Origin of the sequence: Streptosporangium sandarakinum, assembly GCF_013409935.1 — a bacterium.
Taxonomy (GTDB): domain Bacteria; phylum Actinomycetota; class Actinomycetes; order Streptosporangiales; family Streptosporangiaceae; genus Streptosporangium; species Streptosporangium nondiastaticum.
Window position 1 is genome coordinate 2792785 of sequence record NZ_JACCCO010000001.1, and the last position, 55309, is coordinate 2848093.

General features: G+C 72.7%; 56 protein-coding genes, 1 pseudogene and 1 riboswitch (2 of these 58 running past the window's edge). Of the genes and pseudogenes, 21 read left to right on the forward strand and 36 right to left on the reverse strand.

The window, feature by feature from the left end:
- Both HDA43_RS12395 and HDA43_RS12400 read right to left on the reverse strand, forming a co-directional pair.
- Positions 1-499, reverse strand: partial view of a BtrH N-terminal domain-containing protein gene (locus tag HDA43_RS12395; protein ID WP_179819997.1) — the 5' portion only. It extends 485 nt beyond the left edge of the window; the window shows 499 of its 984 coding nt (coding positions 1-499); it begins with the start codon at positions 497-499; the stop codon falls past the left edge of the window.
- A gap of 130 nt (positions 500-629) precedes the next feature.
- Positions 630-3446: an AfsR/SARP family transcriptional regulator gene (locus HDA43_RS12400; RefSeq protein ID WP_218911696.1), complete on the reverse strand. Its 2817-nt coding sequence runs from the start codon at positions 3444-3446 to the stop codon at positions 630-632.
- 152 nt (positions 3447-3598) lie between these two features.
- Here HDA43_RS12400 and HDA43_RS12405 point away from each other — a divergent pair, with 152 nt between their 5' ends.
- Both HDA43_RS12405 and HDA43_RS12410 read left to right on the forward strand, forming a co-directional pair.
- Positions 3599-4051, forward strand: a complete 453-nt coding sequence (locus tag HDA43_RS12405; protein ID WP_179819999.1) for a carboxymuconolactone decarboxylase family protein — start codon at positions 3599-3601, stop codon at positions 4049-4051.
- 81 nt (positions 4052-4132) lie between these two features.
- Positions 4133-4423 (forward strand): hypothetical protein, encoded by a 291-nt coding sequence (locus HDA43_RS12410; RefSeq protein ID WP_179820001.1) that lies wholly within the window; start codon positions 4133-4135, stop codon positions 4421-4423.
- 31 nt (positions 4424-4454) lie between these two features.
- Here the strand turns inward: HDA43_RS12410 and HDA43_RS12415 are convergent, their stop codons facing one another.
- Both HDA43_RS12415 and HDA43_RS12420 read right to left on the reverse strand, forming a co-directional pair.
- A complete protein-coding gene (locus HDA43_RS12415) occupies positions 4455-5225 on the reverse strand; it encodes an alpha/beta fold hydrolase (RefSeq protein WP_179820003.1) in 771 nt (256 codons plus the stop codon).
- A 241-nt stretch (positions 5226-5466) separates the two neighbouring features.
- The gene (locus tag HDA43_RS12420) at positions 5467-5811 is read right to left on the reverse strand and encodes a MerR family transcriptional regulator (protein WP_179820006.1); all 345 of its coding nucleotides are present in this window, start codon (positions 5809-5811) and stop codon (positions 5467-5469) included.
- 118 nt (positions 5812-5929) lie between these two features.
- Here HDA43_RS12420 and HDA43_RS12425 point away from each other — a divergent pair, with 118 nt between their 5' ends.
- The gene (locus HDA43_RS12425) at positions 5930-6733 is read left to right on the forward strand and encodes an aminotransferase class IV family protein (protein WP_179820008.1); all 804 of its coding nucleotides are present in this window, start codon (positions 5930-5932) and stop codon (positions 6731-6733) included.
- Between the two features lie 470 nt (positions 6734-7203).
- On the opposite strand, the gene HDA43_RS12430 is transcribed toward HDA43_RS12425, so the two are convergent.
- The 5 genes and pseudogenes from HDA43_RS12430 to HDA43_RS36675 form a co-directional block, all read right to left on the reverse strand.
- On the reverse strand, positions 7204-8022 hold the full coding sequence (locus HDA43_RS12430) for an SDR family oxidoreductase (protein ID WP_179820011.1): 819 nt from the start codon (positions 8020-8022) through the stop codon (positions 7204-7206).
- Positions 8023-8118: 96 nt separating this feature from the next.
- Positions 8119-8517, reverse strand: coding sequence for a type II toxin-antitoxin system VapC family toxin (locus HDA43_RS12435; protein WP_179820013.1), 399 nt, complete (start codon positions 8515-8517; stop codon positions 8119-8121).
- Positions 8514-8849: a hypothetical protein gene (locus HDA43_RS12440; RefSeq protein ID WP_246423965.1), complete on the reverse strand. Its 336-nt coding sequence runs from the start codon at positions 8847-8849 to the stop codon at positions 8514-8516. The genes HDA43_RS12435 and HDA43_RS12440 overlap by 4 nt, the downstream gene beginning before the upstream one ends.
- A 52-nt stretch (positions 8850-8901) precedes the next feature.
- The gene (locus HDA43_RS12445) at positions 8902-10848 is read right to left on the reverse strand and encodes a tetratricopeptide repeat protein (protein WP_179820016.1); all 1947 of its coding nucleotides are present in this window, start codon (positions 10846-10848) and stop codon (positions 8902-8904) included.
- 22 nt (positions 10849-10870) lie between these two features.
- Positions 10871-11104 (reverse strand): annotated as a pseudogene (locus tag HDA43_RS36675) (AfsR/SARP family transcriptional regulator); the annotation flags it as partial.
- A 335-nt stretch (positions 11105-11439) separates the two neighbouring features.
- On the opposite strand from HDA43_RS36675, the gene HDA43_RS12455 reads away from it, so the two are divergent.
- Positions 11440-12540 (forward strand): ThiF family adenylyltransferase, encoded by a 1101-nt coding sequence (locus HDA43_RS12455; protein ID WP_179820019.1) that lies wholly within the window; start codon positions 11440-11442, stop codon positions 12538-12540.
- Entirely contained in the window at positions 12537-13928 is a 1392-nt protein-coding gene (locus HDA43_RS12460) for a hypothetical protein (RefSeq protein WP_218911697.1), read from the forward strand. Before HDA43_RS12455 ends, HDA43_RS12460 begins: the two co-directional genes overlap by 4 nt.
- Here the strand turns inward: HDA43_RS12460 and HDA43_RS12465 are convergent.
- The 4 genes from HDA43_RS12465 to HDA43_RS12480 all read right to left on the reverse strand — a co-directional run bounded on the left by HDA43_RS12465 (position 13888) and on the right by HDA43_RS12480 (position 17798).
- On the reverse strand, positions 13888-15234 hold the full coding sequence (locus HDA43_RS12465; protein ID WP_218911698.1) for an MFS transporter: 1347 nt from the start codon (positions 15232-15234) through the stop codon (positions 13888-13890). The two genes, HDA43_RS12460 and HDA43_RS12465, sit on opposite strands and share 41 nt — an antisense overlap.
- Entirely contained in the window at positions 15231-15842 is a 612-nt protein-coding gene (locus tag HDA43_RS12470) for a helix-turn-helix domain-containing protein (RefSeq protein ID WP_179820022.1), read from the reverse strand. Before HDA43_RS12470 ends, HDA43_RS12465 begins: the two co-directional genes overlap by 4 nt.
- 160 nt (positions 15843-16002) lie before the next feature.
- Positions 16003-16773, reverse strand: coding sequence for an NAD(P)H-binding protein (locus tag HDA43_RS12475; protein WP_179820025.1), 771 nt, complete (start codon positions 16771-16773; stop codon positions 16003-16005).
- Positions 16774-16937: 164 nt separating this feature from the next.
- Positions 16938-17798 (reverse strand): NAD(P)H-binding protein, encoded by an 861-nt coding sequence (locus tag HDA43_RS12480; protein ID WP_246423966.1) that lies wholly within the window; start codon positions 17796-17798, stop codon positions 16938-16940.
- 112 nt (positions 17799-17910) lie between these two features.
- Here HDA43_RS12480 and HDA43_RS12485 point away from each other — a divergent pair, with 112 nt between their 5' ends.
- The gene (locus tag HDA43_RS12485; RefSeq protein ID WP_312873209.1) at positions 17911-18327 is read left to right on the forward strand and encodes a winged helix-turn-helix transcriptional regulator; all 417 of its coding nucleotides are present in this window, start codon (positions 17911-17913) and stop codon (positions 18325-18327) included.
- 191 nt (positions 18328-18518) lie between these two features.
- Here the strand turns inward: HDA43_RS12485 and HDA43_RS12490 are convergent, their stop codons facing one another.
- Both HDA43_RS12490 and HDA43_RS12495 read right to left on the reverse strand, forming a co-directional pair.
- Positions 18519-19226 (reverse strand): class I SAM-dependent methyltransferase, encoded by a 708-nt coding sequence (locus HDA43_RS12490; RefSeq protein ID WP_179820027.1) that lies wholly within the window; start codon positions 19224-19226, stop codon positions 18519-18521.
- Between the two features lie 46 nt (positions 19227-19272).
- Positions 19273-19722, reverse strand: coding sequence for a pyridoxamine 5'-phosphate oxidase family protein (locus HDA43_RS12495; protein WP_179820030.1), 450 nt, complete (start codon positions 19720-19722; stop codon positions 19273-19275).
- Between the two features lie 119 nt (positions 19723-19841).
- On the opposite strand from HDA43_RS12495, the gene HDA43_RS12500 reads away from it, so the two are divergent.
- Positions 19842-20300 carry a GNAT family N-acetyltransferase gene (locus tag HDA43_RS12500; RefSeq protein ID WP_218911699.1) on the forward strand — a complete coding sequence of 153 codons (459 nt, stop codon included), beginning with the start codon at positions 19842-19844 and terminating at the stop codon, positions 20298-20300.
- Here HDA43_RS12500 and HDA43_RS12505 read toward each other — a convergent pair.
- Positions 20267-21310, reverse strand: a complete 1044-nt coding sequence (locus HDA43_RS12505; RefSeq protein ID WP_179820032.1) for a helix-turn-helix domain-containing protein — start codon at positions 21308-21310, stop codon at positions 20267-20269. The genes HDA43_RS12500 and HDA43_RS12505 overlap by 34 nt on opposite strands.
- Positions 21311-21422: 112 nt before the next feature.
- Between HDA43_RS12505 and HDA43_RS12510 the strand changes: the two genes are divergently transcribed.
- On the forward strand, positions 21423-22478 hold the full coding sequence (locus HDA43_RS12510; RefSeq protein WP_179820034.1) for a saccharopine dehydrogenase family protein: 1056 nt from the start codon (positions 21423-21425) through the stop codon (positions 22476-22478).
- 96 nt (positions 22479-22574) lie between these two features.
- On the opposite strand, the gene araA is transcribed toward HDA43_RS12510, so the two are convergent.
- The 12 genes from araA to HDA43_RS36370 form a co-directional block, all read right to left on the reverse strand.
- A complete protein-coding gene (araA, locus tag HDA43_RS12515; RefSeq protein WP_179820037.1) occupies positions 22575-24056 on the reverse strand; it encodes an L-arabinose isomerase in 1482 nt (493 codons plus the stop codon).
- On the reverse strand, positions 24053-24730 hold the full coding sequence (locus tag HDA43_RS12520; protein ID WP_179820039.1) for an L-ribulose-5-phosphate 4-epimerase: 678 nt from the start codon (positions 24728-24730) through the stop codon (positions 24053-24055). Before HDA43_RS12520 ends, araA begins: the two co-directional genes overlap by 4 nt.
- A gap of 132 nt (positions 24731-24862) precedes the next feature.
- Positions 24863-26512 (reverse strand): ribulokinase, encoded by a 1650-nt coding sequence (gene araB / locus HDA43_RS12525; protein ID WP_179820042.1) that lies wholly within the window; start codon positions 26510-26512, stop codon positions 24863-24865.
- A gap of 57 nt (positions 26513-26569) precedes the next feature.
- Entirely contained in the window at positions 26570-27553 is a 984-nt protein-coding gene (gene yjfF / locus HDA43_RS12530; RefSeq protein ID WP_179820044.1) for a galactofuranose ABC transporter, permease protein YjfF, read from the reverse strand.
- On the reverse strand, positions 27550-28647 hold the full coding sequence (locus HDA43_RS12535) for an ABC transporter permease (protein WP_179820047.1): 1098 nt from the start codon (positions 28645-28647) through the stop codon (positions 27550-27552). The genes yjfF and HDA43_RS12535 overlap by 4 nt, the downstream gene beginning before the upstream one ends.
- The gene (locus HDA43_RS12540) at positions 28644-30155 is read right to left on the reverse strand and encodes a sugar ABC transporter ATP-binding protein (protein ID WP_179820050.1); all 1512 of its coding nucleotides are present in this window, start codon (positions 30153-30155) and stop codon (positions 28644-28646) included. Before HDA43_RS12540 ends, HDA43_RS12535 begins: the two co-directional genes overlap by 4 nt.
- Before the next feature lie 90 nt (positions 30156-30245).
- Positions 30246-31220, reverse strand: coding sequence for an ABC transporter substrate-binding protein (locus tag HDA43_RS12545; RefSeq protein ID WP_312873211.1), 975 nt, complete (start codon positions 31218-31220; stop codon positions 30246-30248).
- 582 nt (positions 31221-31802) lie between these two features.
- Positions 31803-32165 (reverse strand): arsenate reductase family protein, encoded by a 363-nt coding sequence (locus HDA43_RS12550; protein WP_179820052.1) that lies wholly within the window; start codon positions 32163-32165, stop codon positions 31803-31805.
- A 109-nt stretch (positions 32166-32274) separates the two neighbouring features.
- A complete protein-coding gene (gene epsC, locus HDA43_RS12555; protein ID WP_179820054.1) occupies positions 32275-33063 on the reverse strand; it encodes a serine O-acetyltransferase EpsC in 789 nt (262 codons plus the stop codon).
- A 326-nt stretch (positions 33064-33389) separates the two neighbouring features.
- Positions 33390-33632: a cell division protein SepF gene (locus tag HDA43_RS12560; protein ID WP_179820056.1), complete on the reverse strand. Its 243-nt coding sequence runs from the start codon at positions 33630-33632 to the stop codon at positions 33390-33392.
- 189 nt (positions 33633-33821) lie between these two features.
- Entirely contained in the window at positions 33822-34454 is a 633-nt protein-coding gene (locus tag HDA43_RS12565) for a LysE family translocator (protein ID WP_179820059.1), read from the reverse strand.
- 40 nt (positions 34455-34494) lie between these two features.
- Entirely contained in the window at positions 34495-35406 is a 912-nt protein-coding gene (locus tag HDA43_RS36370; protein WP_218911702.1) for a GNAT family N-acetyltransferase, read from the reverse strand.
- Positions 35407-35618: 212 nt separating this feature from the next.
- Between HDA43_RS36370 and HDA43_RS12575 the strand changes: the two genes are divergently transcribed.
- Together HDA43_RS12575 and HDA43_RS12580 are read left to right on the forward strand one after the other, a co-directional pair.
- On the forward strand, positions 35619-36194 hold the full coding sequence (locus HDA43_RS12575; protein ID WP_179820061.1) for a flavoprotein: 576 nt from the start codon (positions 35619-35621) through the stop codon (positions 36192-36194).
- 156 nt (positions 36195-36350) lie between these two features.
- Positions 36351-36710 carry a DUF1801 domain-containing protein gene (locus HDA43_RS12580; RefSeq protein ID WP_179820064.1) on the forward strand — a complete coding sequence of 120 codons (360 nt, stop codon included), beginning with the start codon at positions 36351-36353 and terminating at the stop codon, positions 36708-36710.
- A gap of 40 nt (positions 36711-36750) precedes the next feature.
- Here HDA43_RS12580 and HDA43_RS12585 read toward each other — a convergent pair whose 3' ends face one another.
- Together HDA43_RS12585 and HDA43_RS12590 are read right to left on the reverse strand one after the other, a co-directional pair.
- Positions 36751-37731, reverse strand: a complete 981-nt coding sequence (locus tag HDA43_RS12585; RefSeq protein ID WP_179820065.1) for a bifunctional 5,10-methylenetetrahydrofolate dehydrogenase/5,10-methenyltetrahydrofolate cyclohydrolase — start codon at positions 37729-37731, stop codon at positions 36751-36753.
- 12 nt (positions 37732-37743) lie between these two features.
- Positions 37744-37826: riboswitch (ZMP/ZTP riboswitch) on the reverse strand.
- A gap of 157 nt (positions 37827-37983) precedes the next feature.
- Positions 37984-38787 carry an SAM-dependent methyltransferase gene (locus HDA43_RS12590; RefSeq protein WP_179820068.1) on the reverse strand — a complete coding sequence of 268 codons (804 nt, stop codon included), beginning with the start codon at positions 38785-38787 and terminating at the stop codon, positions 37984-37986.
- A gap of 264 nt (positions 38788-39051) precedes the next feature.
- Here HDA43_RS12590 and HDA43_RS12595 point away from each other — a divergent pair, with 264 nt between their 5' ends.
- Positions 39052-39897: an MBL fold metallo-hydrolase gene (locus tag HDA43_RS12595; protein WP_179820070.1), complete on the forward strand. Its 846-nt coding sequence runs from the start codon at positions 39052-39054 to the stop codon at positions 39895-39897.
- Positions 39898-40184: 287 nt separating this feature from the next.
- Entirely contained in the window at positions 40185-40718 is a 534-nt protein-coding gene (locus HDA43_RS12600; protein WP_179820072.1) for an STAS domain-containing protein, read from the forward strand.
- On the opposite strand, the gene HDA43_RS12605 is transcribed toward HDA43_RS12600, so the two are convergent.
- Positions 40602-41567 (reverse strand): anti-sigma factor RsbA family regulatory protein, encoded by a 966-nt coding sequence (locus tag HDA43_RS12605; protein ID WP_179820074.1) that lies wholly within the window; start codon positions 41565-41567, stop codon positions 40602-40604. The two genes, HDA43_RS12600 and HDA43_RS12605, sit on opposite strands and share 117 nt — an antisense overlap.
- 359 nt (positions 41568-41926) lie before the next feature.
- On the opposite strand from HDA43_RS12605, the gene HDA43_RS12610 reads away from it, so the two are divergent.
- Genes HDA43_RS12610 through HDA43_RS12620 form a run of 3 tightly spaced genes read left to right on the forward strand, consistent with a single transcriptional unit; the run spans position 41927 to position 43916 of the window.
- A complete protein-coding gene (locus tag HDA43_RS12610) occupies positions 41927-42631 on the forward strand; it encodes a hypothetical protein (RefSeq protein WP_179820076.1) in 705 nt (234 codons plus the stop codon).
- Positions 42632-43351, forward strand: coding sequence for a thymidylate synthase family protein (locus tag HDA43_RS12615; protein ID WP_179820079.1), 720 nt, complete (start codon positions 42632-42634; stop codon positions 43349-43351).
- The gene (locus HDA43_RS12620; RefSeq protein ID WP_179820081.1) at positions 43287-43916 is read left to right on the forward strand and encodes an HAD-IA family hydrolase; all 630 of its coding nucleotides are present in this window, start codon (positions 43287-43289) and stop codon (positions 43914-43916) included. Before HDA43_RS12615 ends, HDA43_RS12620 begins: the two co-directional genes overlap by 65 nt.
- 7 nt (positions 43917-43923) lie before the next feature.
- On the opposite strand, the gene lipB is transcribed toward HDA43_RS12620, so the two are convergent.
- Together lipB and HDA43_RS12630 are read right to left on the reverse strand one after the other, a co-directional pair.
- Positions 43924-44574, reverse strand: a complete 651-nt coding sequence (gene lipB / locus HDA43_RS12625; protein WP_179820084.1) for a lipoyl(octanoyl) transferase LipB — start codon at positions 44572-44574, stop codon at positions 43924-43926.
- Between the two features lie 45 nt (positions 44575-44619).
- Positions 44620-44805 (reverse strand): PspC domain-containing protein, encoded by a 186-nt coding sequence (locus HDA43_RS12630; protein WP_179820086.1) that lies wholly within the window; start codon positions 44803-44805, stop codon positions 44620-44622.
- 268 nt (positions 44806-45073) lie between these two features.
- Here HDA43_RS12630 and HDA43_RS12635 point away from each other — a divergent pair, with 268 nt between their 5' ends.
- The 3 genes from HDA43_RS12635 (at position 45074) to HDA43_RS12645 (ending at position 50217) form a co-directional block, all read left to right on the forward strand.
- Positions 45074-46753, forward strand: coding sequence for a M28 family metallopeptidase (locus HDA43_RS12635; protein WP_246423967.1), 1680 nt, complete (start codon positions 45074-45076; stop codon positions 46751-46753).
- Between the two features lie 164 nt (positions 46754-46917).
- Entirely contained in the window at positions 46918-48492 is a 1575-nt protein-coding gene (locus HDA43_RS12640; protein ID WP_179820089.1) for a M28 family metallopeptidase, read from the forward strand.
- Positions 48493-48714: 222 nt separating this feature from the next.
- The gene (locus HDA43_RS12645; RefSeq protein ID WP_246423968.1) at positions 48715-50217 is read left to right on the forward strand and encodes a M28 family peptidase; all 1503 of its coding nucleotides are present in this window, start codon (positions 48715-48717) and stop codon (positions 50215-50217) included.
- Between the two features lie 161 nt (positions 50218-50378).
- On the opposite strand, the gene HDA43_RS12650 is transcribed toward HDA43_RS12645, so the two are convergent.
- Entirely contained in the window at positions 50379-51293 is a 915-nt protein-coding gene (locus HDA43_RS12650) for a hypothetical protein (RefSeq protein ID WP_179820091.1), read from the reverse strand.
- A complete protein-coding gene (locus tag HDA43_RS12655) occupies positions 51290-51781 on the reverse strand; it encodes a SigE family RNA polymerase sigma factor (RefSeq protein WP_179820094.1) in 492 nt (163 codons plus the stop codon). Before HDA43_RS12655 ends, HDA43_RS12650 begins: the two co-directional genes overlap by 4 nt.
- Positions 51782-52007: 226 nt before the next feature.
- Between HDA43_RS12655 and HDA43_RS12660 the strand changes: the two genes are divergently transcribed.
- A complete protein-coding gene (locus HDA43_RS12660) occupies positions 52008-52838 on the forward strand; it encodes an undecaprenyl-diphosphate phosphatase (protein ID WP_218911703.1) in 831 nt (276 codons plus the stop codon).
- A gap of 46 nt (positions 52839-52884) precedes the next feature.
- Here HDA43_RS12660 and HDA43_RS12665 read toward each other — a convergent pair whose 3' ends face one another.
- Complete coding sequence (locus tag HDA43_RS12665; protein ID WP_179820096.1) at positions 52885-53754, reverse strand: alpha/beta fold hydrolase; 870 nt, start codon at positions 53752-53754, stop codon at positions 52885-52887.
- An 85-nt stretch (positions 53755-53839) separates the two neighbouring features.
- On the opposite strand from HDA43_RS12665, the gene HDA43_RS12670 reads away from it, so the two are divergent.
- A complete protein-coding gene (locus tag HDA43_RS12670; protein WP_179820098.1) occupies positions 53840-54406 on the forward strand; it encodes a CGNR zinc finger domain-containing protein in 567 nt (188 codons plus the stop codon).
- A 164-nt stretch (positions 54407-54570) separates the two neighbouring features.
- Positions 54571-55309 carry the beginning of an ATP-dependent RNA helicase gene (locus HDA43_RS12675; protein ID WP_179820100.1) on the forward strand. It continues 2039 nt past the right edge of the window, so 739 of the gene's 2778 nt are visible here — the first part of the coding sequence; the start codon lies at positions 54571-54573; its stop codon lies beyond the right edge, outside the window.

The following is a 55309-nucleotide window of genomic DNA, read 5'->3' on the forward strand; positions in this document are numbered from 1 at the left end:
TCATCGGGCCGCGTTCGGCCCGCGCCATGGCCAGGCCGGCCCTGCCGGCGCGCACCGCCCCTCCCTGCTGTTCGGTGTCCACCAGGTGGACGTCGTGCTCGTCGTAGCCGTACATGGCGACCACATGGCCGCCGAAGTGCACCTTGGACCGGAAGTACTCCAGGTGATAGCAGTCGAGCTGAAGGCCGACCGGCCGGCCGGCGTCGATGGGGGCGACCACGTTCTCCCATGCCTTTCGCGGTGAGGTGGTCTCCTTGACCAGCAGTGTCAGCCCCAGCCTGGCGGTCAGGTTCCTGGTGAGCTCGAAAGGCCTGACGCGGCCTCCGAGGAAGGGGAACGCCATGCCCTTGCCGTCCCAGTAGACGAAGGACAGGCCCGAGCCCAGCCCGAACAGCATGGGCTCGGACAGATCGAGTCCCTCGTGCCGCAGCAGCACCCCCAGCGTCGTCGTCTCGCAGTGCTGCGTGCCGCGAACCTCGACGTCCTTCACGATGGTCATACGTCGCCCTCCTCACAACCGGGCGACCAGCGCGTGCCCGTTTCCTCCCTGGCCGGCCACCAGGATCATCGGAGATACCTTGACGCCTCCCACAGTGGGAGAGTCCAACCGCGGCGGAGCGCTCACGGCCTCACCGGGTGAGGACGTCCTGCCGTACGGGCTCTCCGGCATGCTCCGGGAGCTCTCCGGCCCGCTCCAGGAAGGCTCGGACCTCCTCGGCCTCCGGAACGCGGAGCTCGCCGTAGAGGCCGAGAGCCAGCCGGCCGTGCTCGCGGGCCCGCGCCGGGTGCCCGAGCGTGAGGTGGGCGCGTGCCAGGCCGTCGTGGGCACGCGCCTGCTCCGGCCGGTTGCGCGTCAGGCAGGCGAGCGCGAGCGCGGTCGTGTGCTCCTCGACCGCCCGGGCCGGATCGCCCGCCGCCTCGGCGATCCCGTTGAGCGCGGCCGCCTCGCCGGCGGTGTCGCCGAGCTCGCGGTAGAGGGCGGCGGCCTGCTCGTGGCGGGTGCGCGCCAGGTCGGGCTCGCCCTGGTGCCGGAGGACCACGCCGAGGTGGTCGAGGGTCATCGCCTCCCCCGCCGGGTTGCCGACCTTGCGGTGGAGGGCCAACGCCAGGTCGAGATGGCGCCGGGCCTCCTCCGGACGGCCGGCCCGGTCGAGGACGAGGGCGAGGATGCCGAGCACGTGGGCCTCGCCCCAGGTGTCGGCGCCGATCCGGGTGAGGTCGAGCGCCTGCCTGAGATGCCGTTCCGCCTGCGCGTCCTGCCGCCGGCGCAGGGCCACGTTGCCCAGCGTGAGCAGCGCCCGAGCCCGTTCGGCGGTCTCCTCGCACGCGTCGAGGGCCTGGTGCGCGTGCTCCTCCGCCCGCTCGTACTCGCCGAGCCGCCAGTGGGTCCACGCCAGGTCGGTGAGCGCTCGCGCCTCGAACTCGCGGCGGCCGAGCATGCGGCTGCGCCGGAGTGACAGGGTGTGGAGGGTGAGCGCGTCGTCGTGGTGCGCCTGCCGGTCGAGGTAGGGGCGCATCGCCAGGGCCAGCATGCCCAGGCAGATCTCGGGCCCGTGGACGGCGGTCGCGATGATGTTGGAACGCTCGGCGTCGAGCCAGGCGATCGCCTCCGCGGCGTCGCGGACGGGCGCGACCGGAGTGTCCGGCCGGGGGATGCCCTCCCGCTCGCCGAGGCTGTCGGGGAAGAGCCGGTCCATCGCCGCGCGGGAGCGGTGCAGGTAGTAGGTGAGCAGCCGCAGGACGGCGCCGTCGTCCTCGGCGATCGAGCGCGCGTGCTCGCGGAGCAGGTCGTGGAAGGTGTACCGGCCCGGTTCGAGCTGCAGGAGCATGTGGGCGTCGAGGAGACCTTCGAGGAGTTCCTCCGCCTCGTCCTCCGGGATCCCCGCCAGCGCGGCCGCGCCGCAGGCGTCGATGTCGCGGCCGGGTACCAGCCCGAGCAGGCGGAACATGCGCCGCTCGGCCTCGTCCAGTTGCTCGTAGGAGATGGTGAAGGCCGCCGACACCCCGTCCAGGAGCCGGCGGTGCTCCCGCAGCCGGCCCGCCAGGTAGGACACGGTCCAGCGCGGGCGGTGCTGGAGACGGGCGGCCGAGATCCGGATGGCGAGCGGGAGACGCCCGCACAGCCGTAGCACCTCGTGTACGGCATCCGGCTCGTGGCGGGCGCGTTCGCCCACGATCCGCTCGAACAGCCCGGCGGCGTCCTCCTCGCCCAGCACGTCCACCGAGAGCGCCTGGGCGCCGTCCAGGTCGACGAGCCGCCGCCTGCTGGTGACCAGGACGAGGGTGTCGGAGTGCCCCGGCAGCAGGGGGCGCACGTGCTCGGCGTCGAAGGCGTTGTCCAGTACGGCGAGCACCCGGCGGCCGGCCAGTTCGGCGCGCCAGAGGGCGCCCCGCTCGGCCGGCGTGACCGGGATGCGGTCGGCGGGCACCCCGAGCTGGCGGAGGAGGGCCTCCAGCGCGGCGGCGGCGTCGAGCGGCTCCCGGCCCGCGGTGTGGGCATGCAGGTCGATGAAGAGCCGGCCGTCCGGATAGCGGGCTGCCAGCCGGTGGGCCGCGTGGACGGCGAGCGTGGTCTTGCCGATCCCGGCCATGCCGTCGATCGTGACGACCGCCGGCCCGGCCCGTTCGCCCACGAGCCGTTCCAGCTCGGCGGCCCGCCCGGAGAAGTCGGGAATGTCATAGGGCAGGAAGGTGGAGCGGCGCGGCGGCCCGGGAACGGCCGGAGCCGCGCCGGCCGGCCGCAGGACCGGGTCGTCCGCCAGGACCGCCCGCTCCAACTCGATGAAGGCGTGCCCGGGGTCGAGGCCCTGCTCGTCCGCGAGGGCCGTACGGTAGGAGCGCGCCGCGGCGAGGGCGTCGGCCTGCCGTCCTGCCCGGTGCAGGGCCAGGACGAGATGACCGTTGAGCCTCTCGCGGAGCGGGTTGGCGGCCACCTGGGCGGCGAGCCCGTCGAGCAGACCGTCGTGCCGCCCGGCGGTGAGCTCGCCCTCCACCAGGCGTTCGTAGGCCGAAAGGCGCCGGTCGTTCCAGAGCTCCCGGGCGCCGTCGACGTAGTGCGCGTGCACGTCCTCCAGCGCCTCGCCGCTCCACAGGTCCAGGGCCTCGCGCAGCGCGCCGGCGGCCACCAGCTCGGTGAACTCCTGCGCGTCGACCTGTCCGGGCTCCGGCCGCGCGACGTAGCCGCCGGCACGCGTCTCAAGCAGATCCGCGGCTCCCGCGCCGCGCAGCGCCCTGCGGATCGCGGTGATCGAGGCGTGGATCTGCGACCGGGCGGTGTCGGGCCGGTCGTGGCCCCACATCGCGTCGATCAGCCGCTCGATGCCGATCACCCGGCCGGCGTTGAGCAGGAGGTAGGCCAGCACCGCGCGGTGACGCGGGGCGATGCCGGTCAGGGGCTCACCGTCGAGGACCACCTGGACGGGGCCGAGAAGAGTGAACCGCAGCATCGTCCCCCCATGATCACCGCATCGTGCGCGCATCGCGAATGTATCAACCCGGACAGGCACTCTGATCTCACACGAACCGAGGCGGTCTCCCACAAAGGAGACGGTCTCCCGCGAACCGCGGATCTCACCCGAACCAAGACGGAGGAAACACGATGGAAGCCCGGATGAAGAACCCCGCCACGATCATCCCCGCCGCGATGAAGCCGATCATGGAACTGATGCGGGCCGCCCAGTCGCAGGGGCTCCCGCAGGAGCTCATGGAGATGATCCACCTGCGGGTCAGCCAGATCAACGGCTGCAGCTTCTGCGTCGACGCCGGTTACAAGAACCTGCGCAAGCTCGGTGCGAGCGACGAGCGCGTCGGCCTGGTGTCCGCCTGGCGCGAGGCCCCGTACTACACCGACGCCGAGCGGGCCGCGCTGGAGCTGGCGGAGGCGTCGACCCGGCTGGCCGACCGCGCCGACGGCGTCCCCGACGACGTCTGGAACAGGGCCGCCGACCACTTCGACGAGCGGCAGCTCGCCTCGATCCTGCTGATGACCGCCGTCACCAATCTCTTCAACCGCCTGAACGCCCCGATCCGGCAGGTCGCCGGCAGCTGGTGAACCCCGGCCCCGCGCACGGGAGACACCGGCCCCGGCGGGTCCCCTCCACCGAATCACCCCTCACGTACAGGAGACACCGGCATGTCCGCCGTCCGCTCGCACCGCTACTCCGTCGCCGACACCGACCTGGAGGAGTTCCTGGCCCGCCGGAACTCGCTGATCGCGACCATCCGGGAGGGGCATCCCGGGCTCGTCCGCACCGTGCTGGTCCGGCTTGAGGACGGCACCTACACCGACAACTGGCACTGGGAGACCGCCGAGCAGATGGGCGCCGCGCTCGCCGCGCTGCCCACCTTCCCGGAGGCGCCGCTGACCATGGCCCTCACCGGGGACGCCACCGCCCTGAACGGCCGGGTCGTCGACGAGCGCTGACACCGCACGGCCCTCGCCGCCCGGGTGCCGGTCATGCCGGCCTCAGCTGTCCGAGCAGGAGACGGAGCAGAGCCCGGGGGTCCTCAGGGTGCGGATCGTGTCCCGTCGGCAGGGAGGCATGCCGTACCGGGCTCGGCTCCTCCGTGACCGCTTCGAGCTGCCGCCGTGTCCACAGGCAGTAGGCGTTCCAGGCGGGAACGAGTCGTTCGGGGAACATGCCGGCTAAGGCCGCCGCGTCACCGCTGACGACCAGCAGCGGGCAACGCGCGGCACGGTAGACGGCGAACAGATCCAGGGCGTCTATCTCCCGCATGACCTGGAGGAACCACTCCGGGAGCCCCCGGCCCATCTCCGTCAGGAACGCGGTCATCTCCCGGCAGGCGTCGTCCGCCCGGCCCTCGTCCAGGCCGGAGAACTGATCGGGCCGCGTCGGGTTGCCGTGACCGTCGAGGTTGACCGCCAGCGGACACTCCGGATGCTCACCGGCCCACAGCGCGGCGACCATACCCCCGAGAGAGTGCCCGACGACCACGGGCCGGTGAAGCCCGTGCTCCTCGACGACGGCGGCGACGTCCCCGAGCGCCTCGCGCCATGACCACGGCGCCTCCCCGGATTCGCCGTGGCCGCGGAGGTCCATCGCCACCGGGCGGAATCCGTTGCCCACGAGAAGCCCGGCGAAGGCGTCCCAGTCGCCGCGGGACCGTCCGCCGCCGTGGAGGAGGAGAACATCCTGACCGTGTCCGCCGTGATCCTCCACCGCGATCGGCACGCCACCCGCCACGACCCTGCCGACCATCCCCATGCCTCCGGCCTCCTCCCCCTCCCGCCCGTTACGGCGCCCTTCCCAACACCCCGAGCGGGCGGGCCGCCACTGCTTTCCCGCCGTTCACCGCGCCCGCGCGGCGGACCGGAACTCCGGCCCCGACGGCTCCGCGCCAGGGGGTTCGCCTCCCGTACTCCGTTCCGCCGAAGCGCCGAGGCTCTGCGCGCCGAAGGCACGCATCGGAAAACGCCGCGAAGCGGGGTCGGACCGTGACGGCGGCTCAGGGCCGCGTCAGGAAGTCCGCGAGGGCGCCGCGGTTGCGTCGAAGGCCCTCGATGCGCTCGTCCATGGCCGCCAGCTCCCCGTTCAGGACGTCCCACAGCTCCGCGCACCAGTCGAAGTCCGGGCGCTCACCCCGCGCGCACGGCAGCACGACACGGATCACCTCGGTGGTCAGGCCGGCCTTCAGCAGGGCGCGGATCTGCCGCACCGTGACCACGGAGTCCTCGCCGTAGTGGCGGTAGCCGTTCGGCCCGCGCCCGGCCTCGATCAGTCCCTGCGTCTCGTAGTAGCGCAGCAACCGGGTGCTCACCCCGGTGCGCCGGGACAGCTCCCCGATCAGCATGCGGCCCGCCTCCGAATTTGACCTTCACATTGATGCGAAGCCCTAACGTCGCCTCGTGGACGGGCATTCCAGACGGACCGTCCGCGATCCGTTTCGTTTCGCACTGCTGGAGCGTCACATGTCGTCTTTCGTTGTCCACCGTGGCGGCTGTACGGCGCGCGCCGGGGACCTGGCGCCGCTGGCCTTCGCGGGCTACGCCCACTTCACCGCCATGCAGGTGCGCGGCGGCCGGGTACGGGGCCTCGACCTGCACCTGGAACGGCTGCGCTCCGCCTCGGTGACGCTGTTCGGCCAGGCGCTGCCCGACGACCGGGTGCGGGCGTGCCTGCGAGCGGCGACGCAGGCAGGCCCGGCCGACCATTCGCTGACGGCCACGGTGTACTCCCCCACGGGCGAGTTCACGGTGGCAGGGGCCGATGCGCGGCTCGAACTGCTGGTGCGCACCGGACCGGCCGCGTCCGGCCCCCGGGGCCCGCTCGCGCTGGCGACGGTCGAGCACGAACGGTTCCTCCCTACCGTGAAGCACGTCGGCGAGGTGGCCAAGACGTACCTCCTCCGCCAGGCCGTCGAGCAGGGCTTCGACGACGCCGCCTTCGTCGACCGCCGGGGCCGGCTCAGCGAGGCGACGATCTGGAACCTGGCCTTCTGGGACGGCACCGCGGTGGTGTGGCCCGAGGCCGGGATGCTGGCCGGGGTCACGATGGGCATCGTCCGCCGGCGACTGGGCAGCCTCGGCGTGCCCCAGCGTGTCCGGGAGGTCACGCCCGCCGACCTGCCGGCGCTGGCGGGAGCCGTGGTCATGAACTCGTGGACTCCGGGGGTGGCGGTGCGACGGATCGGATCCGTGTCCCTGCCCGAGGCGCCGTCCTTCGCGGAACTGCTGCACCGGGCCTACGAGGCCGAACCGCTCGTCTCACCGTGAGGATCCGTCCGGCCGTCTTCCCCGGACTGGGCCATCCTCCACTGGCCGCCGGGCGCGCCGATGGCGACCAGCCTGGAGACGCAGAGGGCCGGTCACGACCGGCCGGGCGGTGACCCCACGAAGGGCCGCATCCCATTCCTTGAGGCTGTGTTCGCAGGGACGACACCTCGAAACGTGGTCGCACATCCCGCGCGTGCGGCGATCGTCTGCGGAGCAGCCTCGGCAGGCAGGAGAGACGGGGAAAGCCGTGCGTACGGGGGGGTGGGCCGCGCGACCACGCTCCAGTGCCCGCCGGGGAGCGGGGGATACGGCGAGAAAGGGATGACGCCCTTCCGGCATCCCCCTTACCGACGGACTCACCGCCTCGCCGCACCCGCCTCAGCGACCGACGCAGTCGGCCAGGACCCGCGACCCCTGGGGGTCGCTCACCCGACACCGGATTGGCGAGGCGGTGAGGGAGGCATCGCAGGCTATTTCACGAACTCCCGCGCACCACGCAGTCTGGTCCGCAGATGCCGCTGGGTCAGACCGCAGTCCAACCGCACATCGACCGGTCCAGGCAAGTCGGTGTCGGCGCGCCGGCCGAACGGCAACCGGGCCGGATCGAATCCGTCACGCCGCGCGATGAGGCATCCCAGCTCGTACCGGCTCACCGCGTCCGCTCCGGCCACGTGGTGGATCCCCGCGCGATCGGAGTTCGCAAGCTCCAGGAGAGCCGCTGACAGGTCACGGACATGCACCGGGCAGCGCACGTCATCGGTGAACAACACGCCGTTCCTGCCGCCTGTGGCCAGCGAGCGCACCAGGTCCTCATGGGGAGAACCGCCGTCGCCGACGATGAGGGATGTCCGTGCGATCACCGCGGTGGGATCGATCGCCTGCACGGCCGTCTCCGCGGCCGCCTTCGCCGCTCCGTACGGGGTGATCGGATCGGGGACGCAGTTCTCGGTGTAGGTGACCGCCTTACCGGAGAAGACGGCATCGCTGGACACGTGCACCAGGCGTCCGCCGTTCTCGGAGGTCGCCACGGCCACGTGAGCGGCGCCCATGGCCGTCGTCACCCAGTCCGACTGGCGGAAGGCCGCATTGACGACGATGTCGGGACCGAACTCGCCGATCAGAGCGGCCACGGCCGTACGGTCGCGAACGTCAAGCGGCAGCCAGTCGGCCCCCGCGGCTGCTCCCGGCCGGGACAGATAGGTCGCGGCCACGACACGGCCGTCCATTACGGACCGCCGTACGAGCTCGCCGCCGAGAAAGCCGCTGCCGCCCACGATGAGGATTCTCATGGCCGGACCGTAGTGGAGCACCCAGCCTGGAGCCTGGCCGCTCGCTGCCGTCGGTCCATGCTTCCGCGCCACCGCCGCGATAACGCTGGATCAGCGTCAGGCCTTCTCGATCCGCACTCGCGGGTGCCCGGCGGTGAGCAGTTCGATGTCTTCCACGTCGGAGGTCAGGATCGTCACCCGGCCTGGATGCTGCAGTGCGGTCGCGCACAGCATGGCGTCGATGGCGTACTTGTGGCCGTGCAATCCCGCGGTGCGTAACAGGGTGGTGGCGGAGTACGCGATCGCCTGGGTGACCGGCTCCACACGCAACCGGGACAGCGTCCACTTCAGCGCGGCATCACTGATCTTCGGGTGGATCGCCTCGACGAGCACCGCGGCCGAGGTGACGACCGGTAGGTCCGCGTCACGAGCCGCCGTCAGCCACTCGTGAATCTCCCGGTCGCGCTGTACGGCCTTCGCCAGGCCCTCGCTGTCCAGGACCAGGGCACCGCTCACGCGGCCGCTCCGGCGTCCGAAGTGCCACCGGTGAGCCGGATGCGTTTGGCCGTCACCGCCTCCGGATCGGCCGGGCCGTGCGTCCGTTCGAAATCAGCGATCAGTTCGTCCAGGTTGTCCCGCTCGATCTGCCGCTGAGCCGCCCTCTCCAGGTACGCCGAGACACCCCGCTTGCCGACCCGATCACGGATCGCCTGCAGGGTGCCGGCGGTCAGGGTGACGGAGATCCCGTTGGTGGGACCGTCACCGGGAGGAAACTCCACCTCGTCAGCCATGACTCCAAGTATGGCATTGGAAATGCTATAGAGCGGGATGCGGCGGACGGTTTTCATGCAGAGGATGGGCCGGTCCCGATGCGTACTGAAGGCGCAAGGGCTCTGAGCCTCAGGAATCTTGGGCCGGTGGTTCGTCCGGTTCGTTGAGGCGGCTGATCCGGGCGCGGAGCGCGTCGGCGTCGCCGGGGGCCAGTTCGGCGACGAGGTCGAGGGCGCGCCGCAGGGTGTCCCTGCCCTCGCTCAGCCGTCCGGCGGCCAGCTGGGCCTCGCCCAGCCGCCGCAGGGTGCGGGCGCCGAGCGCGCGTTTCCCGCCCCGGCGCCAGGCCAGTGACCGGCGGTAGTAGTCGATCGCCTGCTCGTACCGGCCGAGCAGGTGGTGGATGTGGCCCAGGCTGTCGAGCGTGGCCGACTCGCCGGGCTTGTCGTCCAGCTCACAATGGACGGCCAGCGCCTCCTCGCAGTGGCGCAGCGCCTCCTCGTACGCCCCGAGCTGCGCGTGGAACCAGCCGATGTTGTTCAGGACCCGGCCCTCGCCCGCCCGGTCGCCGGCCGCCCGGTACAGCCGCAGCGCCCGCTCGCTCATGGCCAGCCCCTCCGCGTACCGGCCGTGGCGGTCCTCCACGACGCTGAGGTAGATGAGGCAGAGTGCCTGCCCGGCGGGGTCCCCGAGCCCGCCGAACAGGTCGAGCGCCTCCCGCAGATGGGACGCGCTCGCGTCGTCCTGGCCCAGCCGGATGAGGGCCTGGGCGAGCCCGACGCGGGCGTGGGCCTGCGCGGCCGGGTCGTCCAGCCGGGCCGCCGCCTCCAGCGCGATGTGGTGCATGGCCGCCTGGTCGTCGGAGCGCCCCTCCTGGGACAGGAAGCCCCAGCAGGCGCCGGCCAGCTGCCAGGCGTGCGCGTCGAACCCGGAGCGCGCGACGTGCCGGATCATGGCGAGCAGCGTCCGGTGCTCACGGCCGAACCACGCCAGGCTCTGCGCGCGGTCGGTGATGCGGGCCAGGACCACGCCGGGCCGCGGTGGCGCCGGGGCCAGCGGCACGCGGTGGTACAGGTCGAGGAGCCGGTCGCCGAGGCGGGCGCTGTGCAGGTAGTGGTCGAGCAGCCGGTGCAGCGCCTCGCGGCGCTCGGCCTCCGAGTCGTGCAGGCGGGTCAGCTCCTCGGCGTACACCCGCAGCAGGTCGTGCCAGCCGTACCGGCCCGGGGAGCGCTCCGCCGCCAGGTTGGCCCGGGTCAGCTCGGTGAGCAGGTGGTGGGCCTGCCGTACGGGTATCCCGGCCAGGCCGGCGGCGGCCACGGCGGTGCCGTCGGCGCCGCACCCGTCCTTGGCCGCGTCGGCGGCGAGTCCCGAGATGAGCGTGCGGAGCGGGAACGCCGGGCGGGCGTGGGCGCGGGCGGCCACGATGGCCAGGGCCAGCGGCAGCCCGGCGCACCGGGAGACGATGTCGTCGACCGCCTTCGGCTCGGCGCCCACCTTGTCCACGCCGAGCCGCCGCGTCAGGAGCTCGCGGGAGTGTGCCGGGGAGAACAGTCCCAGCGACAGCGTGCGGGCGCCCTCCGCGGCGACCAAGCCGGTCAGCTCGGCGCGGCTGGTGATCAGCGCCAGGCAGCCGGGCGCGTTGGGCAGCAGCGGCCGGACCTGGTCCGAGTCGAGGGCGTTGTCGAGCAGGATCAGCATGCGCCGCTCCGCCAGCAGGCTTCGGTAGAGCCCGACCCGCGCCTCCAGCGTGGCGGGTATCAGCTGCGACGGCACCTGCAGGGCGTCCAGGAACAGCCGCACCGCATCGGCCGGCGTCCGGGCGATGTCGGTGGGGCCGAATCCCTGGAGGTTCACGTAGAGCTGGCCGTCGGGGAAGCGGTCGCGCACCCGGTGCGCCCAGTGCACGGCCAGGGTGGTCTTGCCGACGCCGCCGGTGCCGGTGATGACGCAGGGCGCCATCACGTGCGCCGTGGGCGGGGAGCCCGCGGGCGGGAGCGTCAGGCGGTCCAGGGCGGCCAGCTCCTCCTCCCGGGCGGTGAACAGCTCGGTGTCCGGGGGAGGTGCGCGCCGAGGTGTCAAGGGCCGCCTCGGGGAACGGGGCCAGCAGCCGGCGGAGCCGGGAGATGTGCCCCTGTACGGCGTTGCGGGAGGAGCCGGGCGGCTCGCCGCCCCACAGCGCGGTCTCCAGCCGGGCCACGGGCACCGGCCGTCCCGGTTCGAGCAGCAGCGTCGCCAGCACGGTCCGCTGCTGCGCGGTGGACGGGCCCAGCCGCCGCCCGGCGTCCCACACCCCCACGGGTCCCAGCAGACGGAAGTCAACGCCCTCCGCGGTCACTCGTTCCTGCCTCCAGCCCCCGAACGCCTCGGTGAGTGTCCCTCATGATCACCGCTTGGCAGCCCAACCCCCGGCTCAGCGGAAAATCAGCGCCATTTCAGCACCGGGCCACACTCTGGTCACGAGCGGCACTTCAGCCGCACAACCTCGTGAGGAGGCAGCCATGGAGATCAAGGTCAAGAAGGTCGAGTCCGTCAAGGCGACCCAGAACCCCGCCACCTGAGGCGCTGACGTCGCCTGACGATTTCTCCCGCGGGGAGGGATACGAGAAGCCTCTCGTACGCGCCGCAGCCCTCCCCGCGGGACCCTGGACGCGTGCCGGCGCGGGAGACACGATGCGTGTGGCGTTGAAGGAATGCGAGTGGGAGACGGTCGGCGAGGATCTCATCGTGGTCTTCGACGCTCGCGAGGCGACGACCCTGAGCGACCCCGACGGGCAGGTGGCCGCCCTCCTTGAGGAGTTGCGCCGGGCCCCGCGGACCGCGGCCGAGCTGAGCGCCGCCCTCGGCGGGCGCGGGTTCCGCCTCTCGGAGGAGGACGTCGGCCGGGGCCTGCGCGGACTCGACTCCCTGGGCCTGGTCGAAGACGCCGACGGCAGGACCCTCGGCGACCCGGACGAGGACGAGCGGCACTTCTCCAACCTCAGCTTCTACGGCACCCACGCCACCCTGGACCGCCGCCGCACCGGGTTCCTCCGGTCGATGCGCGAGGCCCACGTCCTGGTGCTCGGCGTCGGCGGGGGCGGCTCCTCCCTGGTGCAGTGCCTGGCCGGCCTCGGCGTCGGCGAGATGACGCTGGTCGACCAGGACCGCGTCGAACCCCGTAACTTCGCCCGGCAGTTCCTCTACCACCACGCGGACATCGGCCTGTCGAAGGCCGAACGCGCGGCCGCGTGGGTGCGCGACTACGACCCGGGCATCAAGGTGAACGCCGTCGACCGCTGGGTCTCCGCCCCCGAGGACCTCGCCGACCTGGTGCCGGGCGTCGACCTGATCGCGGGCGGCCTCGACGGTCATCCGCACGCCAACCTCTGGGCGAACGAGGCCGCGGTCCGGGCCGGCGTCCCCTACGTCCTGGGGGGCGCCAACCGCTCCCAGCTGATGTACCTCTCCGTGGACCCGGGCCGTACGGCCTGCCTGGCCTGCGACTACGCGGACCGGCCCGCCGAGGACGGCCCGGAGGGGGTCGCCTACCGGATCGCGGAGAACATGAAGCTGAGCAACCCGCTCACCGGGCCGATGGCGATGCAGGTCGGCTCGCTGCTCGCCTTCGAGGCGCAGCGGTACCTCACCGGTTACGAGCCGCCCCGCGCGGCCGGGTTCCGCGTCACCCTCGACCTGCGGCAGGGACTGGTGCCGGAGTGGCAGCCGCTGCCGAAGAACCCGGAGTGCCCGGTCTGCCGCCTGGCGCCACCGCGCGGGGACGAGGCCCGATGACCGCCTCCGAACCGGTGACGGCCCCGGGGGCGGCTCCCGGATCGGCGACCGCACCCGAACCGGTGACCGTGGCGGAACCGGTGACCGCGCCCGAGCCGGCGGCCGTATCGGAGCCGGAGGCCGCGCCCGAGCAGGTGAGCGGCCCCGGAGCGGCGGCCGTCGGCGGTTCCGCCACGGTCAGGCTCAGGCCGCTCAGCGTCGTTCCCGAAGGCGAGGACGAGGTCCTGGTGGGCGACCCGGCCACCGGGACGTTCGTGACGATCCCGGCGGTCGGCGGGGTGGTGATCGCCGCTCTCCAGCGCGGCGCGAGCGTCGACGAGGCGGCGGCCGAGGCCGAGGAGTTCGCCGGCCAGCCGGTCAACGTGCCGTCGTTCGTGGCCACCCTCGGGGAGCTCGGCTTCCTGGCCGGGGAGGACGGCGACGGGGATCCGGGGGACGGCGCCGCGTCGGAGCCCGTCCGCACCGCGCCCATCCAGGCCCGCCGCTGGATGACCGGCATCCGCCCGGAGACGGTGCGCCCCTTCTTCGGCCCCGTGGCCTGGGCCTGCTACGCCGCCTGCCTGCTGTACGCGCTGGGCGTCTTCGCCCTCCGCCCCGGCCTGCTCCCCGGTCCGGCCGAGGACGCCTTCCCCTTCGACGACACCGGGCTGAGCGCGCTGGCCTGGCTTCCCTTCGTGTGGTTCGCGGCGGCCAGCCACGAGTGCGGCCACTGGCTCGGCGCGCGGGCCCTCGGCATCCAGACCCGCTTCGGCGTCGACCGCCGCATGTGGATGCTCGTCTTCGAGACGGACCTCACCCAGTTGTGGACGCTCCCGCGCCGCCGCAGGTACGGCCCGCTGCTGGCGGGCCTGGCCGTTGACTCCGTGCTGCTCACCGGACGGCTGCTGATCGACACCGGCCACTGGGCGGCCCCGGACCTGGTCGGGTCGCTACTGGCCGCCTGGGTGTTCATCAAGGTCATGCAGATGCTCTGGCAGAGCCTGGTCTTCCTCCGCACCGACCTCTACGCGGTGCTGGTCAACGCCCTGGGCTGCCGCAACCTGTGGCGGGTGAAGTCGCTGATGCTGCGGCGGGCCTTCGGGAGGCTGACGGCGGAGGAGGCCGGGGAGCTGGCGGAGGCGACCGAGACCGACCTGCGGGTCGGGCGCTGGTTCCGCTGGGTGTGGCTGGCGGGGTTCGTCGGCGTGGTCGTCTGGTTCTGCCTCCTGCTGCTGCCGGTCTTCGCGGAGGTCCTGCGCTGGGCGGCCGGCGGCCTGGCCGAGGGCCCCCTGTCCGCCGGGTTCTGGTACCGGCTGCTCTGCGCGGGCCTGCTGCTGGGCCCGGAGACCCTGGCCCTGTCGCTGGCGGTCAAGGAGTACGCGGGACGGCTCGCCGCCCGGCGGGCCTGAGCTCCGTGGGGAAGTCGCGCAGGGGGCGGAGCGGGCCGAGCAGCAGAACGGTGAGGGAGAGGAGCTGGACGGCGGCCATCAGCCACATGGTCCCGCGGACGCCGACCGCCTCGCCCAGCACGCCGCCGAGCAACCCGCCGAGGGGGATCGCGCCGTAGTTCAGCGCCGAGGTGCTCGCGGTGATCCGCCCGAACATCTCGGCCGGGCAGTACCGCTGGCGGAAGGTGCCGGTCAGGATGTTCGAGGCGACGATGCCCGCGCCCGCGCCGAAACCGGCGGCGGTGAAGAACACCAGGCCCGTGCCGCCGCTGCCGGCCGGTCCGAGCAGCAGCATCGGCGCGGCGAACGCCTCGCACAGCAGGAATCCCCGTGCCGTCCCGAACCGCGCGGCGATCCGGCCGGCCAGCGCCGCCCCCAGCAGGCCGCCCGCGCCGGCCAGGGCCAGCACCACGCCCACCTGCCCGGGCTGGGCGCCGAGGTTCCGGGCGAGGAACACGACCTGGATCGACTGGTAGCCCATCAGCGCGATGTTGGACAGCGCGCTGAAGACGGTGAGCGTGCGCAGGTACGGATCGCCCACGACGAACCGCAGCCCGTCGCGGATCTCCGCGCGCAGCCGCCGCCTCGCCGTACCGTCCCGGCGTGTCCCGTCCCCCTTGCCACCCTGGCGCGTCTCGCCCGCCGTACCGTCCCGGCGTGTCTCGCGTGTGCGGATGGAGCGCAGGCACAGTACGGCGACGCCGAAGCTGACCGCGTCGGCCAGCACGCCGCTGACCGCGCCGAAGCCCTGCGCGAGCAGCCCCGCCAGTCCCGGGCCGGCGACCTGCGCGGCCGACTCGCTGCCCTGGAGCCTGGTGTTGGCCGCGAGCAGCCGCTCGTCTCCGACCAGGGTGGGGAGGTAGGCGCGGTAGGCGAGGTTGAAGAACACCTTCGCCGCCCCGCCCGCCGTGGCCGCCGCGAGCAGGTGCGCCATCGTGAGCGCGCCGGACCACGCCGCGACCGGCACGCTCGCGAACACCGCCATCGAGACGGTGTTGCACGCCAGCATCACCGGCCGTTTCGGCAGCCGGTCCACCCACGCGCCGGCGGGCAGCCCGACCAGCAGCCACGGCAGCCAGGCGGCCGCGGTCAGCAGCCCGACGGAGAAGGTTCCGGCGCGCAGGGTGACCACGGCGACCAGCGGCAGCGCCACGCCGGCGACGGCGCTGCCGAGCATGCTCGTCGTCTCGCCGATCCACAGCAGCCGGAAGTCGCGCGTCCTCAGCGACCCGCCCCGTACGGCCGGCGTGGCGGCCGCCGCGGTCACGGCTGCCCGGGAACGGCGCGGACGGACAGGAAGACGAGCTCGCGCTCCTGCCCGTCGTCGGGGACCTCCCGGTCCGCCAGCGAGGCGAGCAGGGCGAAGATCTTCTCCTCCAGCTCGGCGAGCTCGGCGACCGACAGCCTCGCCCAGTGGTCGGTGGTGAACGCGGCCCGCCGCCACGGCTCGGGGTAGTCGTCGCGCGCGGCGAACCACTGCCGGACGAGGGCGGTCTGCCGCTCCAGGACCAGGGATTCGGCCGCCGCCGCCACGGGGTCGTCGGGGAAGTCCGACGGCGACCAGTTGAGGGCGCCCGGCGACCTGCGCCACCAGCGTTCCCGGCGGTCGCGGGCGAGCTCGGGGACCTCCTCCACGAGCTCGCTCGCGGCGAGGACCTTCAGGTGGTGGCTGATGTTGCCGACGGCCTGCCCGGACTTCCCGGCGAGCACGGACGCCGTGGAGGGGCCGTCCACCCGCAGGATGTCCAGCAGGCGCCGGCGCAGCGGGTGGGACATCGCGGCCAGCACCTTCGAGTCGCGCACCTCGCGCACCTGGTCCGTCACGCGGGCCTTCGGCGTCTCGTCCGCCTCGCCGCCCGTCTGATGATCGCGCATCACCTCACCCTAGATGAACAACAATTCTTGTGCAATGACTCTTGTGCATTGGATCCGGTGCCGGACGGGCAGTGGTCCCGGTGCCGGACGGGCAGCGCTTCCGGTGCCGGACGATCAGCGCTTCCGGCGCCGGACGGGCAGCGCTTCCGGCGCCGGACGATCAGCGCGGCGTGGCGTGAAGCTCCAGGGCGCGGGAGACGACCGTCTCGGCGGGCCTGCCGAGCACCCGCTCCAGGTCGGGGGTCTGCCGCTCCAGCAGTCCCGCGCGCACCTGGGCGTTGATCCAGCTCATGGCGCCCGGACCGGCGTCCGGCACCTCCCGGTACGGCACCCCCAGCGCCGCGGCCACCTCCGGGTGGCTCCACAGCGGGCCGGTGAGGTCGTACGCCCGGCCCAGGTGCCCCTCGCCCGTCAGCACGTTCGCGGCGGCCTCGGCCAGGTCCGACCGGAACGCGGTGTTCAGGCCGCGTCCCCCGGTGCTCGCGGTCAGCTCCCCGCCGGAGACCCGCGGGACGAACGGGTCGCCGTAGAAGGGATGCCGCAGGATCGTGTACGGCAGGCCGCTGCCGAGGACGGCCCGCTCGGTGGCGTGGTACGCCTCGGTCAGGCCGGTGGCGGCGGTGTCGGCCCCCAGGAAGCTGGTGAAGACGACGGCGCCGACGCCGGCGTCCTTCGCGGCGGCCACGGCGGCCAGGTGCTGCCCGATCCGGCGGGCGGTGTCGAGCTCCGGGGACGAGATCAGCAGCAGCCGGTCGATCCCGTCGAAGGCTTCGCGCAGGCTCGCCGGGTCGTCGTAGTCGCCGCGCCGTACCGGGACGCCCTCGGGGGCCCGTCCGGGGTCGCGCACCACGGCGACCACCTCCGCCCGGGTGCGCAGGTGAGCGATGACGAGGCGGCCGAGCGCGCCGGAGGCGGCCGAGACTGCGATCAACGGAGGACTCCACTCTGTGTGCGGTGGCCCTCAGTGAATTCCCGGCGGGCGGTGCGGCGCCACCGGTTTTCCGGCCGCGGTTCCCGCCGGCCGGAAAACCGGTGGCGCCGTGCCCTCGCGTCCCGCACGGGACGGTGGACGTGACCGGCCTGCGGATGCGTAGATCACCGGAAGGCGGCGGCGTGGCGGCGGGCCCAGTCGGCGAAGCTCCCCGGCGCGCGGCCGAGGACCCGCTCGACATCGGGGCTGACGCGCCGCTCGGCGGGGGTGGGCTCACCGAGGATGGCCAGGGTGGTCTCGACCACGGGCTCGGGCATGAACCGCAGCATCTCCGCGCGGGCCTCGTCGCGGGTCTGCTCGACGAACCGGACGGGTTCGCCGAGCGCGTCACCGATCGCCCGGACCCGCTGCCGGGGTGTGGTGAGGGCGGGCCCGGTCAGTTCGTAGACCTGCCCGGCGTGGCCGTCCTCGTGCAACGCCGCGGCGGCGACGCCGGCGATGTCGGCCGGGTCGACGGTCGGCAGGCCGATGTCGCCGAAGGGCGCGGCGACGGTCCGCCGGGTGCGGACCGATTCCGACCAGGCGTAGGCGTTGGAGTGGAAACCGCCGGGCCGCAGGATGGTCCAGTCCATACCCGACCGCCGGACGGCGTCCTCGATGGACCGTCCCACGATCCCGTGGGAGGCCGAGGCCGGCCGGGTCGCGACCCCCTGGGAGGACAGCACCACGACCCGTCCCACTCCACCGGCCTTGGCCGCGTCAAGGATGTCCTGCGGCCTCAGCAGGTGCGCGCTGGTGGCGGTGTCGTGCAGGAACAGCGCGTCGGCGCCGTCCAAAACCGGCCGGAGGACCTCCGGGGTGGTGAGATCAACCCGGTGGTGCCGGACTCCCCGCGGCACGTCCGCGTCCGAGATCCGCCGGGACGTCGCCGTCACCCGCCGTCCCGCGTCCGCGAGTATCCGTACGAGCGATCGGCCGACGTTGCCCGTCGCGCCCGTCACCACGATCATGAACAGCTCCCTCATAACGTGACCCTGGTCCTCCACGTCCGAACGGACGGGGACCTCACCGGGGCGGTGACTCCGCCGCGGCTCAGGCGACGCTAACACCGCCGGTATAGTAGGTACCTAGAGGAAAGTGACTATCTCAGAGGAGGGCGGCATGGGCGGTGACATGCCCTGGCCGGCGGACGCGTCGGCCGACCCCGGGAACGCCTGCCCGATCGCCCCGGTCGTGGACATCGTGTTCAGCAGGTGGACCACGCCGATCCTGTGGACGCTCCACGCGCACGGCCGCCAACGGTTCGTCGAGCTGCAACGACGGATCACCACGATCACCCCGAAGGTGCTGACCCAGCGGCTGCGTCAGCTCGAACGCGACGGCCTGATCGTGCGCACCTATCACCCGGAGGTCCCCCCTCGGGTGGAGTACGAGATCAGTGAGCTCGGCCGCAGCCTCGCCCCGCTGTTCGCCCATCTCGCCGAGTGGGCCGCCACCAATCTCGGCGAGGTCGAACGGGCCCGGCACGACTACGACGCCTCGCCGACCGCGTAGCGCTCCGGCCCGGCCGCCTCGGGCGGGCGGACCGGGCGGGCGGACCGGCGTCACCACCTGACCGGTCCGCGCTCCGGCGGCCGGGTGCCTCGGCCTCCCGGACGGCCCGGCCGCGTCCCACGAAGGGACCGCGGCCGGGCGTTCATCTCTCGGGCGAGCCCGCGACGGCCCGCGTCAGGCCGTCCGCCGCCTCAGGGGAGCCGCCAGGCGAGGAGTCCCTCGGGCGCGTCGGCCCGGGTGAAACCCGCCCCGGTCAGCTCCTTCTCGATCACCTCCCGCGAGGGGCGGTAGGCGTGGCCGACGATCTCCTGCTCGTCGACCACCCTGTCGCCTTCGGTGATCCGGTAGAGGTACCGGGCCTTGCACGCCTCCTCCCCGTCCGACTCGATGATCTCCGACAGGACCGTGTAGGTGTGCCGGCCCACCCGCCGCGAGTCCAGCTCCCGCATCGGACCCGGCGCGGGCGGGCCGCCGTCGCGCCAGGTGAAGACCAGCAGGCCGCCGGGTTCCAGGTGGGCGGCCAGCATCGGCCAGAGCCGCGCGCGGTAGTCCGGCTCCAGGGCGTACATCACGTTGATCATCACCATGGCCTCGACCGGCTCGGCCAGGTCCAGGCCCAGCGCGTCGCAGGGCAGCACGGTCACCCGCTCCAGCAGCTCCGGGCGCGCGGTCAGCCGCGACAGCAGCACCCCGCGCATGCCGGCCGAGGGCTCCAGCGCGAAGATCTCGGCCGGGGTCCAGTCGGCCAGCGACGTGGTGATCAGGCCGGTCCCCGCGCCGATCTCCAGGATGCTCCGCCGTACCCCGGTGAGGAGCGGGGGCAGCTTCTCGCGGATCTCCGGCACATGCGCGTTCTCATGGAGAAGGTCGTAGAAGGGGAGGGCGATGAAGTCGGTCATGGCGGGCAACGCTAGCCCGAACGGACCGCCGATCGGGACGAATCCCCTATCTACGGCGGAAGGTCCTCACCGGTTGCCCGGGACGCCAGAGGCGGACGACGAGCTCGCCGCCTTCGACCTTGGTGAACACCGCCTCGTGGAGTTCGAGGCGGAAGGCGTGGAAGCCGCCGGGCGGCTCGCTCCCGGTGGTGTAGGCGGCCTTGTCCTCACCGGTCACCTCGACCGCGACCCCGGCGACCTTGGCGTCACCGTCCTTGCCCGGATGGGCGTGGATCGCGCACCGGCCGTCGCGCCGGAGGTCACGGGCCTTGACCGCGTCCAGCATCGAGCCGAACGACAGGTCCGGCCCCTGGAAGTCGACCTCCGATCCGCTGACGCGCGGCGAGCCGTCCCTGCGGAGCGTCGCCAGGATGTGCGTCTCGGCCGCCTCGAACCGCTCCCGGACCAGCGCCGCGAGGTCGGCCGCCTCTCTCTCGAACCGTTCCCACGTGGCCATGGCCGCATGCTCTCACCCGGCACCGACGAAACCCCGGCGCGTGCCCGGTCGTCCGGGGCCTCGCGGCTCCGCGTCGCGTGAACGGGTCACCGCGGACATGGGACGGCGACCCCCGGGGCATGACCCTGATCATGGACGTCGAGATCGAGATCCTCCGCGAGGCGAGCGACGAGGTCGTGGCCGCGCTCGGCCTGCTCCTGCCGCAGCTGTCGGCGACGGCGGGGGCCCCGGACCGCGGGGCCGTGGCCCGGCTGCTGGCCTTCGAGGCGAACACGGTGCTGGCCGCACGTCTCCAGGGACGGATCGTGGGCACGCTGACCCTGGTCGCCTTCCCCCTGCCGTCCGGGCTCCGCGCGCGCATCGAGGACGTCGTGGTGGACCAGGCCGCGCGCGGGCGGGGCGTGGCGGCGGCGCTGACGGACACGGCCCTGGAACTGGCGAGGCGGATGGGCGCCCGCACGGTCGATCTGACGTCCCGGCCGTCGCGGGAGGCGGCGAACCGGCTGTACGAGCGCGCCGGGTTCCGGCGCCGGGACTCGGCGGTCTACCGGTTCGAACTGGACCCCGCGGGACCGTGAGCGGCGGGATCCGTCCCGCCGTCGGAACCGTGAGCGGCGGAGTCCGTCCCGCCGCCGTCCGGGGCGGGGCGGGCCCGTGAGCGGAAGGTGCGCCGGTAGGTGTCCGGTGGCACGCCGACCGTGCGGTTGAAGTGCCGGCGCAGCGTCGTGGCGGTGCCCATGCCGGTGGCCGCCGCGATGGTGTCGACGCCGTCGTCGGTGGTCTCCAGCAGTTCCTGGGCGTGACGGATCCGCTGGGTCAGCAGCCACTGCAGCGGGGTGGTGCCGGTCACCGACCTGAAGTGGCGGTTCAGGTTGCGCGAGCTCATCCGCGCCCGGCGGGCCAGGTCCTCCACGGTCAGCGGGCGGTCCAGCCGTTCGATCACCCAGGGGAACAGTTCGGCGAGCGGGTGGTTGTCCGGGGCGGGCACCGGGGTGGTGACGAACTGGGCCTGGCCGCCGTCCCGGTGCGGCGGCACGACCAGGCGGCGGGCGGCCGTGTTGGCGGTCGAGGAGCCGTGGTCGAGGCGGACGAGGTGCAGGCACAGGTCCATGGCCGCGGCCTTGCCGGCGGAGGTGAGCACGCTGCCCTCGTCCACGTACAGGACGTCCGGGTCCACCTCCACCCGTGGGTGGCGGACGGCCAGGTCCCGGGTGTGCGCCCAGTGCGTGGTCGCGCGCCTGCCGTCCAGCAGGCCGGCGGCGGCCAGCACGAACGCGCCCGTGCAGAGGGAGGCCACGCGTGCGCCCGCCTCGTGGGCCTCGCGCACCGCGTCGACCAGGTCCGCGGGCGGATCGACGTCGACGTCGGCCCAGCCCGGGACGATCACGGTGTCGGCGTGCCTGAGCCGGTCGAGGCCGTGGTCGGGCTCCAGCAGGAAGCTGCCGGTCCGCACGGCGCCCGGCCCGCAGAGCATGAGGCGGTACCAGGGGCCCGCCACGCCGTCGGGGCGGGTTCCGAAGACCTCGTGGGCCAGCGACAGCTCGAAGTGCAGCATTCCGTCGGTGACGGCCAGCGCGACAGTATGCATGTCCGGAATTGTACGGGTCATGGCGTTCCAGACACTCACGGCGGGATGTTCGCCGCCGCCAGGATGTTCACCACGGATCGCGGCAGATCATTCGAGTGCGAGGAGAGAAGTCATGGCATCGGGGACATCAGAGGCGTCGGAGGCGGCGGGGCTCAAGGTGGCGGTGTTCGGCGCGTACGGGCACACCGGGCGCTTCGTGGCGGCGCGGCTGCGGGAGCGCGGGTTCGCCCCGGTCCTGTCCGGCCGTGACGCCGGCAGGCTGGAGGCGATGGCGTCCGAATCGGGGCTGGAGGCCCACCCGGCGTCGGTCGACGACCCGGCCTCGCTCGACCGCGCGCTGGCCGGCACGGCGGCCGTGATCAACTGTGCCGGGCCCTTCGCCTCGACGGCCGCCCCCGTGATCGAGGCGGCGCTGCGCGCCGGGATCCCGTACGTGGACGTGGCGGCCGAGATCGAGGCCAACGCCGACACCTTCGCGCACTTCGCGGACCGCGCCCGCGCCGCGGGAGTGGCGGTCGTCCCCGCGATGGCCTTCTACGGCGGTCTCGGCGACCTGCTGGCCACCGCCGCGATGGGCGACTGGAGCGCGGCCGACGAGGCGCACGTCGCGTACGGGCTGAGCAGCTGGCACCCGACCCCCGGGACCCGCGCCTCGGGCGTGGTCTCCGGGGAGCGGCGGGCCGGCCGGCGCGTCCGTCACACGAACGGCCGGCTGGAGTACCACGACGACGCCCTGCCGACCCTGGAGTGGCCCTTCCCCGACCCGATGGGGCCCCGGGCCGTCATCGGGGAGTTCACGATGGCCGACGTCGTCACCATTCCCAGCCACCTGCCCATCCCCGAGGTGCGCACCTACATGACGGTCGAGGCCGCCAGGGACCTGTCGGACCCGGACACGCCGGTGCCGGCCCCGGTCGACGAGCGCGGGCGGTCCGCGCAGACCTTCCTCGTCGACGTCGTCGTGCGCTCCGGCGACGTCGAACGGCGCGCCGTGGCGAGCGGCCGGGACATCTACGCCGTCACCGCGCCGCTCGCGGTGGAGGCGGTCGACCGTATCCTCACCGGACGGACCAGGACGGTCGGCGTCGCCTCCGCCGGTGAGATCTTCGACGCCGCCGACTTCCTCCGCGCGCTGTCCCCGTACATCTCCCTCGAACCACGCCCGTGACGGGCGGGCCGCCCGTGCCGCCGCGGTCGCGGCGGCTCCCCGCCCGGTACGGCGGGACGACCGGCGGGATCCTCCTCGCCGGCCGCCACGGGCGCGTCAGAACCCCTGCGCGAGCCGGTAGTAGGCCTGGTTCCAGCGCAGTTCCCTGGCGAACCGCCGGGAGGTGGTCTCGGCGTCGATGACGAGCAGCTCGACGCCGAGCATGTCGGCGAGGTCGGTGAGCTCCTCGGCCCCGACCGCCGCGGACAGCACGGTGTGGTGCGGCGCGCCGGCCGTCAGCCACGACTCGGCGGAGGTCCGCAGGTCGGGCCGCGGCCGCCAGACGGCGCGGGCCACCGGCAGGCGCGGCAGCGGCGCCGGCGGGACGACGACGTCGATCTCGTTGGCCACCAGGCGGAACCGGTCGCCCATGTCGGCCAGGCCGACCACCACGGCCGGTCCGGGCCGGGCGTCGAACACCAGCCGCACCGGGTCCTCCCGGTTGCCGATGCCCAGCGGGTGGATCTCGCACGAGGGCGTGCCCTCGGCGATGCTGGGGCAGACCTCCAGCATGTGGGCGCCGAGGATCAGCTCCTCCCCCGGGGTGAGGTGGTAGGTGTAGTCCTCCATGAAGGAGGTGCCGCCCGGCAGCCCGGCCGACATCGCCTTCAGCGTGCGCAGCAGCACCGAGGTCTTCCAGTCGCCCTCGCCGCCGAAGCCGTAGCCGTCGGCCATGAGCCGCTGTACGGCGAGCCCCGGGAGCTGCCGCAGCCCGCCGAGGTCCTCGAAGTTCGTGGTGAACGCCCGGAACCCGCCGGCCTCCAGGAAGGCGCGCAGGCCCAGCTCGATGCGGGCCGCGTAGCGCAGGGAGTCGTGCCGCCCGCCGTCCGCGCGCAGCTCGGGGGCCATCCGGTAGAGGTCCTCGTACTCCTTGACCAGCGCGCCCACGTCGGCGTCCGACGCGGCGTCCACGGCCTCGACCAGGTCGTTGACGCCGTAGGTGTTGACCGACACGCCGAACCGGAGCTGGGCCTCGACCTTGTCGCCCTCGGTCACCGCCACGTCGCGCATGTTGTCGCCGAAGCGGGCGAGCCGGAGGGAGGCCAGCTCGGCCCGTCCGGCGGCGGCCCGCGCCCACGCGGCGACGCGTGCCGCCACGGCGGGGTCGCCGACGTGCCCGGCGACGGTCTTGCGCGGCACCCCGAGCCTGGCCTGGATGTGGCCGAACTCGCGGTCGCCGTGCGCGGCCTGGTTGAGGTTCATGAAGTCCATGTCGATGGAGCTCCACGGCAGCTCGACGTTGGCCTGCGTGTGCAGGTGCAGCAGCGGCTTGCGCAGCGCGTCGAGCCCGGCGATCCACATCTTGGCCGGGGAGAACGTGTGCATCCACGCGATGAGGCCGGCGCAGTCGTCGTCGGCGTTCGCCTCCAGGCACACCTGGCGGATGGCCGCCGCGTCGGTGAGCACCGGCAGCCACTCCACCTCGAACGGCAGCGCCTCGCCCAGTCTCCCGGCGATCTCCCGGGACTGCCCGGCCACCTGGCGCAGCGTGTCCTCGCCGTACAGGCCCTGGCTGCCGGTCAGGAACCATAGCTTCACCGGTGACTCCTCTGTCCGTAGACGTTCTGGTAGCGGTCGTACAGGCTGTCGACGTCGCCCGGGGCGATCGGCGCCGGGGCGCCGAGCTGGCGGGCGACGTGCACGGTGCGGGCGACGTCCTCGCACATCACGGCTGTCTTGACGGCCGCCTTCGGCGACTCGCCGATCGTGAAGACCCCGTGGTTGCGCATGAGGACCGCGCGGGAGCGGTGCCCGGCCAGGGTCTCCACGATCCCCCGGCCGATGTCGTCGCCGCCGATCAGCGCGAACGGCCCGACCGGGATCTCACCGCCGAACTCGTCGGCCATCGCGGTCAGCACGCAGGGGATCGGCTCGCCTCGGGCAGCCCAGGCGGAGGCGTACGTGGAGTGGGTGTGCGCCACCCCGTTCACCTCCGGCATGTGCCGGTAGACGTAGGCGTGCGCGGCCGTGTCGCTGGAGGGCGCGAGCGACCCCTCGACGAGGTCGCCGTCCAGGTCGCACACGACGATCGACTCCGGGGTCAGGTCGTCGTACGACACGCCGCTGGGCTTGATGACGAAAAGGTCCGCCCCGGGCACCCGCCCGGAGATGTTGCCCGCGGTCCACGCCACGAGGTCGTAGCGGACCAGCTCGGTGTGGAGGCGGCAGACGGTCTCCCGCAGTTCCTCGATCACACGCTTCTCCTCGTTCATCCGCCCGCCCCGATCACACGCTTCTCCTCATTGCGGTCGCGGTTCACCCGCTCGTCCCGCCCTTGGTCGCCGCTCACCCGCTCGTCCCGCCCCTGGTCGCCGCTCACCCGCTCGCCTCGTTCCGGTCGCGCCTCACGCGCTCGCCTCGTTCCTGATCGCGCGGAGCCGGTGCAGCATGCCGCCGTCCGCGAAGTGGTCGTGCAGCCGGCGGTACTCGGCGTACAGCCGGTCGTAGGCGTCGGCCCGTTTCGGGTCGGGCAGGTAGGCGCCGGTGACGCGCTTGCCCATCGCCGCCGCGGCCGCCGTGATGTCGGGGTGGGCGCCCGCGGCGACGGCCGCGTGGATCGCCGAGCCGAGGGCCGGTCCCTGGCCGGAGCCGATCACCGACAGCGGCCGGCGCAGCACGTCGGCGTACACCTGCATGAGGAAGGGGTTCCTCAGCAGGCCGCCGGCGACCACGAACTCCTCCACCGGCACGCCGGCGTCCTCGAACGTCTCCACGATCAGGCGGGCGCCGTACGCGGTGGCCTCGATGAGCGCGCGGTAGACGTCCTCGGGCCGGGTGGCGAGCGTCTGCCCGGCGATCACGCCGGACAGGGTGTGGTCGACCAGGATGGAGCGGTTGCCGCCGTGCCAGTCGAGCGCGACCAGCCCGTGCTGCCCGACCCTCTGCTCCGCGGCCAGCTCCGTCAGGTACTCGTGCGGGCCGAGGCCCCGCTCCGCGGCCCGCACGGCGTACGGCGCGGGCACGCAGTGGTCCACGTACCAGGCGAGGATGTCGCCGACGGCGGACTGGCCCGCCTCGTAGCCCCACAGGCCGGGCACGATGCCGTCGCGCACCACCCCGCACATCCCGGGCACCTCGGCCAGGCGGTCGGAGCACATGACGTGGCAGGTGGAGGTGCCCATGATGGCGACCATCTGGCCGGGCCGCACCGCGTCGGCGGCGGCCGCGGTGACGTGCGCGTCGACGTTGCCGACGGCCACCGCGACGCCCTCGGGCAGGCCCGTCCACCCGGCGGCCCGCGCGGTCAGCCGACCGGCGAGGCCGCCGAGCGGTGCGAGCTCCCGGCCGAGCTTGCCGGTGAAACCGGCGAAGGAGGGGTTCAGCGCGGCCAGGAAGTCCTCGGAGGGATAGCCGCCGTCCTGGAAGATCCCCTTGTAGCCGGCGGTGCAGACGTTGCGGGTCTCCACACCGGTGAGCTGCCAGACGATCCAGTCGGCGGCCTCGATCCAGCGGTCGGCCAGCGCGTAGGTCTCCGGGTCCTCCTCCAGGACCTGCAGTCCCTTGGCGAACTCCCACTCGGAGGAGATCCTGCCGCCGTACCGGGGCAGCCAGAGCTCGCCGCGCCGGGCGGCCAGCGCGTTGATCCGGTCGGCGTGCGGCTGCGCCGCGTGGTGCTTCCACAGCTTGGGCCAGGCGTGCGGCCGGCCGGGCCGCGACTCGCACAGCGGAACGCCGTCCGCCGTGGCGGGCAGCACCGTGCAGGCCGTGAAGTCGGTGCCGACGCCGATCACCCGCTCCGGCGGGACCCCCGACGCCGCCAGGGCCTCCGGTACGGCGTGCCGCAGCACGTCGATCCAGTCCTGGGGCGCCTGCAGCGCCCAGTCGGGGCCGAGCCGGACGCCCGGCCCGGGGAGGGCGTCCTCGATCACCCCGTGGGCGTACTCGTGGACCGCGCCGCCCAGCTCCGCGCCGTCGCTCACCCGCACCACCACGGCCCTGCCCGACAGGGTCCCGAAGTCGACGCCGACGACGTAGCGCTCGCCGTTACCGCTCACATGCTCTCCAAACTCGTCACGCGCTCTCCGGACTCGACGGTGGGGACGTCCCGGCGGCTACCGCCTGCGGGCCGTGATCAGGCGCTGCATCAGGATGAAGACGAACAGAAGCAGGCCGATGAGGATCCGCGTCCACCAGGAGCTCAGCGTGCCCTCGAAGCTGATGATCGTCTGGATCAGGCCGAGCACGAGCACGCCCAGCACGGTGCCGAACAGATAGCCCGAGCCGCCGGTCAGCAGGGTGCCGCCGATCACGACGGCCCCGATCGCGTCGAGCTCCATCCCGACCGCGTGCAGGCCGTACCCGGACAGCATGTAGAACGACAGCACCAGGCCGCCGAGCGCGGAGCAGAAGCCGCTGATCGTGTAGACGGCGATCTTCGTCCGCGCCACCGGGAGGCCCATGAGCAGCGCCGACTGCTCGTTCCCGCCGGTGGCGTACACGTTCCGGCCGAGCCGGGTGTGGTGGAGCGTGTACGCCGCCGCGACGACCACGGCGGCGGCGACCACCACGCCGGGCGAGATCCACATGTCCGCGCCGAGGTCGATCCGCGTCTGCGCGAACGCGGTGAACACCGGATCGTCGACGGGGATCGACCGGGCGCCGATCGTGTAGCACAGGCCGCGGGCCAGGAACATCCCGGCGAGCGTCACGATGAACGGCTGGATCTCGAAGTAGTGGATGATCGCGCCCATGCCGAGGCCGAGGACCGCCCCGATGAGCAGCACGAGCATCATGACCGGCCAGGGGGACCAGCCCTGCTTCAGCAGCGTCGCGGCGACCATGGTGGACAGCGCCACCACCGAGCCGACCGACAGGTCGATGCCGCCCGCGAGGATCACGAAGGTCATCCCGACGGCCACGACCAGCAGGAACGCGTTGTCGATGAAGACGTTGAGGATGATCTGCCCGGTGGCGAACCCCTCGTACCGGATGCCCCCCGCGGCGAACATGGCGAGGAACAGCGCGGCCGTGACCAGGACCGGGACGTATCTGCGCGGCACCCGGGCCTTGCGGCCCGGGACGGTCGCGACGGTCATGCCGAGACCCCCACCTTCTCTTCCGCCACCGGGGACGCGCCGGCGGGGCGGCGGCGCCGATGGAAGACCTTCGCGCGGAAGGCCGGGGACTGGACCAGGCAGACGACGGTCACCACGAGCGCCTTGAACAGCAGCGTCGTCTCCGGCGGCACGCCGATCGAGTAGATCGTGGTGGTCAGCGTCTGGATGATGAGCGCGCCCAGCACGGTGCCGCCGAGCGAGAACCGGCCGCCCGACAGCGGGGTGCCGCCGATCACGACGGCCAGGATCGCGTCCAGCTCGATCCACAACCCGGCGTTGTTGCCGTCGGCGCTGGAGACGTTCGAGCTGATCATGAGCCCGGCGATCCCCGCGCACAGCGCGCAGAACGTGTAGACGGTCAGGATCACCCCGCGCGCGCCGATGCCGGCCAGCCGGCTCGCCTCGGCGTTGCCGCCGACCGACTCGATGAGCAGGCCGAGGGCGAGCCGCCGGGTGAGGAACGCGGTCAGCGCCAGCACCGCGAGCACGATGACGATCCCGAACGGCAGCGTGAGCCAGTAGCCCCCGCCGATCAGCTTGTACGGCGCGCTGTTGACCGTGATGATCTGGCCGTCGGTGATGAGCTGGGCGAGGCCGCGCCCGGCGACCATGAGGATCAGCGTCGCGATGATGGGCTGGACCCCCACGCCCGCGACGAGCAGGCCGTTCCAGGCGCCGAGCGCCACCGACAGCGCGAGGGCGACGCCGGCCGCCGCCAGCACGCCGCCCGCCGAGTTCTGGTCGCCGAGGTCGCTGATCCGCAGGCACGCGAGCGCCCCGGAGATCGCCACGACCGAGCCCACCGACAGGTCGATCCCCCGGGTCGCGATGACCAGCGTCATGCCCAGCGCCACGAGGATCAGGGGCGCGCCGAACCTGACGATGTCGATCAGGCTGCCGTAGAGGTGGCCGTCCTTGAGCTCGACCCTGAAGAAGCCGTCGGTGAACACCGGGTTGATCAGCAGCAGCGCCACCAGGATCACGGCGGGCCAGAACAGGCGGTGCCCGAGCAGGCGGCGTCCGGGCGAGGCGGACGCGGACCCGGAGGCTGGTGCGGGTGAGGGTGCGGTCATGACGCGGCTCCGCTCGCGATCGTCTCCATCAGGGCGCCGGTGGTCAGCCGCTCGTCGTTGTCGATCTCGGCCACGAGGCGGCGGTCGCGCAGCACGCCGACCCGGTGGCTGAGCCGCAGGACCTCCTCCAGCTCGGCGGAGATGAACAGCACGGCCATCCCGCCGCCGGACAGCTCGGCCACCAGGCGCTGGATCTCCGCCTTCGCGCCGATGTCGATGCCGCGGGTGGGCTCGTCGAGGATGAGCAGCCGGGGCTCCAGGATGAGCCAGCGGGCCAGCAGCACCTTCTGCTGGTTGCCGCCGCTGAGGTTCCTGACGGGCTGCTCGGGGTCGGCCGGGCGGATGTTCAGCGCGGAGACGTACTTGGCGACCAGCTCGTCCTGCCTGCGCCGGGGGATCGGCCGGGTCCACCCACGGGCCGCCTGCAGCGCGAGGACGATGTTCTCCCGCACGGTGAGGTCGGGCACGAGCCCCTCCTCCCGCCGGTTCTCGGAGCAGAAGGCGAGGCGGTGGCGGATCGCCGCCCGGGGCGTGCGCAGGCCGACCGGCTCTCCCCCGATCCGCAGTGAGCCGGTGCCCGCGTGGTCGGCGCCGAACAGCAGCCGGGCGACCTCGGTACGGCCCGAGCCGAGCAGCCCGGCCAGGCCGACCACCTCGCCCTCGCGGATGGTCAGCGTGAACGGCTCGATCGCCCTGGACCGGCCCAGCCCGTCCGCCTCCACGAGTGGCGCGCCCTCCCTGGCGGGCGGCCTGTCCTCCAGCCGCTCCAGGTCGGCGAGCTCACGGCCGATCATCTTGGCGACCAGGTCCACCTGGCTCAGCTCGCTCGTGAGGTACTCCCCCACGAGCCGGCCGTTGCGCAGGATCGTCATGCGGTCGGCGATCTCGTAGATCTGGTCGAGGAAGTGCGAGACGAACAGGATCGCGATGCCCTGCTCCTTCAGCCGCCGCATCACCCGGAACAGCTGGGCCACCTCGTCCTTGTCGAGGCTGGAGGTCGGCTCGTCGAGGATGAGGACCCGGGCGTCGACGTCCAGGGCACGGGCGATGGCCACCATCTGCTGGACGGCCGGCGAGTACGCCGACAGGGGGGCCGACACGTCGATGTGGAGGTCGAGGCGGCCCAGCAGCTCGGCGGCCCGGCGGCGGGCCTCCTTCCAGCGGATGCGGCCGAGGCGGCGGGGTTCCCGGCCGATGACGACGTTCTCGGTGACGGAGAGGTTCGGGCAGAGGTTGACCTCCTGGTAGACCGTGCTGATGCCGGCCTGCCGGGCGGCCTGCGGGCCGGGGAAGGCCACCGGGCGGCCCGCCAGCTCGACCTCGCCGGAGTCGATGCCGTACACGCCGGTCAGCACCTTGATCAGCGTGGACTTGCCGGCGCCGTTCTCTCCCATGAGCGCATGGACCTCGCCGGGCAGCAGCCGGAAGTCCACGCCGTCCAGCGCCTTCACGCCGGGGAACTGTTTGCCGATCCCTCTCATCCGCAGGATCGGCGCGGGTGGGGCCATGTGGCGTCTCTCTCCTCGTCGGCTGTCCTCACCGGCTCTCCTCACCGGACGGCGGGCCGCCCCCGTTCCACGGGGGCGGCCGGTCCCGGATCAGTACTTGCGACCGGGCAGCGCGTCCTTCGCCTGCTCCTGGGTGAACGTGGTCTCCTCCGTCACGACGCGGTCGGGGACCTGCTCGCCCTTCACGACCTTCTTGGCCAGGTCCATGAGCTGGGGGCCGAGCAGCGGGCTGCACTCGACGATGAAGCTGATCTTTCCGTCGGCCAGCGCCTGCATGCCGTCGTGGACCGCGTCCACCGAGATGATCTTGATGTCCTTGCCGGGCACCTTGCCGGCGCCCTCGATGGCCTCGATCGCGCCGAGCGCCATGTCGTCGTTGTGCGCGTACAGGACGTCGATCTTCGGGTTGGCCTTGAGGAACGCCTCCATGACCTCCTTGCCCTTGGCCCGGGTGAAGTCGCCGGTCTGCGAGGCGATGACCTTGAACCTGGGGTCGGCGGAGACGACCTGCTCGAAGCCCTCCTTGCGGTCGTTGGCCGGGGCGGACCCCGTCGTGCCCTCAAGCTGGACGATGTTCACCTGGTCGGTGCCGTCCTTGTACTGGTCGACCAGCCACTGGCCGGCCTTCTTGCCCTCCTCGACGAAGTCGGAGCCGAGGAAGGTCTTGTAGAGGCTCTTGTCCTGCGAGTCCACGGCCCGGTCGGTCAGGATGACCGGGATCTTGGCGTTCCTCGCCTCGTTCAGCACCGTGTCCCAGCCCGACTCGACGACCGGCGAGAACGCGATGACGTCGACCTTCTGCTGGATGTAGGAGCGGATCGCCTTGATCTGGTTCTCCTGCTTCTGCTGGGCGTCGGAGAACTTCAGCTCGACGCCCGCCGACTTCGCGGACTCCTGGACCGACTTGGTGTTGGCCGTGCGCCAGCCGCTCTCCGCGCCGACCTGGGCGAAGCCCATGACGATCTTCCCGTCGGACGAGCCGCCCGAGCCGCCTGAACCGCTGCATCCGGCCATGGCCAGTGTCGTGACGCCGACCAGGACCAGCGCCGAGATCCTCTTGAACACGGGGGTTCCTTTCTGGGGTCAGTGCCGGGACGACGGAGCCCCCCTTGCCCGGCCTCGATGCCCGGCGCTCGGCCCCGCCGAATGCTCCTCGCGTTCGGCCTGAGAAGACTGTGAGCGCTAACATTAAGCGTCGTCAAGGTGGCCTCCGGTTACGTTCTGGTCACACCGAAATGATCCGTTAACACCCGTTGACGTTCTCTCCGAATAGTTCTTAAATGGAGTCCGGGCTCTGGATGTTAACGCTCACCAAAGGACTGTACGTATGACGCCGACGCCCCGTACGGCAGCGTCGCCGCAGGTGAGAAAGAGAGCAACGGCCCGGCATTCCAGGCCCGGCCGCGCAGGGCGGCGCGATTTCCGCGATGCCGGCCGTCGGGCTCCACCGCCGTCCCGAATTTCGTCGCGCCGATACCGCGTGAATTCCCCGTATCGAAATCCGCCCGTCCACCGGCCGCGACGACCGTGCCGGGCGGCCCGGCGCCGCGCGCGACGACCGGCCCGGCACCGGTCGCGGACCGGTTCAGCCGTGCCGACACCGGCCTCCGGCGGAGTGCTCGCCGCCGGAGGCCGGTGTGGCGACGACTACTGGCGCGGGAGCACCGAGCGGACGGCCTCCTCGCTGCGGCCGACGACGGCCGATCCGTCGTCGGCGGTGATGATGGGGCGCTGGATCAGAACTGGGTGGGCGGCCAGCGCCCGGATCCAGCGGTCGCGGTCCGCGGGGGTGCGGGACCAGCCGTCCAGGCCGAGCCCGGCGGCCGTCGGCTCACCCGTCCGGGCGATGTCCCAGGGTTCGAGGCCGAGCCGGGTCAGCACCTCGCGGAGCTCCAGCTCGTTGGGCGGGTCCTCCAGGTAACGGCGGACGGTGTAGTCGGCCTGTTCGGCGTCCAGGACGGACAGCGCGGAACGGCACTTGGAGCAGTCGGGGTTGATCCAGATCTCCATATGGTCTTCCTTCGACGCCTGGGCGGCGGGTACGCGGCTGGAGCCCGGGGAGCCGGGTGTTCCCAGCAGCGTAGAGGTGACCGGCGTGAAGAGGGTCATCCGGCCGCGGTCACGTCATTCCGGCCGCTTCGCCCGCCCCTCCGCGTGCCTGCGGCGCGTGACCGGCGCCGGGACGAGCCGGTCGCGAAACCTGCCCCCGGCGTGGGGACGGCCGTTCCACGGCGGGCGCGGCACCGGCGCCGACAAGGGGCCTGTCCTCGGCGTGGGAGTGGTCGGGGCGCGGCCCCGGGGACCCCGGGGGCCCCGGGGACACGGCCCTGACCGGGGCGAGGGCCCGCCCACCGGCCGGCACGTCGCCGAGAACGAGCGCCCGCGCCCCGATGACGGCGTCGTCCCCCACGCGCACCGGGCCGAGGACGGTCGCGCCGACGCCCAGCACCACCCGGTCGCCGATCACCGGGTGCCGCCGTTCCCCGCCGGCCCGCCGGTTGTCGCGCCACCACCCGACCGCGCCCAACGTCACCTGGTGGTAGATGGTCACGTCGTCACCCACGACGGCGGTCTCCCCGATCACCACCGCCGCGCCGTGGTCGACGAACACCCTGCGCCCGAGCACCGCGCCGGGATGGATCTCCACCCCGGTGAACCCGCGGGCCAGGAGCATCAGCAGCCGGGCGGTCAGCCGCCGGTCGCGCCGGTACAGCCGGTGGGCGACCCGGTGCAGCAACATGGCCGGCAGCACCGGGTGCAGCAGCGCCTCCCGCCGGTTGCGGATGGACGGATCCCGCTCGACGATCGTCCGCAGGTCCTCCTCCAGGGTGCGCAGCAGCCCCCGCGGACGGTCTCCGCGCGGCGTCGGCTCGGCGGGGCACCCATGTGCCGGATGGGGCTGGTACATCACCTCATCGTCGGGGGCGCCGGATTCGGCTCGCTTCTTCACGCGTGCCCGCATCCCGGCGTCCGTTCTTCCCGCGTGCGGACCACGTGACGGCGCGGTCCCCTGCCGCGGGCGCCGACGCGAGGATGCTCATCGAGCAGGAGATGCGGCAGGCCGACAGGCGTCACCCCTGAGGCGGCGTCCACCGGCCGCCGCCCCGGAGACATCGCGGTGGGCGGCCGGTGGGCGCCCGGGGAAAGCCACGGTGAAGGGACCCGGTGGGGCCCTGGAGAAGCCAGGGCGAAGGTGCCCGGTGGGCGGCCCGGAAGCCGTCCCCGGTCAGGCGCCTATCGGGCGTCGTCGCGGGCGGGGGCGGCCATCCCGGCCGGCATCAGCAGGAACACCTTGGGCGAGAGCCGGTCCATGTCCCCTCTCCTGCCGAACACCAGACCGGCGGCGAAGTCGACGAACTGTTTGGCCTCGGCGTCCGGCAGCTCGGTGAGGTCCATCACCACCGGGGTGCCCGTACGGAAGAAGTGCCCGACGTGGAGCGCCTCGTTGTAGTTCTGCGGACGGAGCGTCTTGATCACCGCTCCAGTCTGCCCTGTTCGTGACCCCGGTCAAGGCGCGCCGGAAGCGGCGGGCGGGTGTGGCACGCCGTCCGAGAGGCCGTCCGAGGAGTCACACCACCGGGAGGCGTGACCCGGCCGGAGGGGGCCGGGCCACGGGAACGCGATCAGGAGGCGAGGGCGACCTGGCCGATCACCATGCGGTGGAGGCTACGACTGCTGAACCGCCAGTCGCAGGCCGAAGCCGACGACGACGAGGCCGGTGAGCCGGTCGATGCCGCGGCGGACCGACGGCCGGCGCAGCCAGCCGCGCACCAGACCGGTGAAGCCGATGAGCAGGGCGCTCCACAGCAGCCCCTCGCCCACGTGGACGCCCGCCAGCAGCGTGCCCATCAGGGCGGGGGGCGCGTCGTGCGGCATGAACTGGGGCAGCATCGCGACGTAGAAGACCCCCACCTTCGGGTTCAGCAGGTTCGTCAGCAGGCCGCGGCGGAACGCCTGCCACCGCCCGCCCCGGGGTCGCTCCGCCTCCGCTGCCTCCTCCTCACCGCTCCGGCGACTCTGCCAGAGCATCCGGGCGCCCATCCACACGAGGTAGGCGGCCCCGGCCCAGCGCAGGATCTCGTAGGCGAGGGAGGATGCGGCCAGCAGGGCCGCGAGCCCGGCGCCGGCCAGTGTGCCCCACAGGAGCGTCCCGGCCTGGATGCCCAGCGCGACGGCCCAGGCGTGTCCCCGGCCGGAGAGCAGCGACGTCCGCAGGATGAGCGCGGTGTCCAGTCCGGGAGTGATGGTCAGGAACCCCACGACGACCGCGAAAGAGGCGATCGATGCTTGAACGTCCACGTTCGGCAAGGTATCGCCTCCGGCTCGCCCGGAAGCGGGGTCAGGGGAAGGTCCGGAAGTGGTAGCCGTGCGAGTAGGTGAAACCGACCCGCTCGTAGAGGGCGCGGGCCGCCAGATTGTCCTTCTCCACCTGCAGGTACAGCCGGTCGGCACCCCGCCCCGCCGCCCAGCGCGCACCGGCCCCCAGGACCGCGGCGGCCAGCCCCCGGCGCCGCAGGTCCGGCCGGGTGGCCATGCAGAAGACACCGGCCCAGCCGGAGTCGGCGACGACCATCCCCATCGCGGCGGCCCGGCCCTCCTGCGAGACGCTCAGGAAGGCGGCGGGCCCGGCGATCCGCGAGATGACCTCCCTGCCGACGGTCTCGCTGTCGGAGTGGCCGTCCAGATCGGCGAACACGGCGAGCCACCCGCCCGGGTCCCCCGCCACCTCGACCGGCACGGACCCCGCCGCGCCCGCCGGCGCCGCATCCGCCCGTGTCACGACCTCGCGCGCCATGGCCGCCACCGTGCCCGCCGGTGTCACGGCCTCCCGTGTCGCTTCCGCCGCCGTGACCGCCGGTGCCGTATCGGCCGGCGCCGTGGCGGCGACGACGTCCCCGGTGCGCGCGGTGAGGACTGCGACCCCGCTCTCGACGCGGTAGCCGAGGCCGGCCAGCCGGGCGTCCAACTCACGGTGATGTTCGGCCGGGCTGATCTGGACGCGGACCGGGACGCCGCGGTCGCGGTAGAACCTCTCGACGGGCTCGATCGAACGCACCGGAGCGGGCGGCGGCAGCGCGGAGTTGGAGCGCCGCCGCGTCACGCCCGGGCTGTGCCGGAGCAGCCAGCCCTCACGCTCCTCGGTGACCGCGGCGGGCCAGGCCAGTGCCGCGCACCGCTCGATCCGCCAGGCGGACCCGACCGGGACGGACCCCTGCCGCGGAGGCGTCTCCATGTCCGTGGCATCGTGCACCTTCGTCTCCTCCTGTCACGCGGTGCCAGTCTCCCACGAGGGGGCGCCGCTGACCGGACCCGCGAGGGGCGCCGGTGTCTGGACCCGCGAGGGGGCACCGGTGTCTGGACTGAGGAACGCAGGAGCGAAGCGACGGAGTGACGAGGGAAGGCACCGGGCAAGAGCCCCCGAGCCGCGACGCGCAGCGTCGCCATGAGCAAAGGAAGTACCAAATGACCTGGGGAAACGGCGTTCTGTACGTCATCGTGTGCGCCTCCGGCGCGGCCGGCGACGTCGGCCGCCTCGTCAGGCTCGCGCGGGACGAGGGCTGGACCGTCCAGATCGTCGCCACCCCGCCCGCCCTGGACTTCATCGACGTCCCCGCCCTGGAACGGCAGACGGGCCGTCCGGTCCGCAGCCGCTACCGCAGGCCGGACGAGCCCAAGCCGCCGCGAGCCGATGCGATCATCGTCGCCCCGGCCACCTTCAACACGATCAACAAGTTCGCGCTGGGCATCGCCGACACCTACGCCCTCGGTCTCCTCGCCGAGGCCCCGGGCCTGGGCATTCCGGTGGTCGTGCTGCCCTTCGTCAACGACGCCCTCGCCTCCCGCGTGCCCTTCCGCCGGAGCGTCGAGAGCCTGCGGGCCGAAGGCGTCTCGATCCTGCCGGGGCCGGGGCAGGACCGGTCCGGCCCTCCGGCCGTCCACGACCGGACCGGGGACCCGGAGGACCGGCCGTGGGCGCGGGCCCTCGACGCCCTCGGACGGCTGCGCCGTGAGGCGCCCGGCGAGGTCACCGGCCCCTGAGGCCCAGGGCCGTCCCGGAGCCTGGATCCGGCGGTCGCGACGCGGGCGCCCCGCGCCTTCGCCGGACCGGTTCCCGTACCCCTGAATCGGAACACGCGACCCCAGAATCACGCGGAAGAAGTGGCCGGGCGCGTCGCGCGTGCATACGGTTCGACCATGGGCGACACGAAGAAAGTAGACGACTTCCTGAGCAAGCTCGACCACCCGATGAAGGCCGAGATCGTGGCCGTCAGGGACATCATCGCCAAGGTGAGCCCCGACATCGAGGAGGACATCAAGTGGGGCGGCCCCAGCTTCTTCTACAAGGAGGACATGGCCAGCCTCAACCCGCGGGTGAAGAACTACGTTCCGGTGATCTTCCACAAGGGGTCGCTGCTCAGCGACGAGACCGGGCTGCTTGAGGCGGGCCCCAAGGGCAGGGCCTACGTCAAGTTCCACTCCATGGCCGAGGTCGAGGCCGGCCGGGAGACCCTTGAGAAGCTGGTGAACGACTGGATCAAGATCATGGACCAGTAGGGGGTCCGCCCGCGGCCATGGCCGCGGGCGGGACGGCCGGTCAGCCGGAGACCGTAGGGTCCCCGGAGCCGTTCGCGGCGGCCGTGGCGCGTTCCGCCGCCGCGACCGCGTTGCGGAACAGCATGGCGACGGTCGTGGGACCGACGCCGCCGACCCTGGGGGTGATGGCGCCGGCCACCCGGGCGCAGGACTCGTCCACGTCGGGCAGCAGGCGGCGCCCGGCGTACCGCACGCCGCCGCCGATCACGACCGCGCCCGGCTTGACGTGCTCGGGCCGGATGATGCCCGGAACCCCGGCGGCGGCGACCAGGATGTCGGCGCGCCGGGTGTAGCGCGGCCAGTCGGGCACCCCGGTGTGCACCACCGTGACGGCCGCGTTGGCCGTGGGCCGCTTCTGCCCGAGCAGGATCGCCAGGGGGCGGCCGAGGGTCGCGCCCCGGCCGAGGATGACCACCTCCCGGCCGGACACCGGGATGCCGTGGTGGGCGAGGAGTTCCTCGATGCCCGCCGGGGTGCAGGGAAGCGGGCCGGGCAGCCCGAGCGCGAGCCGTCCCATGTTGAGCGGATGCATGCCGTCGACGTCCTTGTCGGGGTCCACGGCCATCAGCGCCCGGTCGTAGTCCAGGTGCGCCGGGACGGGGTACTGCACGAGCAGTCCGTGCACCGCCGGGTCGGCGTTGAAGGATTCGATGACGGCGTGCAGGTCGGCCTGGGTCGCGTCCGCGGGCAGGTGGGCGTGCGGGGACGCGAAGCCGAGCTCGGCCGCCTGGCGCTGTTTGATGCGGATGTATCCGGCGCTGGCGTCGTCGTCGCCGACGAGGACCGTCGCCAGGGCGGGCGTGACACCCCGCCTGATCAGGGCGGCCACCCGTTCGGCCACCTCGGCGAGGATCCGCTCGGCCACCGGGCCGCCGGGGAGGAGCCGCGCGGTGGCCGCGGCGTCGCCGGAGGCTTCGGAAGGATCGGAGGGGCTGGAAGAGGCGGGTGCGGACGCGGCGTCACCGTGCGGAGGCTGGGACATGTGTCTCCTCGGAGTGGGTGCCCAGGCGGTCGACCCCCACGACGAGCTCCCCGATGGTTGACGCCATCCCCGTGCCGCCAGTCGCTTGACCTCCAGGATGCCCGATCGTGCCCCTTCCGCGCCACCGGCGGGCCCGCGCCGCCGCCGGGTCCGGGACCCGGCGGCCCGCCGATCATGACGATACGGCGGTCCCGCCGTCGTGTTGAGCCGCCATGTCGTCGTGATCGACGACCGGACGCGGCGGCGCGTCCGTCAGCGCAGCAGCCCGACCGCGCTGTAGCCGTCGACGCCGGGCATCTTGGGGAGGCGTGGCTCGTCCGCCTCGGGGCGCCAGTCCTCGGTCGACGTCAGGCCGGGCTCCACCAGTTCGAAGCCGTCGAAGAAGCGCAGGATCTGCGCGTGGGTGCGGGGCGTCGGGGAGCCGGCGGCGGTCCGGGTGTACAGCTCGCGTCCCTTGCGGACGGTGTTCTCGTCGAGGTCCCCGAAGGACAGGTGGCTGATCGCCACGGCGCTGCCGGGGACGAGCCGGTCGCGCAGCGTCGCGACGATCCGCTCGGCGAGGTCGTCGTCGGGGACGAAGTGCAGGACGGCGAGCAGGAGGACGCCCACCGGCCGGGTGAAGTCGAGATGCTTGGTGACGCGGGGGTCGTCGAGGATGGTCCCGGGCTCCCTGAGGTCGCCGTCCACGACGATGGTCCGCTGGTCGTCGGCCAGCAGCGCCCGCCCGTGGGTGAGCACGATGACGTCGTTGTCGACGTAGACCGTGCGGGAGTCGGGCGCCGCCTTCTGCGCCACCTGGTGCACGTTCTCCTGCGTGGGCAGGCCCGCGCCGATGTCGAGGAACTGCCGGATTCCGCTCTCCGCCATGAATCGTACGGCCCTGCGCAGGAAACGCCGGTTGGCCCGTACCCCTTCCCGGGCGTTCGGCGTGATCTCAAGGAGCTTTTCGGCCGCGGCGCGGTCGGAGGCGAAGTTGTCCTTGCCGCCCAGGAGGTAGTCGTAGATCCGGGCAGCACTCGGAACCGCCGGATCGATCCCTTCAGGCACAGTGCTCACGTTTCATCCCACCCTCACGCGTTTCCGCCGATCCTAAAGGAGCCAAGGGGCCATGGCGGGCCAAAACTGAGAACACCTCACATTTCTCCCATGTGGTGCCCGAAACGGACACCGACCGGCGGGAGAACCGTACGGCGAGCCCCCGGGAGCGCTCCTCCCGGGAGAACCGGCCCGCCAGGGAAGGAGGCCGGCCCCGGTTTGGAAGCCCCCCGCCACGGTGAAGATCCATCGGCGAGCCGGAGGCAGCGGAGGAGGAGGGGCGACGTGAACGATCTGCCGATCTGCGCGACCTGCGGAGTCCAGTACGGCGAGCCGCGTGACGACTGCCCGATCTGCGAGGACGAGCGGCAGTACGTCGGCTGGGAGGGGCAGCGCTGGACGTCCCTGCGCGAGCTGCGCGAGGCCGGGCACCGGTCCGTGGTCGCGGAGGAGGGGCCGGGCGTGTTCGGGGTGGGCACCGACCCGGCCACGGCCATCGGGCAGCGGGCGCTGCTGGTGCGCACCCCGTCGGGCAACGTGCTGTGGGACATGGTCACCCACCTGGACGACGACCTGATCAGGCAGGTGAACGAGCTGGGCGGGATCGACGCCATCGCGATCAGCCATCCGCACTTCTACGGCACGATGGTGGAGTGGGCCCACGTGTTCGACGCCCCGATCCACATCCACGCGGCCGACCGGTGGTGGGTGGCCCGCCCCGACGAGTCGGTCGTCTTCTGGGACGGCGACACGCACGAGATCGCCGAGGGTCTCACGCTGATCAACGCGGGGGTGCACTTCGACGGCGGGCAGGTGATGCACCGGCGTGACGGCGAGGACGGCCGGGGCGCGCTGTTCTCCGGCGACATCCTCCAGGTGGTGCCCGACCGCCGCTGGGTGAGCTTCATGTACAGCTACCCGAACCTCATCCCCGAGCGTCCCCGCACGGTCCGCCGGGCCCTGTCACTGCTCGGGCCGTACGGCTTCGACCGCGTCTACGGCGGGTGGTGGAAACGGGTCGTCCGCACCGACGGCGCCGCGGCCGTGCGCCGCTCCGCGGAGCGCTACCTCCGCTTCGCCCTGGACGACACCCCGGACGGGTCGCCGCTGAAACCGCGGGCGGCGCCGTGACCGAACCATAGACCGGGACCGGGACCGGGACCGGGACCGGGACCGGGACTGAAAACGGAACCGTAATCGGGAACGGAAACGGAACCGCAAACGGGACCGAAGCCGGAGTCCGGACCGGAAACGAACCCGGGCCCGGAACCGACCCGGTGGCGCGGCAGACGCCCCCGGCGACGGCGGACGGGAGGGAATCGCCGCGGAATGCGGTCATATCTCGTCCCGGAGGCCGTATACCTGGTAGGACGGATGTAGTACCCGCCCTGTGAACCGCGGGTCTAAGGAGCCCCCTGATGTCATCCGAAGGTGCGACGACGCTCTTCGTCTCATCGGACTCGTACGACGCCGTCATCGTCATCCGCGTCGCCGGTGAGCTCGACTACGACTGCGTCCCGGTGTTCCAGCAGGAGCTGTCCCGGGCTTTGGACCGTGACACCGGACCGCCTGAGCTGCTCGTCCTCGACCTGGCCGGGCTCACCTTCTGCGACTCCAGCGGGCTGGCCGGGCTGCTGTGGGGCATGCGCCGGAGCCGGGAGACCGGGACCCGCATGGTGCTGGCGGGCGCGTCCAGCGCCCTGCTCCACATGATGAGGATCACCGGCCTGCTGCCCTACTTCGAGACGGCGGCCTCCGCGGTGGAGGCCATGGGGCGTCCCGGGACGGCAGCGGACACGGCGGCGGATCGGGCTCCCGGCCCGGCATGGCCGGGATCAGGACGGGTCGAGGTCGATGTGCAGGCGGACGACCGTCCCGGCCCCGGGGGCGGACCGGATCTGGACCAGGTCGCACAGCTGGTGGATCAGCCAGAGGCCCCGGCCGCCCAGTGACCTGGCCTCGGGGAGCCTGCGACCGGCCATGGGGTCGGTCATCACCCCCTCGTCGCGGAACTCGCACACGAACGTGCCGCGCCACGCCCAGACCCGGAGGGTGCCGTGCCCACCCCCGTGGACGACGCTGTTGGTGGCCGCCTCGGTGACCGCGACGAGGGTCTCCCTCAGCCGCTCCCCCCGAAGCCCGTGCGGCGCGGCGCGGGCGGCGACCACGTCACGGACCGCGGCGAGGTCACCCCGGCCGTAGGAGAACTCCTCGAGGGGGCCGGGGGCGGGTTCGAGCTCGTCCCAGGCGAAGGGCTCGGCGGTGTAGGCCGCGTGCCCGCGGTGGACGCCCTCCTGAAACATGAACGGGTGGCACCGGGCGATCTCCCGCAGGGTCCCGGCGCCGATCGCGGCGGTGTCGCAGGGGCACAGCAGCCACCAGGCCGGCGAGGCGGTGAACGCCACGTTGAGCAGCCACTCGTGGTAGCGCAGCTCGGTGATCTCCGCGGCGCTCCGTCCGTCCCAGCCGGCCTCGCCGATGCCGCGCACCGGCCGCCCCTTCCCCGCCCACTCGGCGGTCCATCGCTGCCAGGCGGGGATGAGCCGGGCGGGGTTGCGGCCCAGCCCGGAGGTGTCCATGAACACCACGCGCGGGTCGGGGGCGGGAAGCGCCGCGCGCAGGGCCCGCTCCCTCCGCTCCGGCACGGAGACCAGCACGACCTCGTCGGCCGCCAGCGCCTCCTCGATGAAGGACAGCGCCCCGGAGAGGAACTGCGCCTCCCCGGAGTAGGGATAGAGCTCGTGGCGCAGTCCTGACGCCTTGGCGGCCCTCGTGAGCGTGTGTGTTCCGGCGACGTCCATCTACTCCAACCCCGTCCGTGCGGGGCCGCGGCGGACCGGAGGCGCGGTGCCGCGGCCACGGAGGACCGCCGAACGGCGCGCGCCGCCGGAACGGCGGGCTCCGGCGGACGTCCCGGACCCCGGCCCCCGAGCCGGAGTCACGAAACGACGGTCCTCGCGTTCTGGTGCCCCGTTCGCGGGGACGCACACCTGCCGCGGGCCGAACGGAGCGGCAGGCCGAATCGGCAATAAAGAGCAGGAAAAACGCCGAGAAAAGATAACTTCTCGAACGATGTCGCGAAACCCCGCGCACCGCACTGACAGGTGCGTCAAAATCGTGTCACCAGGGGCGGTCCACTACTTCGTGAAAGTGGGTCCCGATGCGAAAAATGGTGCCGCGCATGACCGCGGAGTCGTTGCCCGAGCGGCTGGACGATCTGCCCGTGGAGCCGAAGGACTTCCTCCAGCTCGTGGCCGTCGACTTCGCCGGGACCTACAACGTCTACCTCTCCGCCAAGGACGAACGGCTCAAGATGACCCGGCTCTCCATGAGCCTGCTGTCGGCGCCGTTCGCCGCCGCGATCGCGCTGGCCAGCACGAAGGTGATCGACCCACGGGCGCTGACCTCGTGGGACGGCGTGCCGGGCTACCTGTTCGCGATGGTCACCGCGTTCGGGCTGCTGAACATGCTGCCGTTCCTTCGGCTGATCGAGGCCGTGAACGCCCACATGCGGACCGCCCGCGCCATCAACAACTTCCGCCTGCTCTACGTCGTCCAGCTCAAGGACCACCTGTCCGCGCTGGGCTGGACCCCCAACCTGCCGGTGGACCCCCGCTACCCCGAGACGTACGCGCCGCTCGCCTGGCCGGGCGTCAACGTGATGATGCTCGCCGTGGTAAACGGCGCCTACATGGCGGTCGGCGTGCTCGGCCTGGTGGGCGCCGATCCCAACCCGGGGCTGCTCATGGTGGTCATCGGGCTGATCGCGCTGATCCACTACTTCATCTACTACGTCCGCGCGAACGTCTCCCGCCGTCGCAGGCTTCCCCACAACCCCTACCATTTCCCCAACGTGGAGACCTGAATGCCCGACTACCTCAGATTCGCGTCTTGTGGGGAGACGTGGATCTGGCTGATGCGCCACGTGCGGCGCCACGGCCTGCCCGCCGACGACGACCGCGGCCCGATCTTCGAGGCGCCGCCGGCGCTGTTCGAGATCACCGGCCTCGGCTGGGACGACCCGATCCTGCGCTCCTACGGCGACGCCCGGAAGATCCCGCTGTACTCCGGGAAGTTCAGCGAACGCACGGTGATCCCGCCGTTCAAGTACAGCTACGGCGGCCGGCTCCGGCAGTTCCTCGGCGTCGACCAGCTCCGCTGGGCGGCCGGCGTGCTGCGCGCCAAGCCGTACACCAAGAGCGCCTGGATCTCCCTGACCGCCCCCGGCGAGCCGCCGGACGCGGTGCCCTGTCTGACCAGCCTCGCCTTCCGGCTCCGTGAGGGGCGGCTGGCGATGACCGCGGCCTTCCGGTCACAGAACGCCCTCACCTCCTACCTGAACTACGTGCCGCTGCGTAGTATCCAGGGCGAGGTCGCCGAAGACCTCGGAGTGGACTGTGGGGCGATGAGGGTCTTCGTCGACGTTCCGCACATCTACGCGGTGGACGCGGCGGCGGTCGAGGAGATCCTCCGGCTGTCGGAGCGCGATGGGCTCGGCGAGGGCGGGTCGGCACCTGGTCATGCTGGTCGACCTGGACGGGACGGTGGTCGACTATGCCCGGACGGAGCGCGCCGCGCTGGCTGAGGTCCGCCGCCGGTTCTTCCGGATGGACCACGCCGAGTTCCTTGCGGCCTTCCACGCCGCCAACGAGCCGCTATGGGCGGCCTACCGCGAGCACCTGATCACGCTGGCGGAGCTCCGGCTGGAGCGCTGGGCCCGGCTGGGCGCCCCCGGCGGGGTCGCGGCGGCTTTCGAGGACGCGCTCGGGCGGCACGTGGCCCTGTTCCCCGAGGCCCGTGCCGCCCTGCGGCGGCTGGCGCGGCGGTTCCCGCTGGCCCTGGTGACCGACGGCCTCGCCGACGTCCAGCGGGCCAAGCTGCGCCGTACCCGTATCGGGGGGTTCTTCCGGCACGTGGTGATCGCGCCCGAGGTGGGCATGCGCAAGCCCGACGGCGACCTGCTGCACCACACCCTCGGCCTGCTGGAGGCCAAGGCCGACGACGCGCTGATGGTCGGCGACTCCCCGGCGAGCGACGGCGCCTGCGCGCGGGCCGCCGGGGTGGACTTCTGCTGGGTGAACCGCACCGGGGCGGCGTGCGTCCCGGGCGTCCCGGTCCACCGGACCGTCTCCCACCTCGGAGCCGTCTGAACCGGCGTCAGGCCGGTTCGGGGGACGCCTCGAACGCCTCGGCGACCGCGGCGCGGACCCGGTCCATGTCGGCCGGGGCGCCGATCTCGCGGCTCAGGGAGGTCATGTCGACCTCCGGCATGCCGCACGGCACCGCCCAGTTCCACGGCGACAGGTCGCCCTCGACGTTGAGGGCGAACCCGTGGCTGGTCACACCGCGGCTCTGCCGCATGCCGATCGAGACGATCTTCCGGCCGGTCGCGACGGTCCACACCCCGGTGAGCAGCTCGGAGCCGGGCGGGGTGTCACGGCGCTCGGCCGGGGCGCCGAGCGCCCCGAGCGCGCGGACGAGGCGCAGCTCGACCTCCCGGACGTAGTCGACGATCCGCTCGGTCTCGTCGAGCTTGACGATCAGGTAGCCGACGAGCTGGCCCGGGCCGTGGTAGGTGAGCTGCCCACCGCGGCCCGTGCTCACGACCGGGATGCCGTGGGAGGGGTCGGGCAGGTGCTCCTGGAGGGTGCGCCTGCCGACGGTGTACACCTGCGGGTGGCTGAGGAGCCAGAGGGTGTCGGGGCGCTCGTCGCGCTGCCGTTGACCGACCATGTCGGTCATCCGCTCCATGGCCTTCTCGTACTCGACCAGCTCGTCCTGGATCAGCGACAGGGGACGTTGCCTCATGCCCCCAGCATATTTTCCCCGGCGGGTACCGGTGGCGGGCGGCCTCTAGTAGCGGGCGGAGGGGGCCTTCGGCATGAAGATCCACAGCAGGACGTAGGCGATCCACATCGGCCCGGGGAGGAGCGAGAGGATCAGCCACAGCACCCGGACGAGGGTGGGCGGCACGCCGAGGCTGTCCGCGATCCCGCCGCAGACACCGGCGATGATCTTGTGGTTGGCCGAACGGTGCATTTCTTCCTCTTTCCGAGTCGTCGTTTTCACCCCGTCCAACGAGGGCCCGGGACGTCCACGTTCCCCGCGTGACCCTGAGAAAACCCTGACAGGGTCGCACCGGTCCCGCCTTTCCCGGCCACGGCCCGCTTCACCTGGTAAAACCCATTCCCGCCTTCGCGTTCCCGATCGGCGCGTCAGGCCCGCCTCAGGGTTTTACCCCACTTACGGTTTACGGAGGTGCGCGCCCCTCGGAGTACCCCGCACGTCCTTTTCCGACCCGAGGAGCATGATGCGCAACCACCTGGCCACCGGAACGGCGGCGATCCTCACCGTGCCCCTGGTGCTCGTCGCACCGGCCGTGTCGGCGGCCGTCCCGCCGGTGGTGCCGCCGGTCGCCACGCCCCCCGCGGCCCCGCAGGCCACCCCGGCCACCACCCGGGCCACCACCCCAGTCGTCGCTCCCCCGGTGAGGCCGCCGGCCCGCCCGGACGTCGCCGCGCCGACGTCCGCCCCACCGGCGGCCCCGCTCCCCGTGCCGTCCCTCTCGCCGGCGAACATCAAGGCGCACCTGGCCCGGTTCCAGGCCATCGCCGACGCCAACGGCGGCAACCGCGCCCACGGCAGCCCCGGCTTCCTCGCCTCGGCGAACTACGTCAAGAACCTCCTTGACGAGGCCGGGTTCGCCACCGTCCTGCAACCGTTCCCCTACGGCGGCCTGACCGGCTACAACGTCATCGCCGACTGGCCCGGCGGCGACCCCGACGACATCCTCATGGTCGGCGCGCACCTCGACAGCGTGACCGCCGGACCCGGCATCAACGACAACGGCTCCGGCAGCGCCGCCATCCTGGAGACCGCGCTGGAGGTGTCCCGCCAGGGCCTGATGTCTTCCCGGCACCTGCGCTTCGCCTGGTGGGGCGCCGAGGAGCTGGGCCTGCGCGGCTCGCAGTACTACGTGAACAACCTCCCGGCGAGCGAGCGGTCCAAGATCAAGGGGTACGTCAACCTCGACATGATCGCCTCGCCCAACATCGGCTACTTCGTCTACGACGGCGACAACGGCACCGTCGCCGGCGGGACCATGGCCCCGGAGGGCTCCGCCGAGCTGGAAAGGACCTTCAAGTCCTACTACGCCTCGATCGGCGTTCCCGTGCAGGACATCGCGCTGAACGCCCGGTCCGACCACGGCTCGTTCCTCGCCGCCGGCATCCCGGTCGGCGGCATCTTCAGCGGGGCGGAGGACATCAAGGACATGGCCCAGGCCCAGCTGTGGGGCGGTACGGCGGGCGCGGTGTTCGACTCCTGCTACCACCAGTCGTGTGACACCATCTCCAACATCGACGACACCGCGCTGAACCGCAACGCGAACGCGATCGCCCACCTGGTGTGGGCGTCCTCCGTGACCTCCGCCCCGGGGGTCGTCTGGCAGGACAGGTTCGAGTCGGCCACCGGCTGGATCACCGACCCCGCCGGCACCGACACCGCCACCAGCGGCCGGTGGGAGCGCGGCCGCCCCCAGGCCACCTCCTACCAGGGCCCCAAGCAGCTCGGCGCCACGACCAGCGGCGTCAACGACCTGGTCACCGGGCGGTGGGCCGGGCCGTCGGCGGGGGCCGACGACATCGACGGGGGCAGCACGAGCATCGAGTCGCCGCCCATCACACTGCCGGCCGGCGGCCCGCTGAGGCTGTCCTTCTCCTGGTACCTCGCGCACGCGGCCACCGCCACCGACGCCGACCACCTGCGCGTCAAGGTCGTCGGCCGCACCACGCGCCAGGTGTTCGAGCGGCTCGGCCGGCCCACCAACCGCGACGGCGCCTGGGGCACCGCGGAGACGAACATCTCCGACTTCGCCGGGCAGACCATCCGCATCCTCATCGAGGCCGCCGACGAGGCCGGCCCTTCGCTCGTCGAGGCGGGCATCGACGACGTCAGGATCGACCGGGGGCCCGGCCGGCTCCTGTGAGCACCCCGATACGGCTCCCGCCGGGCCGTACCGGGGTGTTCCGGGGCACCCCATAACTTTTCGCATCCCCGCTCGGGAGGATCTAGGCGCGAGCGACTTATAACGGTACGTTCCGCCTTAGTACGCACGGGGGACCTTCCACGTTCCACCTTCCGAGGAGCGCAATGCGCCTTACGTCACGCCGCGGCATGGTCAGGGCGGCCACCCTGGTCACGGCAGTCACCCTTCCCCTCGCCCTCGCGGCGCCCGCCGCGACGGCCGGGACCGCCGCATCCGCCGCGACCGGCGTCTCCGACGTCCTGGCAGAGGCCCTGGCCCACCAGGTCAAGGGCAAGAACGTCAAGAAGCATCTCGACGCGTTGCAGTCCATCGCCGACGCCAACGGCGGCAACCGCGCCGTGGGCACACCCGGCTACGACGCCTCGCTGGCCTACGTCAGGGACAAGGTGACCCGGGCCGGATACAAGGTCTCCACCACCGACGTGGAGTTCCCCGTCAAGTGGGAGGAGTTCTCCCCCTCGGTCCTGCAGCAGGTCTCCCCCGAGGCGAAGACGTACGTCAACCCCACCGACTTCGTCACCGTGACCCCCTCCAGCGGCGGGGACGTCACCGCGCAGATCCAGGTCGTCGACCCGGTCATCCCGCCCGCCCCCGCCCCCAACACCTCCACCGCGGGCTGCGAGAGCTCCGACTTCGCCGGCTTCGTCCCCGGCCGGATCGCCCTCATCCAGCGCGGCACCTGCGCGTTCGTCGACAAGGCCCTCAACGCGAAGGCCGCGGGCGCGGCCGGCGTCATCTTCTTCAACGAGGGCCAGCCGGGCCGTACCGACCCGTTCGAGTTCGACATCCGCGAGTGGCGCTTCGGCTTCCCGGTCGTCATCGCGAGCACCGCCGTCGGCCTCGACCTGGCCGACAGCCCGGGCACGGTCGTCCACCTGAAGGTGGACGCCAAGACCACGGTCGGCCACGCCAAGAACCTCATCGCCGAGTCCCGGCTCGGCGCCGCCGGCGAGGTCGTGATGGTCGGCGCCCACCTCGACGGCGTCCCCGAGGGCCCCGGCATCAACGACAACGGCTCCGGCAGCGCCGCCGTCCTGGAGACCGCGCTGAAGATGGCGCACCTGCCCACCAAGAACCGGCTGCGGTTCGCCTGGTGGGCCGGTGAGGAGCTGGGCCTGCTCGGCTCCGACCAGTACGTCGCGGGCCTGTCGCAGGCCGAGCGGGACCGGATCCGGCTCTACCTCAACTTCGACATGGTGGCCTCGCCGAACGACGTCACCTTCCTCTACGACGGCGACGACTCCGACGCCGAGGGCTCGGGCCCCGGCCCGGACGGCTCCGCCGGGATCGAGAAGGTCTTCGAGCGGTACTACGGCAAGCGCGGCCTGCCGTACAAGGGGACCGACTTCGACGGACGCTCCGACTACGGCGCGTTCATCGCCAACGGCATCCCGTCCGGCGGCATCTTCACCGGCGCCGAGGGGATCAAGACCGCCGAGGAGGCCGCCCGCTTCGGTGGCACGGCCGGCGCGCCGTACGACCCCTGCTACCACGACGTGTGCGACACGATCTCCAACATCAACGCCGCCGCCCTCGACCGCAACGCCAAGGCCATCGGCTACGCGACCGCTCGCTACGCCTACGACCTGACCGGCATCCCCGACCGGAACGCCGCCGCCCGGACCATGTCCGCCACCGCCGCCCCGGCGCGGGTCCCGGCCCACGGCGCGGCGAGCTAACCCGCCCGGCCACACCGCGCGCCGCCTCGGCGGCGCGCCGGACCGCTCCTCGCGCCGCCTCCGCGGCGCGTCCGACCACACGCGCACCGCGTCCGCGGCGCACCGGACCACATCGCACAAGCCGCTTCGGCGGCGCACCGGCGCACCACCAGGTTGTACGGCGCGCGCCCCACGAAGGCGCGCGCCGATCGGGGGATCCCCTCACCTCCCAGCCCGAGGAGCATGATGCGCAGACTGTGGAGCATCGGGACGGCAGCGATCCTGGCCATCCCGCTGGCGCTCACCGCACCGGCCGTCTCGGCGGCCGCCCCGCCGGACATCTCGCTGACGAACGTCAAGGCCCACCTCACCCAGCTCCAGTCCATCGCCACCGCCAACGGCGGCAACCGCGCCCACGGCCGCCCCGGCTACCTCGCCTCGGCCAACTACGTCAAGAACCTCCTGGACGGCGCGGGCTTCACCACCACCCTGCAGTCGTTCAGCTACAACGGGGCGACCGGCTACAACGTCATCGCCGACTGGCCCGGCGGCGACCCCGACGACATCCTCATGGTCGGCGCGCACCTCGACAGCGTGACCGCCGGACCCGGCATCAACGACAACGGCTCCGGCAGCGCCGCCGTCCTGGAGACCGCCCTGGAGGTCTCCCGCCAGTCCCTGGCGCCGTCCAAGCACCTGCGCTTCGCCTGGTGGGGCGCCGAGGAGCTGGGCCTGCGCGGCTCGCAGTACTACGTGAACAACCTGCCGTCCACCGAACGGTCCAAGATCAAGGGCTACCTGAACTTCGACATGGTGGGCTCTCCCAACCCCGGCTACTTCATCTACGACGGCGACAACTCCGACGGCGTGGGCTCGGGCCCCGGCCCGGCCGGCTCGGCACAGCTGGAGGCGACGCTCGCCGCCTACTTCTCCTCGATCGGCGTGCCGACCCGGGGCACCGACTTCGACGGACGCTCCGACTACGGGCCGTTCATCTCCGCCGGCATCCCGGCGGGCGGCACGTTCACCGGGGCCGAGGGCATCAAGTCGAGCGCCCAGGCGAGCCTGTGGGGCGGCACGGCGGGCGCGGCGTTCGACTCCTGCTACCACCGCTCGTGCGACACCACCTCCAACATCAACGACACCGCGCTGAACCGCAACGCCGACGCGATCGCCTACGCCGTGTGGACGATCGCCACCGCCACCCCGCCGGTGACGGTCTACTCCGACACCTTCGAGACGGCGACCGGCTGGACCGTCAACCCGGCCGGCACCGACACCGCCACCCTCGGTCAGTGGGAGCGCGGCGACCCCGAGGCAACCACCTCCAGCGGCGCCAAGCAGCTCGGCACCACGGTCAGCGGCACCAACGACCTGGTCACCGGACGCCTGGCCGGGGCCGCGGCCGGTGACCACGACGTCGACGGCGGCACCACCACCGTGCAGTCACCGCCGATCACGCTGCCGTCGGGTGGCCCGCTCAAGCTGGGCTTCTCGTGGTACCTCGCGCACGGTTCCAACTCCTCCAGCGCCGACTACCTGCGCGTCAAGGTCGTCGGCTCCACCACCACCCAGGTCTTCCAGCAGCTCGGCGCGGCGGCCAACCGCAACGGCGCCTGGGCCGCGGCCGAGGCGGACGTCTCCTCCTACGCCGGGCAGACCGTCCGCATCCTCGTCGAGGCCGCCGACGCCTCCACCGCCTCGCTCGTCGAGGCCGGCATCGACGACGTGAAGATCACCCGCTAGAACCCGCCGGAGCCCACGGGACCCCTCCGTACGGCTCCCGCCACACGGCGGGAGCCGTACACCCGGGGTCCACGGCGCGGCGGGAGGCTCTACGGCCGACGTCTCCGGCGCGGCGTCCCGGGCATGGCGGCCCGGGTGCGGCGGTGGAACCGCGGCGCGGATCAGGACGCGGGCCGGTCGTAGACGCCCACCGCCCAGCGGCCGGGCCGCTTCCGGAGCTCGATCAGCTCCTTCGAGGAACCGAACTCCGGCACGAGGTGTACGTCACCGCACCGGACCCCCCTGTCGTCCCGCGGCGCGCACCCCCGGCGCTTCGCCTCGGCGAGGCTGATCCGGCGGGCGCCGGGAGGAACCGGCCAGACGGTGTAGGTCTGCTCCCGCCCCACCCAGGACGGACCGGCCGATTCCGGGCTGTGCTGCATGAACAACGCCACGTCCTTCGCCTGCTGAGATCCCGCGTGGGGGCAGGAGGCGCTGACCGACTCCCCCGGCCTGGACGACTCCCCCGGCCTGAAGACGACGAGCCTCGCGCCGGGCTCGGCGCAGACGAACCTGAACCCCGTGTACCGGCTGGTCGGTGTGAACCTCAGGGTGTAGGGCGTGCCCGACGTCTTCGACCGGTGCCCCCCGATCAGCGTCACCTTCCTGCGGTCCATGTCCTTCAGGGACGCGGGCAGGTCCTTGCCCGGCTCGGGTGTGCGGGGCGTGGGGAGCGCCTCCGTGCCGGTGGTGGGTCTCGGGGCCGGCCTCTCCGTGGGCGGCGGCACCGGCCTCTCCGTGGGTCTCTCCGTCGGCCTCGCCACCGGTCCCCCCGCGGGCGCGGCCGCGGGCGTCGCGGGCCGGGCGGCGGTCACCGTGTCCCCGCCGCCGGGCCCCCCGGGCAGCGAGAACGGCACCGCCACCGCGGCCGCCACGGCGCCGGAGGCCAGGAACGCCCCGGCCGCGCCCGCCAGCCTGCGCCTGCGCCGGACGGCCCGGCCCCGGCGCAGGATCTCCTCCAGCCGGGCGGCGCCCCCGCTGCCGCCCGCGCCGCGCTCGTCGAGCAGTTCCCGCAGATCATGCTCCGTGTAGGTCATCGCTCCGCTCCCGCCGTCATCCGAACCCGCTGATCCACCCTGAGCTTCGCGAGGGCCCTGCCGAGCTGGCTCTTGACCGCCCCCAGCGAGCAGCCGAGCACGCCGGCCACCTGGGAGAGGGTCATCCCCTCGTAGTAGTGCAGGACGACCACCGCCCGCTGGCGGGCGGACAGCGCGCCGATCGCGGCCCACAGCGCGTCCCGGTCGCCGACCCCGTCGGTGAAGTCCCCGGCGTCCGCCCGGTCCGGGAGGTCCCCGGTCGGTACCTCACCCCGCCAGCGCCGCCGCCACCAGGAGGCGTGCGTGTTCGCGATGATCCGGTACACGTACGGATCGGGGTCCCCGTCGATCCGCCGCCAGGCCAGCCAGGCCCTGGCCAGCGCCGTCTGCACCAGGTCCTCGGCGGTCGCCCAGTCCCGGGTGAGGAGATACGCCGTTCTCCGCAACCTCTCGTGGCGCTGCGCGACGTACTCCGCGAACTCTGTCATCCTGCCTCCAGTGCGAAGCTCCGCCGATCACTACCGCCTGGGCCCGCCGTACGGATGACAGCGGTTCCGCGCGATTTCCCGCCGCTCCGCCCGATCCCGTGACGGCGGCCCGCAGGCTCCGTGACGGCGGCCCGCGCGGCTCCTCGGCGGCGACCCGGTCACGGGGGCCTCCGCGCTCCGCTAGCCTCGCCTACGGCACGCACACGCCGGGACGAAAGGCACCAAGTTGATCGGCTGGTTCGAAGCGGTGGTCCTCGGGCTCGTACAGGGGCTGACGGAGTTTCTGCCGATCTCCTCCAGTGCCCACATCAGAGTCGTCTCGGCGCTCCTGGGCTGGCAGGACCCGGGCGCGGCGTTCACGGCGGTGATCCAGCTCGGCACCGAGGCCGCGGTGGTGATCTATTTCCGCAAGGACATCTGGGAGATCATCTCCACCTGGACCCGGTCTCTGTGGCGGCCCGACCTGCGGTCCCACCACGCGGCGCGGATGGGCTGGTACGTCATCGCCGGCACGATCCCGATCGTCGTGCTGGGCCTGCTGTTCAAGGACAGCATCGAGACGGTCTTCCGCGACCTGCGCCTGATCGGCACCACCCTGATCGTCTTCGGCGCGATCCTGTGGCTGGCCGACCGCACCGCCCGCAACAAGCTCACGCTGCAGAAGAACCTCAGCCTCACCCACGCCCTGGTGTACGGCTTCGCCCAGTCGCTGGCCCTGATCCCGGGCGTCTCCCGCTCCGGCGGCACGATCAGCGCCGGCCTGGTGCTCGACTACCGCCGGGAGGAGGCCGCCCGGTACTCCTTCCTGCTGGCCATCCCGGCCGTGCTGGGCTCCGGTTTCCTGGAGCTGTTCAAGATCGGCGACGGCCGGGCGCCGGACTGGGGGCCGACCATCCTGGCCACGGTGATCTCGTTCGTCGTCGGCTACGCCGCGGTGGCGTGGTTCCTGAAGTACATCAGCTCCCACCGCTTCACCGGCTTCGTGGTCTACCGGATCATCCTGGGCGTCATCATCATCGCCCTGGTCTCCTTCGGCGTCCTCAACCCCATGGCGTAGGCCGTATCCGACCGGAGGCTCCGGGCCGGTGCCGGAGGCGCTGGTTTCATACGCGGTCGAGGAAGTCGGCGATCAGCGGTGCGATCTCCGGCAGGTGGGTCTCCAGGGCGAAGTGGCCGGCGTCGAACAGGTGCAGCTCGGCGTCGGGGAGGTCGCGCAGGTAGGCACGGGCGCCGGGCTCGGGGAAGAACGGGTCGCCGACGCCCCAGGTGATGAGGGTGGGCGGGGTGTGCTCACGCAGCCATGCCTGCCAGCGGCCGTAGCGCTCGATGTTGGAGCGGTAGTCGAACGCCAGCGCCACCTGCGCCTCCTTGCGGCCGGGGAGGTCGAGGAAGTGCTGGTCGAGCGTCCAGCCGTCCGGTGCGACCAGTTCGGGGTCGGACACGCCGGTCTCGTACTGGCTCCGCGTCCCCCGCAGGGTGAGCAGGCCCCGGATGGTCTCCTCGGCCCCCGGCGTCTCCGGGCGCAGCGCGGTGAAGTCACGGGCGCCGTCCGACAGTCCGTCCTCGTAGGCGTTGCCGTTCTGCACCACCAGGCCCGCGACCCACTCGGGATGGCGTTCGGCGATCCGGAACCCGACGGGCGCGCCGAAGTCGAACATGTACATCGCGAACCGGGTCAGCCCGAGTCCACGCACGAGGCCCTCGATGACGTCGGCGAGCCGATCGAAGGAGTGGACGAAGTCGTCCGGGGCCCGGGTGTGCCCGAATCCGGGGTAGTCGGGGGCGATGAGCCGGTAGCGCGATCCGAGCGCGTCGATGAGCCGGCGGAACTGGTGCGACGCGGAAGGGAACCCGTGCAGGAGCAGCAGCACCGGCGCGTCGGCCCGCTCCGGCAGCGACTCGCGGTAGAAGACCCGGACACCGTCGACGTCGAGGTGGTGGTGGGCGATCCGGGTGATCGGGACGACCGTCATCTCTAATGCCTTTCATCGTTAATTATGCGTTAGTTATAGTGATCATTGATCTAATGCGTCAACTCCGCCGGATACCATTAGACTCATGAGCGATATCGTTCCCCTCACCGGGGAGCCGCTGGCCCTGGACCTGATCAACACCGGCACGGCGGTCGGCGACCTGCTGGCCACCCCCGCCGACCTGCACGCATGGCTGGAGCTGCAGGCCGGCCGGTTCGGTGAGGCGCGAGAGCTCGTCACCGCCGGCCTGGCCGCCGCCGACCTGGCCGCCGTGCGGGACGTCCGCGACCGCACCGCTCGCGTCCTCGACCACGTCCGTCGCGGCGAACGCCCCCCGGCCGACGACCTGGACGCCCTCAACCGGGCCCAACGTGCCGCACCCGCCTTCACCGCCCTCACCTGGGACGGCGCGGCGGTCACCGCGGTCCGCCGCCGCGCCGGAACGCCCGGCGACCGGCTGACGGCGTGGCTGGCCGAGGCCGCCGCCGAACTGCTGGCCGACCCGGCGGTCACCGAGGTCCGCCGGTGCGCGGCCGACGACTGCGTGATGCTGTTCCTGCCCTCCCATCCGCGCCGCCGCTGGTGCTCGGCGGCCCGTTGCGGCAACCGCGCCCGCGTCGCCCGCCACTACCGGCGCCACAAACCGGCCTGATGCCGTCCGCCCCCGGCTGACCCTGATCTCTCCGGGCGCCGCCGGCACGGACGACACAGGTGGCGGACGGCTCGGACGGCCCGCACGGCACAGGCGACGGACGGCCCGCATGGGCGGCAGACGGCACGGACGGCGCGGTCGTCCGGATCGGGAAGACTGGACGGGTGCGTCCCGACCGCTTCGACCTGCCCGTCCGCCACGTCCTGCCCGAGCTGTTCGCGGCCCTGGACGAGCGCGGCGTCGCCGTGCTCGCCGCGCCGCCCGGCACGGGCAAGACCACGCTCGTCCCGCTCGCACTGGCCGGACTCACCGGGACCGCCGATCTCAACGGGCTCACCGGGCTGACCGGTGAACCGGATCCCGGCCGGGGACGAGCGCGTGAGCCGGGGCGGGTGATCGTCGCCGAGCCCCGCCGGATGGCGGCGCGGGCGGCGGCCCGCCGGATGGCCTGGATGCTGGACTCCCAGGTCGGCGCGGAGGTCGGGTTCTCGGTCCGGGGCGAGCGCAGGGCCGGACCCGGCACGGTCGTCGAGGTCGTCACCACCGGGGTCCTGCTCCAGCGGCTGCAACGCGACCCCGAACTGGCCGGCGTCGGCACCGTCCTGCTGGACGAGTGCCACGAGCGCCATCTGGACGCCGACACCGCCCTGGCCTTCCTCCTCGACGTCCGCGCCACCCTCCGCCCCGACCTGCGGATCGTCGCCGCCTCCGCCACCGCCGACGCCGAGCCGTGGGCCCGGCTGCTCGGCTCGGGCGCCCCGCCGTACGGCCACGGCCCGGCGGGCGGCGACCGCGCGTCCGGCGGCTCGCCGTACGGCGCGGGCGCGTCCGGCGACGGGGACGGCGACGCGGCGCCGGTCGTGCGCGCCTCCGGTGAGGCGCACCCCGTCACACCCGTCTGGG

Bases quoted from the DNA above. Each gene is read 5' to 3' on its own strand.
- HDA43_RS12650 (WP_179820091.1), bottom strand. From the start codon at position 51,293: ATGACCTACACGGAGCATGATCTGCGGGAACTGCTCGACGAGCGCGGC.
- lipB (WP_179820084.1), bottom strand. From the start codon at position 44,574: ATGAGGCAACGTCCCCTGTCGCTGATCCAGGACGAGCTGGTCGAGTAC.
- HDA43_RS12520 (WP_179820039.1), bottom strand. From the start codon at position 24,730: ATGAACGAGGAGAAGCGTGTGATCGAGGAACTGCGGGAGACCGTCTGC.
- HDA43_RS12575 (WP_179820061.1), top strand. From the start codon at position 35,619: ATGACCTGGGGAAACGGCGTTCTGTACGTCATCGTGTGCGCCTCCGGC.
- HDA43_RS12550 (WP_179820052.1), bottom strand. From the start codon at position 32,165: ATGGAGATCTGGATCAACCCCGACTGCTCCAAGTGCCGTTCCGCGCTG.
- HDA43_RS12420 (WP_179820006.1), bottom strand. From the start codon at position 5,811: ATGCTGATCGGGGAGCTGTCCCGGCGCACCGGGGTGAGCACCCGGTTG.
- HDA43_RS12605 (WP_179820074.1), bottom strand. From the start codon at position 41,567: ATGGACGTCGCCGGAACACACACGCTCACGAGGGCCGCCAAGGCGTCA.
- HDA43_RS12635 (WP_246423967.1), top strand. From the start codon at position 45,074: ATGATGCGCAACCACCTGGCCACCGGAACGGCGGCGATCCTCACCGTG.
- HDA43_RS12490 (WP_179820027.1), bottom strand. From the start codon at position 19,226: ATGACCGACTTCATCGCCCTCCCCTTCTACGACCTTCTCCATGAGAAC.
- HDA43_RS12470 (WP_179820022.1), bottom strand. From the start codon at position 15,842: ATGCGCGATCATCAGACGGGCGGCGAGGCGGACGAGACGCCGAAGGCC.
- HDA43_RS12410 (WP_179820001.1), top strand. From the start codon at position 4,133: ATGTCCGCCGTCCGCTCGCACCGCTACTCCGTCGCCGACACCGACCTG.
- HDA43_RS12460 (WP_218911697.1), top strand. From the start codon at position 12,537: ATGACCGCCTCCGAACCGGTGACGGCCCCGGGGGCGGCTCCCGGATCG.
- HDA43_RS12430 (WP_179820011.1), bottom strand. From the start codon at position 8,022: ATGAGAATCCTCATCGTGGGCGGCAGCGGCTTTCTCGGCGGCGAGCTC.
- HDA43_RS12415 (WP_179820003.1), bottom strand. From the start codon at position 5,225: ATGGGGATGGTCGGCAGGGTCGTGGCGGGTGGCGTGCCGATCGCGGTG.
- epsC (WP_179820054.1), bottom strand. From the start codon at position 33,063: ATGTACCAGCCCCATCCGGCACATGGGTGCCCCGCCGAGCCGACGCCG.
- HDA43_RS12610 (WP_179820076.1), top strand. From the start codon at position 41,927: ATGCGAAAAATGGTGCCGCGCATGACCGCGGAGTCGTTGCCCGAGCGG.
- HDA43_RS12600 (WP_179820072.1), top strand. From the start codon at position 40,185: ATGTCATCCGAAGGTGCGACGACGCTCTTCGTCTCATCGGACTCGTAC.
- HDA43_RS12655 (WP_179820094.1), bottom strand. From the start codon at position 51,781: ATGACAGAGTTCGCGGAGTACGTCGCGCAGCGCCACGAGAGGTTGCGG.
- HDA43_RS12645 (WP_246423968.1), top strand. From the start codon at position 48,715: ATGATGCGCAGACTGTGGAGCATCGGGACGGCAGCGATCCTGGCCATC.
- HDA43_RS12535 (WP_179820047.1), bottom strand. From the start codon at position 28,647: ATGACCGCACCCTCACCCGCACCAGCCTCCGGGTCCGCGTCCGCCTCG.
- HDA43_RS12640 (WP_179820089.1), top strand. From the start codon at position 46,918: ATGCGCCTTACGTCACGCCGCGGCATGGTCAGGGCGGCCACCCTGGTC.
- HDA43_RS12585 (WP_179820065.1), bottom strand. From the start codon at position 37,731: ATGTCCCAGCCTCCGCACGGTGACGCCGCGTCCGCACCCGCCTCTTCC.
- HDA43_RS12580 (WP_179820064.1), top strand. From the start codon at position 36,351: ATGGGCGACACGAAGAAAGTAGACGACTTCCTGAGCAAGCTCGACCAC.
- HDA43_RS12505 (WP_179820032.1), bottom strand. From the start codon at position 21,310: ATGCATACTGTCGCGCTGGCCGTCACCGACGGAATGCTGCACTTCGAG.
- HDA43_RS12455 (WP_179820019.1), top strand. From the start codon at position 11,440: ATGCGTGTGGCGTTGAAGGAATGCGAGTGGGAGACGGTCGGCGAGGAT.
- HDA43_RS12400 (WP_218911696.1), bottom strand. From the start codon at position 3,446: ATGCTGCGGTTCACTCTTCTCGGCCCCGTCCAGGTGGTCCTCGACGGT.
- HDA43_RS12630 (WP_179820086.1), bottom strand. From the start codon at position 44,805: ATGCACCGTTCGGCCAACCACAAGATCATCGCCGGTGTCTGCGGCGGG.
- HDA43_RS12440 (WP_246423965.1), bottom strand. From the start codon at position 8,849: ATGAAAACCGTCCGCCGCATCCCGCTCTATAGCATTTCCAATGCCATA.
- HDA43_RS12495 (WP_179820030.1), bottom strand. From the start codon at position 19,722: ATGGCCACGTGGGAACGGTTCGAGAGAGAGGCGGCCGACCTCGCGGCG.
- HDA43_RS12665 (WP_179820096.1), bottom strand. From the start codon at position 53,754: ATGACGGTCGTCCCGATCACCCGGATCGCCCACCACCACCTCGACGTC.
- HDA43_RS12510 (WP_179820034.1), top strand. From the start codon at position 21,423: ATGGCATCGGGGACATCAGAGGCGTCGGAGGCGGCGGGGCTCAAGGTG.
- HDA43_RS12615 (WP_179820079.1), top strand. From the start codon at position 42,632: ATGCCCGACTACCTCAGATTCGCGTCTTGTGGGGAGACGTGGATCTGG.
- HDA43_RS12670 (WP_179820098.1), top strand. From the start codon at position 53,840: ATGAGCGATATCGTTCCCCTCACCGGGGAGCCGCTGGCCCTGGACCTG.
- yjfF (WP_179820044.1), bottom strand. From the start codon at position 27,553: ATGACCGTCGCGACCGTCCCGGGCCGCAAGGCCCGGGTGCCGCGCAGA.
- HDA43_RS12480 (WP_246423966.1), bottom strand. From the start codon at position 17,798: ATGAGGGAGCTGTTCATGATCGTGGTGACGGGCGCGACGGGCAACGTC.
- HDA43_RS12405 (WP_179819999.1), top strand. From the start codon at position 3,599: ATGGAAGCCCGGATGAAGAACCCCGCCACGATCATCCCCGCCGCGATG.
- HDA43_RS12425 (WP_179820008.1), top strand. From the start codon at position 5,930: ATGTCGTCTTTCGTTGTCCACCGTGGCGGCTGTACGGCGCGCGCCGGG.
- HDA43_RS12540 (WP_179820050.1), bottom strand. From the start codon at position 30,155: ATGGCCCCACCCGCGCCGATCCTGCGGATGAGAGGGATCGGCAAACAG.
- HDA43_RS12620 (WP_179820081.1), top strand. From the start codon at position 43,287: ATGCTGGTCGACCTGGACGGGACGGTGGTCGACTATGCCCGGACGGAG.
- HDA43_RS12500 (WP_218911699.1), top strand. From the start codon at position 19,842: ATGACCCTGATCATGGACGTCGAGATCGAGATCCTCCGCGAGGCGAGC.